Origin of the sequence: Arthrobacter sp. 147(2020), assembly GCF_013116715.1 — a bacterium.
In the GTDB taxonomy this organism is placed as follows: domain Bacteria; phylum Actinomycetota; class Actinomycetes; order Actinomycetales; family Micrococcaceae; genus Arthrobacter_D.
Genome location: NZ_JABFOM010000009.1, coordinates 1 through 55,780, shown reverse-complemented (window position 1 = coordinate 55,780; position 55,780 = coordinate 1). Strand labels below are relative to the sequence as shown.

56 protein-coding genes (1 of these 56 cut by a window edge) are annotated in these 55,780 nt (G+C 65.4%); 23 read left to right on the top strand and 33 right to left on the bottom strand.

Annotation, left to right across the window (positions count from 1 at the left end; genetic code table 11):
• Positions 1 to 1,970 carry the 5' portion of an EAL domain-containing protein gene (locus HMI58_RS08630; protein WP_171619039.1) on the bottom strand. Its footprint begins 70 nt before the window's first position, so 1,970 of the gene's 2,040 nt are visible here — the first part of the coding sequence; its start codon is at positions 1,968 to 1,970; its stop codon lies off the left edge, out of view.
• A gap of 460 nt (positions 1,971 to 2,430) precedes the next feature.
• Between HMI58_RS08630 and HMI58_RS08625 the strand changes: the two genes are divergently transcribed.
• From HMI58_RS08625 to HMI58_RS08610, 4 genes are all read left to right on the top strand, one after another.
• Positions 2,431 to 2,640, top strand: a complete 210-nt coding sequence (locus HMI58_RS08625; RefSeq protein ID WP_171619037.1) for a hypothetical protein — start codon at positions 2,431 to 2,433, stop codon at positions 2,638 to 2,640.
• Positions 2,633 to 3,511: a YscO family type III secretion system apparatus protein gene (locus HMI58_RS08620; protein WP_171585533.1), complete on the top strand. Its 879-nt coding sequence runs from the start codon at positions 2,633 to 2,635 to the stop codon at positions 3,509 to 3,511. The genes HMI58_RS08625 and HMI58_RS08620 overlap by 8 nt, the downstream gene beginning before the upstream one ends.
• A 105-nt stretch (positions 3,512 to 3,616) precedes the next feature.
• Positions 3,617 to 4,093: a VOC family protein gene (locus HMI58_RS08615; RefSeq protein ID WP_171585534.1), complete on the top strand. Its 477-nt coding sequence runs from the start codon at positions 3,617 to 3,619 to the stop codon at positions 4,091 to 4,093.
• 125 nt (positions 4,094 to 4,218) lie between these two features.
• Positions 4,219 to 4,902: an aspartate/glutamate racemase family protein gene (locus tag HMI58_RS08610; RefSeq protein ID WP_225667991.1), complete on the top strand. Its 684-nt coding sequence runs from the start codon at positions 4,219 to 4,221 to the stop codon at positions 4,900 to 4,902.
• 305 nt (positions 4,903 to 5,207) lie between these two features.
• Here the strand turns inward: HMI58_RS08610 and HMI58_RS08605 are convergent, their stop codons facing one another.
• Positions 5,208 to 5,534, bottom strand: a complete 327-nt coding sequence (locus tag HMI58_RS08605; protein ID WP_171619035.1) for a hypothetical protein — start codon at positions 5,532 to 5,534, stop codon at positions 5,208 to 5,210.
• Positions 5,535 to 5,868: 334 nt separating this feature from the next.
• Between HMI58_RS08605 and HMI58_RS08600 the strand changes: the two genes are divergently transcribed.
• Entirely contained in the window at positions 5,869 to 6,237 is a 369-nt protein-coding gene (locus HMI58_RS08600) for a hypothetical protein (protein ID WP_171619033.1), read from the top strand.
• Positions 6,238 to 6,277: 40 nt separating this feature from the next.
• On the opposite strand, the gene HMI58_RS08595 is transcribed toward HMI58_RS08600, so the two are convergent.
• Positions 6,278 to 6,637, bottom strand: a complete 360-nt coding sequence (locus HMI58_RS08595) for a hypothetical protein (protein ID WP_171619031.1) — start codon at positions 6,635 to 6,637, stop codon at positions 6,278 to 6,280.
• Between the two features lie 111 nt (positions 6,638 to 6,748).
• Between HMI58_RS08595 and HMI58_RS08590 the strand changes: the two genes are divergently transcribed.
• On the top strand, positions 6,749 to 7,414 hold the full coding sequence (locus tag HMI58_RS08590) for an NADPH-dependent F420 reductase (RefSeq protein WP_171619121.1): 666 nt from the start codon (positions 6,749 to 6,751) through the stop codon (positions 7,412 to 7,414).
• Here HMI58_RS08590 and HMI58_RS08585 read toward each other — a convergent pair.
• Complete coding sequence (locus HMI58_RS08585; protein WP_171619029.1) at positions 7,411 to 8,310, bottom strand: alpha/beta hydrolase; 900 nt, start codon at positions 8,308 to 8,310, stop codon at positions 7,411 to 7,413. The two genes, HMI58_RS08590 and HMI58_RS08585, sit on opposite strands and share 4 nt — an antisense overlap.
• A 54-nt stretch (positions 8,311 to 8,364) precedes the next feature.
• Here HMI58_RS08585 and HMI58_RS08580 point away from each other — a divergent pair, with 54 nt between their 5' ends.
• A complete protein-coding gene (locus tag HMI58_RS08580) occupies positions 8,365 to 8,907 on the top strand; it encodes a TetR family transcriptional regulator (protein WP_171619027.1) in 543 nt (180 codons plus the stop codon).
• A 94-nt stretch (positions 8,908 to 9,001) separates the two neighbouring features.
• On the opposite strand, the gene manD is transcribed toward HMI58_RS08580, so the two are convergent.
• The 8 genes from manD to HMI58_RS08540 form a co-directional block, all read right to left on the bottom strand.
• Entirely contained in the window at positions 9,002 to 10,231 is a 1,230-nt protein-coding gene (manD, locus tag HMI58_RS08575) for a D-mannonate dehydratase ManD (RefSeq protein ID WP_171619025.1), read from the bottom strand.
• 54 nt (positions 10,232 to 10,285) lie between these two features.
• Entirely contained in the window at positions 10,286 to 11,257 is a 972-nt protein-coding gene (locus HMI58_RS08570) for a sugar kinase (protein WP_171619023.1), read from the bottom strand.
• Positions 11,254 to 11,886, bottom strand: a complete 633-nt coding sequence (locus HMI58_RS08565) for a bifunctional 4-hydroxy-2-oxoglutarate aldolase/2-dehydro-3-deoxy-phosphogluconate aldolase (protein ID WP_171619021.1) — start codon at positions 11,884 to 11,886, stop codon at positions 11,254 to 11,256. The genes HMI58_RS08570 and HMI58_RS08565 overlap by 4 nt, the downstream gene beginning before the upstream one ends.
• Before the next feature lie 33 nt (positions 11,887 to 11,919).
• The gene (gene dgoD / locus HMI58_RS08560) at positions 11,920 to 13,065 is read right to left on the bottom strand and encodes a galactonate dehydratase (RefSeq protein WP_171619019.1); all 1,146 of its coding nucleotides are present in this window, start codon (positions 13,063 to 13,065) and stop codon (positions 11,920 to 11,922) included.
• Complete coding sequence (locus tag HMI58_RS08555; RefSeq protein ID WP_171619017.1) at positions 13,055 to 13,579, bottom strand: gluconokinase; 525 nt, start codon at positions 13,577 to 13,579, stop codon at positions 13,055 to 13,057. Before HMI58_RS08555 ends, dgoD begins: the two co-directional genes overlap by 11 nt.
• Positions 13,580 to 13,581: 2 nt before the next feature.
• Positions 13,582 to 14,469, bottom strand: coding sequence for a carbohydrate ABC transporter permease (locus tag HMI58_RS08550; protein ID WP_171619015.1), 888 nt, complete (start codon positions 14,467 to 14,469; stop codon positions 13,582 to 13,584).
• Positions 14,470 to 14,472: 3 nt separating this feature from the next.
• Positions 14,473 to 15,420 (bottom strand): sugar ABC transporter permease, encoded by a 948-nt coding sequence (locus tag HMI58_RS08545; protein ID WP_225667992.1) that lies wholly within the window; start codon positions 15,418 to 15,420, stop codon positions 14,473 to 14,475.
• Positions 15,421 to 15,593: 173 nt separating this feature from the next.
• Entirely contained in the window at positions 15,594 to 16,883 is a 1,290-nt protein-coding gene (locus tag HMI58_RS08540) for a sugar ABC transporter substrate-binding protein (RefSeq protein WP_318779170.1), read from the bottom strand.
• A 156-nt stretch (positions 16,884 to 17,039) separates the two neighbouring features.
• Between HMI58_RS08540 and HMI58_RS08535 the strand changes: the two genes are divergently transcribed.
• From HMI58_RS08535 to HMI58_RS08520, 4 genes are all read left to right on the top strand, one after another.
• Positions 17,040 to 17,795 carry an FCD domain-containing protein gene (locus HMI58_RS08535; RefSeq protein ID WP_171619013.1) on the top strand — a complete coding sequence of 252 codons (756 nt, stop codon included), beginning with the start codon at positions 17,040 to 17,042 and terminating at the stop codon, positions 17,793 to 17,795.
• 42 nt (positions 17,796 to 17,837) lie between these two features.
• Positions 17,838 to 18,704: a fumarylacetoacetate hydrolase family protein gene (locus HMI58_RS08530; protein WP_171619011.1), complete on the top strand. Its 867-nt coding sequence runs from the start codon at positions 17,838 to 17,840 to the stop codon at positions 18,702 to 18,704.
• 98 nt (positions 18,705 to 18,802) lie between these two features.
• Entirely contained in the window at positions 18,803 to 19,288 is a 486-nt protein-coding gene (locus HMI58_RS08525) for a universal stress protein (RefSeq protein WP_171619009.1), read from the top strand.
• 100 nt (positions 19,289 to 19,388) lie between these two features.
• Positions 19,389 to 21,257 carry a GAF domain-containing protein gene (locus HMI58_RS08520; RefSeq protein WP_171619007.1) on the top strand — a complete coding sequence of 623 codons (1,869 nt, stop codon included), beginning with the start codon at positions 19,389 to 19,391 and terminating at the stop codon, positions 21,255 to 21,257.
• Between the two features lie 28 nt (positions 21,258 to 21,285).
• Here the strand turns inward: HMI58_RS08520 and dhaK are convergent, their stop codons facing one another.
• The 5 genes from dhaK to HMI58_RS08495 form a co-directional block, all read right to left on the bottom strand.
• Positions 21,286 to 22,281: a dihydroxyacetone kinase subunit DhaK gene (gene dhaK, locus HMI58_RS08515; RefSeq protein ID WP_171619005.1), complete on the bottom strand. Its 996-nt coding sequence runs from the start codon at positions 22,279 to 22,281 to the stop codon at positions 21,286 to 21,288.
• A gap of 55 nt (positions 22,282 to 22,336) precedes the next feature.
• Positions 22,337 to 22,969, bottom strand: coding sequence for a dihydroxyacetone kinase subunit DhaL (gene dhaL / locus HMI58_RS08510; protein ID WP_171585545.1), 633 nt, complete (start codon positions 22,967 to 22,969; stop codon positions 22,337 to 22,339).
• Positions 22,966 to 23,769: an HAD-IA family hydrolase gene (locus HMI58_RS08505; RefSeq protein WP_171619003.1), complete on the bottom strand. Its 804-nt coding sequence runs from the start codon at positions 23,767 to 23,769 to the stop codon at positions 22,966 to 22,968. Before HMI58_RS08505 ends, dhaL begins: the two co-directional genes overlap by 4 nt.
• Before the next feature lie 2 nt (positions 23,770 to 23,771).
• Complete coding sequence (locus HMI58_RS08500) at positions 23,772 to 24,635, bottom strand: class II fructose-bisphosphate aldolase (protein ID WP_171585547.1); 864 nt, start codon at positions 24,633 to 24,635, stop codon at positions 23,772 to 23,774.
• Positions 24,636 to 24,773: 138 nt separating this feature from the next.
• A complete protein-coding gene (locus tag HMI58_RS08495) occupies positions 24,774 to 25,778 on the bottom strand; it encodes a threonine/serine dehydratase (protein ID WP_171619001.1) in 1,005 nt (334 codons plus the stop codon).
• Positions 25,779 to 25,890: 112 nt separating this feature from the next.
• On the opposite strand from HMI58_RS08495, the gene HMI58_RS08490 reads away from it, so the two are divergent.
• Entirely contained in the window at positions 25,891 to 26,364 is a 474-nt protein-coding gene (locus HMI58_RS08490; protein ID WP_171618999.1) for an excalibur calcium-binding domain-containing protein, read from the top strand.
• Between the two features lie 101 nt (positions 26,365 to 26,465).
• Here the strand turns inward: HMI58_RS08490 and HMI58_RS08485 are convergent, their stop codons facing one another.
• Entirely contained in the window at positions 26,466 to 27,155 is a 690-nt protein-coding gene (locus tag HMI58_RS08485) for a response regulator transcription factor (protein WP_171618997.1), read from the bottom strand.
• The gene (locus tag HMI58_RS14945; protein ID WP_171618994.1) at positions 27,152 to 28,390 is read right to left on the bottom strand and encodes a histidine kinase; all 1,239 of its coding nucleotides are present in this window, start codon (positions 28,388 to 28,390) and stop codon (positions 27,152 to 27,154) included. The genes HMI58_RS08485 and HMI58_RS14945 overlap by 4 nt, the downstream gene beginning before the upstream one ends.
• Before the next feature lie 117 nt (positions 28,391 to 28,507).
• Here HMI58_RS14945 and HMI58_RS08475 point away from each other — a divergent pair, with 117 nt between their 5' ends.
• The 5 genes from HMI58_RS08475 (at position 28,508) to HMI58_RS08450 (ending at position 33,257) form a co-directional block, all read left to right on the top strand.
• A complete protein-coding gene (locus HMI58_RS08475) occupies positions 28,508 to 29,236 on the top strand; it encodes a GAP family protein (protein WP_171618992.1) in 729 nt (242 codons plus the stop codon).
• A gap of 52 nt (positions 29,237 to 29,288) precedes the next feature.
• Positions 29,289 to 29,762 (top strand): DUF6194 family protein, encoded by a 474-nt coding sequence (locus HMI58_RS08470; RefSeq protein WP_171618990.1) that lies wholly within the window; start codon positions 29,289 to 29,291, stop codon positions 29,760 to 29,762.
• A 664-nt stretch (positions 29,763 to 30,426) separates the two neighbouring features.
• Positions 30,427 to 30,621, top strand: coding sequence for a hypothetical protein (locus tag HMI58_RS08460; protein WP_171618986.1), 195 nt, complete (start codon positions 30,427 to 30,429; stop codon positions 30,619 to 30,621).
• 48 nt (positions 30,622 to 30,669) lie between these two features.
• Positions 30,670 to 31,956: a cyclopropane-fatty-acyl-phospholipid synthase family protein gene (locus tag HMI58_RS08455; RefSeq protein ID WP_171618984.1), complete on the top strand. Its 1,287-nt coding sequence runs from the start codon at positions 30,670 to 30,672 to the stop codon at positions 31,954 to 31,956.
• Positions 31,957 to 32,012: 56 nt separating this feature from the next.
• The gene (locus HMI58_RS08450) at positions 32,013 to 33,257 is read left to right on the top strand and encodes an amidohydrolase family protein (protein ID WP_171618982.1); all 1,245 of its coding nucleotides are present in this window, start codon (positions 32,013 to 32,015) and stop codon (positions 33,255 to 33,257) included.
• Positions 33,258 to 33,297: 40 nt separating this feature from the next.
• On the opposite strand, the gene HMI58_RS08445 is transcribed toward HMI58_RS08450, so the two are convergent.
• Complete coding sequence (locus HMI58_RS08445; protein WP_171618980.1) at positions 33,298 to 34,029, bottom strand: alpha/beta fold hydrolase; 732 nt, start codon at positions 34,027 to 34,029, stop codon at positions 33,298 to 33,300.
• Positions 34,030 to 34,227: 198 nt separating this feature from the next.
• Here HMI58_RS08445 and HMI58_RS08440 point away from each other — a divergent pair, with 198 nt between their 5' ends.
• On the top strand, positions 34,228 to 35,847 hold the full coding sequence (locus HMI58_RS08440) for an HNH endonuclease signature motif containing protein (protein WP_171618978.1): 1,620 nt from the start codon (positions 34,228 to 34,230) through the stop codon (positions 35,845 to 35,847).
• 93 nt (positions 35,848 to 35,940) lie between these two features.
• Here the strand turns inward: HMI58_RS08440 and HMI58_RS08435 are convergent, their stop codons facing one another.
• Both HMI58_RS08435 and HMI58_RS08430 read right to left on the bottom strand, forming a co-directional pair.
• Entirely contained in the window at positions 35,941 to 37,254 is a 1,314-nt protein-coding gene (locus HMI58_RS08435; RefSeq protein WP_171618976.1) for a nucleotide disphospho-sugar-binding domain-containing protein, read from the bottom strand.
• A 61-nt stretch (positions 37,255 to 37,315) separates the two neighbouring features.
• Entirely contained in the window at positions 37,316 to 38,626 is a 1,311-nt protein-coding gene (locus tag HMI58_RS08430) for an MFS transporter (RefSeq protein WP_171618974.1), read from the bottom strand.
• Between the two features lie 75 nt (positions 38,627 to 38,701).
• Between HMI58_RS08430 and HMI58_RS08425 the strand changes: the two genes are divergently transcribed.
• Positions 38,702 to 39,910, top strand: coding sequence for an MFS transporter (locus tag HMI58_RS08425; RefSeq protein ID WP_171618972.1), 1,209 nt, complete (start codon positions 38,702 to 38,704; stop codon positions 39,908 to 39,910).
• A gap of 12 nt (positions 39,911 to 39,922) precedes the next feature.
• Here HMI58_RS08425 and HMI58_RS08420 read toward each other — a convergent pair whose 3' ends face one another.
• On the bottom strand, positions 39,923 to 41,659 hold the full coding sequence (locus HMI58_RS08420) for a hypothetical protein (protein WP_171618970.1): 1,737 nt from the start codon (positions 41,657 to 41,659) through the stop codon (positions 39,923 to 39,925).
• 107 nt (positions 41,660 to 41,766) lie between these two features.
• Between HMI58_RS08420 and HMI58_RS08415 the strand changes: the two genes are divergently transcribed.
• From HMI58_RS08415 to HMI58_RS08400, 4 genes are read left to right on the top strand one after another with little or no spacing between them, the layout of a single operon-like run.
• Positions 41,767 to 42,525 carry a 5-oxoprolinase subunit PxpA gene (locus tag HMI58_RS08415; protein WP_171618968.1) on the top strand — a complete coding sequence of 253 codons (759 nt, stop codon included), beginning with the start codon at positions 41,767 to 41,769 and terminating at the stop codon, positions 42,523 to 42,525.
• Positions 42,522 to 44,228 carry a 5-oxoprolinase/urea amidolyase family protein gene (locus tag HMI58_RS08410; protein WP_171618966.1) on the top strand — a complete coding sequence of 569 codons (1,707 nt, stop codon included), beginning with the start codon at positions 42,522 to 42,524 and terminating at the stop codon, positions 44,226 to 44,228. Before HMI58_RS08415 ends, HMI58_RS08410 begins: the two co-directional genes overlap by 4 nt.
• A gap of 11 nt (positions 44,229 to 44,239) precedes the next feature.
• Positions 44,240 to 45,994: a biotin carboxylase N-terminal domain-containing protein gene (locus tag HMI58_RS08405; protein ID WP_171618964.1), complete on the top strand. Its 1,755-nt coding sequence runs from the start codon at positions 44,240 to 44,242 to the stop codon at positions 45,992 to 45,994.
• A gap of 32 nt (positions 45,995 to 46,026) precedes the next feature.
• Positions 46,027 to 46,716, top strand: a complete 690-nt coding sequence (locus tag HMI58_RS08400; protein WP_171618962.1) for a GntR family transcriptional regulator — start codon at positions 46,027 to 46,029, stop codon at positions 46,714 to 46,716.
• Between the two features lie 24 nt (positions 46,717 to 46,740).
• On the opposite strand, the gene HMI58_RS08395 is transcribed toward HMI58_RS08400, so the two are convergent.
• From HMI58_RS08395 to HMI58_RS08350, 10 genes are all read right to left on the bottom strand, one after another.
• Positions 46,741 to 47,526, bottom strand: coding sequence for a putative hydro-lyase (locus HMI58_RS08395; RefSeq protein WP_171618960.1), 786 nt, complete (start codon positions 47,524 to 47,526; stop codon positions 46,741 to 46,743).
• Between the two features lie 17 nt (positions 47,527 to 47,543).
• Positions 47,544 to 48,761 carry an NRAMP family divalent metal transporter gene (locus HMI58_RS08390; RefSeq protein WP_171618958.1) on the bottom strand — a complete coding sequence of 406 codons (1,218 nt, stop codon included), beginning with the start codon at positions 48,759 to 48,761 and terminating at the stop codon, positions 47,544 to 47,546.
• 105 nt (positions 48,762 to 48,866) lie between these two features.
• Positions 48,867 to 49,292, bottom strand: coding sequence for a VOC family protein (locus HMI58_RS08385; protein ID WP_171585574.1), 426 nt, complete (start codon positions 49,290 to 49,292; stop codon positions 48,867 to 48,869).
• Between the two features lie 140 nt (positions 49,293 to 49,432).
• Positions 49,433 to 49,891 carry an ester cyclase gene (locus HMI58_RS08380; protein WP_171618956.1) on the bottom strand — a complete coding sequence of 153 codons (459 nt, stop codon included), beginning with the start codon at positions 49,889 to 49,891 and terminating at the stop codon, positions 49,433 to 49,435.
• 143 nt (positions 49,892 to 50,034) lie between these two features.
• Positions 50,035 to 51,285, bottom strand: a complete 1,251-nt coding sequence (locus HMI58_RS08375) for a HAMP domain-containing sensor histidine kinase (RefSeq protein ID WP_171618954.1) — start codon at positions 51,283 to 51,285, stop codon at positions 50,035 to 50,037.
• Positions 51,285 to 51,986: a response regulator transcription factor gene (locus HMI58_RS08370; protein ID WP_171618952.1), complete on the bottom strand. Its 702-nt coding sequence runs from the start codon at positions 51,984 to 51,986 to the stop codon at positions 51,285 to 51,287. The genes HMI58_RS08375 and HMI58_RS08370 overlap by 1 nt, the downstream gene beginning before the upstream one ends.
• 1 nt (position 51,987) lies before the next feature.
• The gene (locus HMI58_RS08365; RefSeq protein ID WP_171618950.1) at positions 51,988 to 52,389 is read right to left on the bottom strand and encodes a hypothetical protein; all 402 of its coding nucleotides are present in this window, start codon (positions 52,387 to 52,389) and stop codon (positions 51,988 to 51,990) included.
• Complete coding sequence (locus HMI58_RS08360) at positions 52,389 to 54,167, bottom strand: Ig-like domain-containing protein (RefSeq protein ID WP_171618948.1); 1,779 nt, start codon at positions 54,165 to 54,167, stop codon at positions 52,389 to 52,391. The genes HMI58_RS08365 and HMI58_RS08360 overlap by 1 nt, the downstream gene beginning before the upstream one ends.
• Before the next feature lie 188 nt (positions 54,168 to 54,355).
• Positions 54,356 to 54,934: a signal peptidase I gene (locus HMI58_RS08355; protein ID WP_171585581.1), complete on the bottom strand. Its 579-nt coding sequence runs from the start codon at positions 54,932 to 54,934 to the stop codon at positions 54,356 to 54,358.
• A gap of 94 nt (positions 54,935 to 55,028) precedes the next feature.
• The gene (locus tag HMI58_RS08350; RefSeq protein ID WP_171618946.1) at positions 55,029 to 55,607 is read right to left on the bottom strand and encodes a TasA family protein; all 579 of its coding nucleotides are present in this window, start codon (positions 55,605 to 55,607) and stop codon (positions 55,029 to 55,031) included.
• Positions 55,608 to 55,780 lie beyond the last annotated feature (173 nt).

Below are 55,780 nucleotides of genomic sequence, written 5' to 3'. Positions count from 1 at the left end.
AGCAGACGACCAGCCGCGGGATGATTCGCATCGGTGTCGTGCTGCTGGGCGTGCCAGCGCATCACATCGTCGTTGGCAGGACTGTCATCGAGGAGCCCGGTAAGAGGGCACTCTTCCAGCGGCCGCGGGTGCGGCGCCCCCAACCGCGCAAACTGCCAGTGATACGCCAACCCACCCAGATAGGTGCGGGGGACAGCAGGATTGATGTCCAACGTGAATCCTTTCGCCCACTGGACCGCCTCGACAGCGGGAAAAGGGCGGGTGAAGTAATACCCCTGTCCCAGGGGTGAGCCGAGGACGACGGCGGCCTCAGCTAACCCCAGATCCTCCAGTCCTTCAATCGCCACGTCCATGCCGAAGTCCCGACCCATCTGGATGAGTGAGGCAATCATGCTCAGCGTTTCCACCGGTTTCCTGCGGATTTCGGACAACAGCTCACGGTCCAGCTTGATCGCGTTGAAGGGGAGGGCGGAGAGCCGTTTGAGGCTGCTATAACCGGCACCCAGGTCATCCATTGCCAGCCCGACGCCGAGCGCTACCAGTTGGTCCAGGGCATCCCGCTGCACCTGCCACTCGAGGGTCTGGGTTTCCAGCAGTTCAAGCCCCAACCGGTCCGCTGACACTCCATAGCGCTGCAGCGCACTCCGCACCAGCTCAAGGCACTCGGGATTCAGCAGGGTGCTCGGGGGAAGATTCACTGACACCTTGGCATTGAGCCCTTCCCGCTGCCAGGCAGCAACCCACCCGAGCGCCTGGTCGACCATCCGGGAAAACAGTTCGTCGAGCTCAACCTCGGTCAGGTAGGGCAGGAACTCCCCCGGAGCGACCAGCCGCCCATCGGGCATCCGGAGGCGTGCCAGCGTCTCGAACAGGTGAACCGTCCCATCCCTGAGATCGATCACTGGCTGCACGTGCGCTTCCAGTCCGCCGCCACGCAGCTGCCTGCGATAGGTGTCGATGACATCCGCGTCGGGACGCGGCACCGCACCCCCTCCGCGCAGGTAGGTCAGGTTCGACCCTTCTCCGACAAGTGGATCAGCTGCCGCAAGCGTCCACCACCGGGCACGGTTGTTTTTCGTCTTTTTCGATTGGTACAGGGCATCGTCGGCCCGGCGCAGCAGCGATGCCATGTCGCAGCCTTCCCGAGGAAACAGTGCCAGCCCAATGCTCATGCCCACCTTGACACTCCGGCCCGATGCGAGGAACGGTCGCTCCACTGAAGCGTGGAGTACGTCGAGAATGTCAGCGAGCACAGCCGCCGCGGACGCCCGGTCGATGTCCTGCACCACCAGGATGAACTCGTCCCCGCCCATCCGGCCGAGAAAGTCGCCGTCGCGCAGGTTCGCCTGCATTCTGAGAGCCCATTCCTTGAGCAGCTGGTCACCGGCCTCGTGGCCGAACGCGTTATTGACTGAACGGAAGTCGTCAAGGTCGATCATGCCGACGGCAGCTGTGACGTCGGCGTGATTCCCGTCGGTGAAGATTTCCGACAGGCGCTGCGCGAGCGCCACCCGATTGGGCAGCCCGGTAACTGGATCATGCAATGCCTGGAAGCGGAGCTGTTCGTGCAGGGCCATCCGGGTATTGATGTCGCGTTGGACACTGACGAAGTGCGTCACTTTCCCTGCGGCATTGCACAGGGGCGTAATGCTGAGATCGTTCCAGAAGGCCGATCCGTCCTTGCGATAGTTGAGGATCTCACCCCGGAAAGGCTCACCCGCGGCCAACGCGGCTCTCATGGCGCTCTTGGTTTCCGGGTCTGAACCCGGGCCCTGCAGCATGCTGCAATTCTGGCCGATCACGTCCGCCGCACTATGCCCGGTAATTGCTGTGAACGAGTCCGAGACGTGGAGGATTCGCTGGTTCGCATCGGTGATCAGCGAGACTTCCGACATGGCAGCGTGCGCACGCGCGAAGAGCGACTCAGGTAACCCCTCCCCTTTGAACCGAGGTCCCCATTTCAGCGCCATATGGATCATTTCCTTCAGTACTACCGCGCGCCGACATGACACGCCTGTGACCGTATGTCATTACTGCCGAAAAGGCGTAGCACGTCTCCCCAGACTGACTTCCTAACACGAATGCTAGCCCTATTTATGGCCGGTACCTCACCTTTATGGCCGGTACCTCACCCGCGGTCCAACCAGTCTTTAAAGCGGGCGACGACGGGGCCACCCGAGCCTCTGGAACCCGGCCGGCAAGCTCTCATCGGAGCCGATGAGGGACGCCAGCTCGGGCGTCACGCAGTCTGGTCGAGGGCACGACACAGAGCGTCATTATGGGCGGGCCGGGCGGCGCGACCAACGCCGCCCCAGGTGCCGGTCCTGATCAGATGAGGACGTTGGCCCGTGCTGGCAACCGGCGTAGGGTGTCATCACACCCACGCGTACCCCGGCCGGGTTGCCGGAATCTCACCTGGAAGGACCTCCCATGACCATCCCGCAGCCACCGGAGCCAGATCCGGATCCAACCTCCCCGTCGCCGGATCCGGACACCGCGTCGGACCCATTCCCTCCGGGCGAGCCAGGCATCCCGGAGGTACCCGCCGTTCCGGGCGTTCCCGGCGAGGACCCGCTGCCCGGGACCCTTCCTGAACAGCCCTATCCGGAACCCGGGCCGTCGGTCCCACCCTTTGGGTAAGACCACTCCCTCGGACAGCGCTCCCCTGGCCGAGGCCGCCGCGTACCTTTACGGACTGCCCCTGGAGGAATTCACCGCTGAACGCAACGCCCGAGCCAAGGACATTGCCGACAAGGAAATGGCCAGCCAGGTCAAAAAGCTACCCAAACCGTCACTGGCGGGCTGGCTCATGAACATGTTGACCCTGCACCGCCGTCCCGCGGTGGACGAAGCCCTGGCATTGGGAGTTGAGTTGCGGGCTGCCCAGGAGAACCTCGATCAGGCCCGGATGAAGGACCTTGGCCAACAGCGGCAGCGGCTACTGGCTGGGCTGGGCAAGGACAGCTTAGCCCTCGCCAAGGAGCTGGGCCACGGTGTCAGCGCATCGGTTGCCGCCGAAATAGAACAGACGTTCCGCGCCGCGATGACCGACCCGGACGCGGCAGCTGCGGTGGCCACCGGCCGGTTGTTGCGCGCCCTCACTGCCAGCGGCTGGGATGCAGTCGATCTTGCTGGCGCAGTGGGTGGGCCCTTTGACCGGCCCACCAGCGGCCCTGCCTCCGGGTCGCAGAAGGCCGGGGACGACGGCGACGCAGAGGTCGAGGACGCCCGCAATGACCTGGAAGACGCCGAACGGACGCTGGCAGATGCCGACGACGACGCCGAGGATGCGGGACGGCGCATCGCCAAGCTGCAGGACCGCCGTCAGGACCTCTCCTCCGAGATTGAGGAGTTGCAGCGCCGCCTGACCGAGCTGAGGAACGATCTGCGATCACTGGACGGGCAGATTGACGACGCCGAACGCGTCCAGTCGGGCGCCGTACGCGCCGCCCGCGACGCGCAGCGGGCCGTGGACAAGGCCAAACGCCAGCTGGAGCGACTCCTCGGCTGACGAAGGCAGGCTCTTGCGGAACCTCCCGGACCGGTCCAGACTACGACCAGCACCGCGTTGAACCCGTATTCAGTCCCCTCCACCCCGCACCCGAGGAGCCCCGATATGTCAGTGATGACCACCTGTCTCTGGTTCGACACCCAGGCCGAGGAGGCAGCGAAGTTCTATGTGTCGCTGATTGGGAATTCTCGGATCACCAACATTTCCCGGTACGGCGACGGCGCCCCGGTCCCCGCCGACACGGTGATGACTGTGGATTTTCTTCTCGACGGCGTCCCCTACCAGGGCCTCAACGGTGGGCCGATGTTTCAGTTCACCGAAGCGGTGTCGCTGGTTGTCAGCACTCCTTCCCAGGAGGAAACCGACCGGCTCTGGACCGCGCTGACGGCTGATGGTGGAGAGGAGTCGATGTGCGGCTGGCTCAAGGACAGATACGGGCTGTCCTGGCAGATTGTCCCCGCACGCCTCGGCGAGCTATTGGCTGGCCCCGACGCCGAGGGAGCCTCCCGCACCATGCAGGCCATGCTGACGATGCGCAAGATTGAGATCTCTGAGCTGGAGCGCGCCTACAACGGCGGATAGACGGGCTGGCCCGCTCCACCAACAGTTCCTCGTATCGCTTCCAATGCTTACCCTCCGGAAACCGCGCGTTAATCCGGCGGTGTCACCATGGGGTTTGACTGACCGGCCAATTCAACGAGGGATCAATGACACGTATCGGCCTCATTAGGGTTCTCACCTCCTCTGATCCACGTCTACTGAACATCCATGGGCGAGCGGTCCGGGAGTCTTTCGGCGTCGACGTGCTGTCCCGCGCGGTGCAGGACCAGCCGGAAGGCGTGCACAATCGCCTGACCCACAACGCTGCCGCGCCTAAGGTCCTGGCCATTGCGGCGGAGCTGGCGCCCCTGGTGGACGGCATCATGATCAGCTGCTCCTCCGATCCAGGACTGGACGACGTCCGCAGCCTTGTCGACCTGCCGGTGGTCGGCGCCGGTTCGGCGGGCGCAGCAGCTGCGCTGGCGCTGGGATCCCGCGTGGGAGTGCTGGCTCTGGGTGCCGCGCCGCCACGCGCGGTATCGCAGATCCTGGGCATCCAGCAGTACTCGGTCCGCTCCCCCGACGGCGTCCGGCATACCCAGGATCTGCTCACCCCGTCCGGCGTGTATGAAACCTACCGTGCAGCGGAACGTCTGGTCGACGATGGCGCGGATGTGATTCTGCAGGCGTGCACCGGTCTGACCAGTATGGGAGTGACCCGCGAGCTACGCCGCCGTTACGGCCTACCAGTTGTTGACGCAGTGCTCGCCGCCGGGTCTGCCCTCACCCTTCAGCTGGCAGCCCTCGGTACCCAGCGCTCATCGGAGCAATTGGCCGGCGCAACCCGGTAGGGCACCCCGACCTGCCGCCCGCGTCCCGAACCGTCGTACTTCGCCGTGATGGCGCAGGTTACTGGCCGCTGGGCCGGGTGCGGCGGCTGAGTTTGGTCAGTGAATCCCATCTCCGGGCGGCAAGCCGCTGCAGGTCGCTCTTCGAACCAGTTGGTACAGGGTTCCGCGATCTCCGCCGATTCGGCCAGCTGACCCTCTTCCGGTCTGCTGACCGGGTTGCCCTAGGATCGTCAGCTGGTTGTGTCTCCTCTGGCTGTGTCACCGCATCGCTGCTGTCCGGCTGCGCTGGTGTGTCCTCGCTGACTTCATGATTGCTCATCATCGTCCGCCCCCTCCACAACATCATGTGTCAGCCGCCCCTCGGCTGACCCGTGCTCTCCTCTGGACTGCAGCTCCTCAGTAAGGAGCCGGTAGTCCTCGTGTGCCCCGAATGTGGGAAATTCCTGGTCCAATTCGCTGAAGACTCGGTCACACAGAGTTGCAAGCTCACTGACCGAAAGTTCTGAGAGGTCCTCCGGAAGCCCGGACACCGGGGCCTCAGGATCGGACGGCTTCGAGGGGAAATCAGGTTCCCACTCGGCTGTGGCCATCAGGCGTGCGCCCGCCTCAGCTGCCATCTCGTGCTGTTTCATTTTTTCACTCCACAAGACACTTCTGTTCCTGTGGCCCCCTGCTAAACCTTGATCTGATCATAAGACCAAACACCCGTTTGGTAAACAGGTGTCGGGGCTGATGCGGGCCCATGGATGCTGCCTACACTGGCCTCCTCGGCAGATAGTAAGTACACTTGGTGGTTGAACTAAGCGATAAAACGCATCTGCACCCCCATGATCATCCTGTTTTAACTCTCGCCGGGTAGTGAGGATGTCCGACCGCGTACCGAGCCTCCCGATTCGGGTAGCTACCACTCGTTACAACGTGGACGGGAGCTTCTAACCTGAAGACCCCCGGGAAGAACAGGACACCATGATCGACTACGCCATTGAAGCGCTACCCCTCCATTCGCCGCAGGCGTTGGTCAATTTGGAGCGCGAACTCGAGAATCCCGTCGCCTGCCATGCCTTCATCCAGATCTCCATCGGCATGTGGGATCAGCGGTACTACCGGCTGACCCACGCTCTCGATGATCGCGACGAAGCACAGTTGATGGATGTCATCCTCAGCATCGAGAGTTCCTGCAAGATGCTCGGACTCCAGCAACTTGCCGCGTTGGCCACCCTGATGAAAACCCGACTCACGAACCATGACCTGAACGGTGTGCAGAATCTCCGTGAGCCTCTTGAGCACTGCGGACAGTTGAGCATGCGGGCGCTTCGAGCTGCCTACCCGGCTTAGGCAGGCACCAGATCAGACTGGGCCGGACAGGATCAATTGGTCAGGACCCGGCCCCGGCCGACCCTGATCGGTCTGCGCGCCACCGCGCAACCTCGGCATCGATGTCGCGCGTCCGGGTAATCACCGGCGGGCCACCCAGCAACTGACGACGTGCGTTGATCACCCTCCGGTTGAACTCCTCGAGGATCTCCCGGACCCCCGCCTCTGTCCGTTCGGCCCTGAGCCGACCGTCCAGCTCAGCGTCGTCCTTCCGCAGGAGGAACGGCTCCGGGGCCAGACCCGTCAACCGTTCCCGAACAATCAGTTCCTTGACCCACCAGTCGGGGTCGACGCTCTGCGCGGCACGATACCCCTTGGCCCGCTGCACCCGGCGGGCTGCGTCATTCATCTTGTCGTTCATGTCCGTCTCCCGTGCGCTAACCGCCTGCACACCCAGTATCCAAAGATCGCGCACCAGCGGCAACAGGAATACCCGGGGCCGCAGATGGTTGTACCGGGCATGAGTGAACAGATAAAGACAATCGGTTTGATCGGCAGCGGCCACATCGGCTCCCAGTTGGCACGACTTGCCGTAGCGCATGGCTACGACGTCGTGGTGAGCAACTCGCGGGGGCCTCAGACCCTGCAGGACCTGATCGCCGAACTTGAATCATCACCTGGCACGGGCACCGCCCGCGCGGGAACCCCCGCCGAGGCAGGCGCGGCGGGCGACGTCGTCGTCGTGACTATTCCGCTGAAGAACATCGCCTCGGTACCCGCCGAGCCGCTGGCGGGGAAGATCGTCATCGACACCAATAACTACTATCCGCAGCGTGACGGGCACATTCCGGTCCTCGACAACGAAGCGAGCACCACCGCCGAACTGCTGCAGGACCTCCTACCTACCTCGCAGGTAGTGAAGGCATTCAACAACATCTACTCGGCGGATCTGACCACGAAGGGCACCCCCGAGGGATCTCCGGGGCGGCGTGCCCTGCCGATTGCCGGGGACTCTGCTGCGGCCAAGGAGACGGTTGCCTCCCTCATGTCTCAGTTTGGGTTCGACCCGGTCGACGCCGGCGCGCTGTCCGAGGGGTGGCGTTTCCAGCGGGATACACCCGCGTACGGTCCCACGTTCGACGTCGATCAGCTGCGGGATGCGCTCTCGCGGGCGAAGCGTTACGCGGAGATGGACTAGGCGGCGCGCTGGTCGCCGAAGTAGGCCAGGGCCTGGTCGCGGACCACGTCCGGGCGGTCATCGACGATGAAGTGCGCCGCGTGATCGACCACCTCAAGGGTGACGTCGCTGGCATAGGCCTCGTAGCCGTGGACTAGTTCCGCTGACATGACCGTGTCCTTCGCGCCCAGCAGCACCCTGGTGTCAGTGGTCAACAGGGTACTGCGGTAGGTGCCCTTCAGCGCCCGGACACCCTCGGGCTGAATGAAGCGGCGGTAAAGCGCCGACCCCGCGCGGGCCCGGGCCGGATCGGTGAATCGCCCGGCGAAGATGTCCAGGTCCTCGGGAGTAAACGCTCCCTCCCCCGAGTACTGCAGCAGCAGGTAGCGGACAAGCGCCTGGTCCCGCTTGCCCAGCAGCTGCGGTCCGACGAACGGCAGCGGGACGACCAGGTTGTAGGGAGCGCCGCGCAGGATCGCAGCGACTAGTCGTCGGTCGAAATCGAAGAACGGTGGCGGAATACTGAGCGCCAGATGCTTGCGGACCCGGTCGGGATGCTGCAGGCACAACTGGTATGCCACCAGCGAGGACCAGTCGTGGGTCAACAACGACACCTTTTCCAGATTCAAGGCATCCAGCAGGCCAAGGAGGTCGGCGAGGAGCTGCTCCCGGTGGTAACCACTGGCCGGAGCGTCGGTCCAGCCGGCACCCCGGAGGTCGGGGGCGATTACCCGGTGGTGGTGCGCGAGGGCTGGAAGAACTTTCCGCCACTCCCACCAGTGTTGCGGGAATCCGTGCAGTAGCAGCAGCGGATCCCCGGAGCCCGCTTCGGCAACGTGCATGCGCAGCCCGGGTAGGTCGAGGAAGCGGTGTTCCACTCCATCGAGGTGGGGCATCGACTCGTCGGTGGTCGTCATTCTACGATTTTACTACGTTCATAGTGCTGCGTCACTATGTTTATAGTATTGGTTATGGACTCTCCGAGGGTACGGGCATTGGATGCAGCGATCGAGCTGTTGGGGACCAGCGGGCTGCGCGCGTTGACCCATGCCCGGGTCGATCAACGTGCCGGTCTGCCGAAGGGATCCAGCTCCAACTACTTCCGCACCCGCGCCGCGCTGCTGTCTGGAGTTGCCGACCGGATTGTGGCGCGGGAGATACCGCCGGTCGCAGCAGCCGCCCCCGCCACAGCCGATGAACTCATTGAACTGCTCGGAGGACTGGTGGAACATGTCAGCGGCCCCGACCGGACCCTGACGACCGCACGGCTGGTGCTGTTCATGGAGGCGAGCCATAACCCGGGACTGCGGGATGCCGTCTCGGCTGGCCGCCTAGCCATGGAAGGGTCGGTCCATCGCATCCTCGACGGACTGGGGGCGCTTGATCCTGTGAACACAGCACAATCATTGATGGCATGTGCGGAAGGGTTGATCCTGCACCGCATCGTCCGCCATGACCAGAGCGACCCCCGTCCGGCCTTCGCGCTGGTGGTCAGGGGCGCTCTGGGGCGATAGCTAGTGGGTGTCCAGCTTCTGGTCAGCGCCCGCTGATCAACGCCGACGCCGGTACCGCCTCGGTGGCCAGCTGGTAGGCCCGTCCATGAGGGATCTACCAGTCGTGGATTGTGCCGTCCTTCAAACGGTTGAACGGAAGATAGGCAGGATTGTAGGGATGCGCGGCGGCGGCTTCCAGATTCAGGTCGACGCCGAGTCCCGGCTTCTCGCCCGGGTGCAGGTAGCCGTCCTCGAAGCTGAAGGACTGCTGGAACACCTCATTGGTGAGATCCCCGTGGCGCATGTACTCCTGGATGCCAAAGTTGTGGATGGCCAGGTCCAGGTGCAGGGCGGCGGCCATCCCGACCGGTGAGATGTCGGTGGGCCCGTGGATTCCCGATTTGATCTGGTACTGCGCCGCGTAGTCGAGAATCTTCTTCATTGCACTGATCCCGCCGGTGTGGGTCACCGCCGAGCGTACGTAGTCGATCAGCTGTTCTCTGATCAGCGTCTGGTAGTCGAATACCGTGTTGAACACTTCGCCAATGGCCAGAGGTGTCGTGGTGTGCCGCCGCACCAGCCGTAGCGCATCCTGGTTCTCCGCCGGGGTGCAATCCTCAAGCCAGAATAAGTCGTATGGTTCCAGGGATTTGCCCAGCCGGGCGGCCTCGATCGGCGTCATCCGATGGTGACCGTCGTGGAGCAGCGGCAGTTCCGGACCGAACTCGCTGCGTACCGCCTCAAAGACCGTGGGAATGTGGCGGAGGTAGGCGCGGGTATCCCAGTCCTCCTCGGCGGGGAGTGCCGCCCGCTGCGCGGGCTCGTAGTCATACCGGGTGCCTCCGACGCTCGGCTGCGCCGCCACCCCATAGACGGCGTCGATACCCGGCACGGCAGTCTGGATCCGGATTGCCTTGTAGCCCAAGTCCAGGTGCTCACGCACCGAGTCGAGAATCTCTGGGATGTCCCGCCCACTGGCGTGCCCGTAGGCGCGGATACCATTCCGGGAAGCACCACCCAACAGCTGGTATAGGGGCATCCCGGCCGCCTTGGCCTTGATGTCCCAGAGTGCGACGTCGACCGCTGCGATCGCGGCCATGGTTACCGGGCCGCGACGCCAGTAAGCTCCGCGGTAGAGAAACTGCCACGTGTCTTCGATCCGGTGCGCATCCCGACCGATCAGCAACGGCACCACGTGATGCTCCAGGTATGCGGCAGCGGCTAGTTCGCGACCGTTCAGGGTGGCATCGCCGAGGCCGGTCAGGCCGTCCTCCGTGGTGATCTGGAGGGTGACAAAGTTCCGGTCCGGGCTTGAGACGATCACTTCTGCGCTCTTGATTTTCACTGGGTCTCCTCGAGATGAACTGCTACTAGATGAAAGCGGGTGGTTAGCGGGTGGTTAGCGGATGGTGCTGCCGGCGGATTGTCCTGCCAAGTGCAATTCGTCGCGGTAGGGCAGGTTTTCCCAGTCACCGGAACCGGCAACTGCGAATGCGCCGAGGGTGACCCCGCGCAGCAACCGGGCGGCGGTGGGTTCGCCGTCGAGCAGGGCGGAGAGGTACCCGGCGGTGAACGCGTCGCCGGCCCCTACCGTGTCCACCACCGGCACCGGCATGGCGTCCTGATGGAGAGCGTGTTGCCCCGCTGTGAACATCGAGGCTCCGGCCGGGCCACGTTTGATGATGACATCGCTGACGCCCCGGTGGTGGAGGCTGGCCACAGCGTCGGCTTCGGACCCCTCGGGGGCCACGAGGGCGAGTTCGTCCTCGGAGGCGATGACCAGATCGGCCAGATCCGCCAGCGGAACCAGGACTGCAGCAGCCGCAGATACGGTCCACAGTTTGGCCCGATAGTTGACGTCGAAGCTGACCAGGATACCCCGGCGCTTCGCCTCCCCTGCGGCCCACAGCGTCGCCTCTGCGGCACTGGTGGACAAGGCAGGGGTGATGCCGGTCAGGTGGAGGATGCGTGGCTGGCAGTCCAGCGCTGTCTTCAGGTCGTCGATACAGAGAGCCGAACCCGCAGAGCCTGCCCGGTAGTAGGCGGCGCGGGACATGTCGGCAATCCGCTTCTCCAGCAGCATCACTCCGGTGGGTCGACTGGGATCCGTAACGACGAGGTCAGTCATCACCGCCTCGGCGCGCAGAGTCCGCAGCGCGAAGGTGCCCACCTCGTCGTCGCCGAGGCGGCCCACCCAGCTCGCCAGATGGCCAAGGCGGGCGAGTCCGATTGCCACGTTGGTTTCCGCTCCGCCGAGGGACATTGTCATCGCTCCCCCGGCTCTCAGCAACCCTTCCGCGCGAAGGGAGGCCATCGTCTCTCCGAAGGTCACCACCTCGACCTTCGAACCGGTTGGGGCCCTGTCACTCATTCAGCGACGGCTGCCGCGAGGTCCAGGTACCGCCGCGCACGTTGCCGTAACGCGGCGAGGTCCCCTCCCGACGCCGAGTCCCCGATGAGGGGTGAGCCCACACCTACTGCGGCTGCCCCGCGCGCCAGATAGTCAGCTGCCGCAGCCTCGTCTACCCCACCGACTGGCACAAATGGGATGTCCGGGAATGGGTCACGCAGCGCGGAAAGGTACCGAGGTCCGCCGAGCGACGCGGGAAAGAGCTTGATGCCGGTGGCGCCTTGACCCATGGCCGAGAACACTTCAGTGGGGGTCAGCGCGCCGGCAATGACCGGCAGCTGAAGCCGCACGGCTGCCGCCACCGATGCGGACACCGCCGGGGTGACGATGAACTGACCGCCGACAGCAGCGACGCGTTCAGCGTCGTCGACCGTGAGCACAGTGCCAGCACCGACGGTCGCCCTGTCCCCCACTTCCTGGTGGACGGCGGCGATGACGTCGACGGCGTCGGGAGTGTTCAGGGAGATCTCAAGGTAGCGAACCCCCTCGTCAACAAGGGCGACGGCGGTCCGGATCGATGCGTCCCGGTCGGTGCCGCGGATGATCGCCAGCAGGCGGGTGTTGGTCAGTCCGGCAAGGAAGTCAGACATGGGTGGTCCTTTCGTAGTGCTGGAAGGCTGGCTCTACCACTCGGCGTAGGAGCCGTCGTCGTGCCGCCACACGGGTGAGCGCCAGGCGTGGCCGCTCTTGTCCACCCGGCGAACGGCTGCCTCGTCAATTTCGATGCCCAGGCCCGGTCCGGTGAGGCGTTCCACATGGCCGTCAACAAACTTCAGTGGCGTCTTGTCGAGCACGTAGTCGAGTACCTCGGCGCCTTGGTTGTAGTGGATGCCGATGCTTTGTTCCTGGATCAGGAAGTTGGTGGTGGCGAAACCCACCTGCAGGCAGGCAGCGAGCGCCAACGGTCCCAGCGGGCAGTGCGGCGCCAGCTGGACGTCGTAGATTTCGGCGAGGGAAGCAATCTTTCGGACCTCGGTGATGCCGCCGGCGTGGGAGAGGTCGGGCTGCGCGACGGAGATTCCCGCCTGCAGCACCGGGAGAAACTCCTGCCGGTTGTATAGCCGCTCCCCCGTGGCGATGGGGATGCTGGTGGAGCCGGTCAGCCCGCCGATCAGGTGTGAGTTCTCAGGCACCGTGGGCTCCTCGAGGAAGAACGGGTGCAACGGTTCGAGCAGCGGCGCCACCCGTCGGGTGTTGGCGAGTGTGAACCGACCGTGGAAATCAACTGCCACATCCCGGTGCGGGCCAAGGACCTCGCGGGCCGCGGCGACGCGCTCGACGACGGCGTCGATTTCCGCAACGCTGCCGAGCGGGCTCATCCGGCCGCTGGCATTCATCTTCACGGCGGTCAGCCCCACTTCGAGCTGCGCGGAGATGGAATCGGCCACCTCGGCGGGCTCGTCGCCGCCCACCCAGCCGTACATCCGGATCCGGTCCCGGACGTGTCCTCCGAGCAGCTGGTGCACCGGCACACCGAGAGACTTCCCGGCAATGTCCCAGAGAGCCTGATCCAGGCCAGCCACCGCGCTGGCCAGGATCGCGCCGCCGCGGTAGAAGGACCCCTTGGTCATGACCTGCCAGTGGTCTTCTATCCGCAACGGGTCGGCGCCGATCAACAGTTCGGACAGTTGCTTTACGGCGGTGCGCACCGTCTCGGAGCGGCCCTCCACCACAGGCTCGCCCCACCCGACGATGCCGCTGTCGGTCTCCACCCTGACAAAGAGCCACCGTGGCGGGACGAGGAAGGTTTCAATCCTGCTAATGCGCATGAATGTTGCTTTCGGTGAGGTACGCAACAATGAGGTCAACCATTGCCTGCGGCGGGAGGGAGATGTCGATGGTGAGCCCGCGTTCGTCGTCGCCCAGATTCTGCAGGCTTTCGTATTGGGAGGCGAGCAATGACGGCGGCATGTACTCGTGTTCGCGCGCAGAGATCCGTGCGGCCACCAATTCCATCGTCCCGTGCGGATGCACTACCACCAGCTCCGGGACATGCCCACGCAGCAGGTCCCGGTAGGCGAGCTTCAGCGCCGAGCAGGCGACGACGATGCCGGTCTGCCGCCCCTGCGCGAGCACATTGCCCACGGTGTGCAGCCAGGGCAGCCGGTTGTCGTCGGTCAACGGAGTGCCCGACGCCATCAAAGTCTTGTTGTCCTCGGGATGCAGGTCGTCTCCGTCAATGAAGCTCACACCGAGGCGTTCAGCAAGCAGCGCGCCGATGGTGCTCTTACCAGAGCCTTGCACCCCCATGACCACGATCGGCGGGGTGGGTCTGTTAGTCATTGCTAGCCCTTGGTCGCGCCGGCGGTGAGACCGGAAACAATGTACTTCTGGGTGAACAGGGCGATGACCATGATCGGGATCGTGACCACCACCGAGGCGGCCATCAGGCCTCCCCAGTCGATGCTGGCATAGGCCACGAAGTTGAAGATCGCGACGGGGAGTGTCTTCGTCTCGGCACCGGAGAGCACCAAGGCAAACATGAAGTTGTTCCACGAAAAGATGAACGAGAGGATTCCGGCAGTCGCGACTCCGCCGATAGAGAGCGGGAGTGTGATCTTCAGGAACGCGCCGATGTGGGTGAGTCCGTCCACCCGGGCGGCTTCCTCAAGTTCCAGCGGCATCGAATCGTAGTAGGACATCATGATGTACACGATCAGTGGGAGGGCCACGAACATGTGCGAGAGGATCAGCACCCCGTACCCACCCACCAGGGACAGGTTCGAGAAGACGTAGTACCACGGCACCAGCAGGCTGACGCCCGGGATGATGCGGGCCATCAGCACCACGAGGGCAGACCGGCGCATCGCGAACCGGCTCATCGAGTAGGCGGCGGGGACTCCGATAATCAGGGACAGCGCGGTGGAAGCAAACGCCACCCAGAAGCTGTTGAACACGAAGGAGAAGTAGTTGTTCCGGCCGAGGACTGTCTCGTAGTTGGCCGTGGTAGGGCTGAAGATCAGCGTCTTGCTGGCGTCGTAAATGTCGACGTTGGTTTTCAGAGACGCCAGGAACATCCAGACGAGCGGCGCGATGAAGGCAAGGACCACGAGGGTCAGTGCGACGACCCGGAAGATCTTGTAACCCTGCCGACGCAGCGGCTTCTTTCGGCGCTTCGGGATTCCCACGGGCTGGGTGCTTCCCTGGCCAAGGTTGGGAGCGATCGTGCTCATGGGCTACACGTCCTTCCGGCGCCGGGTCAGAACCCACATGGCCGCGATGATGATGAGGAAGAAAAGGATCAGGACGGTCGAGGACAATCCGTAATCGTTGTAATCGAAGCTCAGCCCGTAGGCGTAGATGTTCAGCGTCTCGACCTCGTTGAAAGATCCACCGCCCCTGCCCTTCGTGGCGTAGAGCAGGTCGAAGGTCTTGAGTGCGTCAATGCTGCGCAGGAGCACTGCGACAATGATCGTCGGCATAAGCAGGGGAACTGTGACGTAGCGGAAACGCTGCCAGGCGTTGGCTCCGTCGATCCGGGCCGCCTCGTCGGGTTCCTCCGACAGGGAAGTGAGGCCGGCGAGGAGGATGATGACCACCATGGGGGTCCACTGCCAGATGTCGATGAAGATGACCGTGGGTAGGGCAGTCGACTGCCCGGAGAGCCACGGCTGAGCAGGAATGCCAACGAAACCAAGAATCTGGTTGGCGAAGCCGATGTTCGGGTCGAAGATCAGCCGCCACATCATGCCGACGGCAACCGGGGTGGCGACGAGCGGCAGGAGGATGGCCACCCGGACCCATTTTTCACCCTTGAAGGGGCGCCACAGCAGGAGGGCGATCGCCATGCCGAGGACCATCTGGACGGCGAGGGCCACCGAGGTGAAGGCGAAGGTCCGGCCGACTGCGGGCCAGAAGCGTTCGGTGTCGGTGAGCACCTCAGCGTAGTTGGCGAAGCCGATGAAGTCGGATTCCGCACGCACCGACCCGGAGGAGTCAGTAAGGCTCAGGTACATGGTCCAGCCGAGCGGAAAGATGATGAGGATGCCGACAAAGATCATTGCCGGTGCGGCGAACAACCATTTTCGGTGGTTGTTTGCCCAGTCGGAGTAGGCCTTGTAGCGGGTGTTCCCTGGCCTGCGATCCTTCGGCGGGTTGGTCCTCGGTGGGGAGGCGACAGTCATGGTCAACGTCCTTGTTGCAGGAATTGCAGTGGTTGCATTCTTGGTGGGTGGAGCGCGTGAGAGGTGTTGCGGAGCCCCGTCTCACGGGCGAGCCGGTAGTTGCGCCGCCCGACGAAGTCTTCTTCCGCCGGGCGGCGCCGCATCGCGGGCGGCTGCGGGAGCCGCCTCAATCGTTATTCGCGTTCGTCGTCCAGGAATGACTGGAAGGATTCGCTGGCCGCGTCAGCAGCGGCGTCGACGTCCCCGCCGGTGATGCCGATGACGAGCGGGTCGCCAACGATTTCGCGGGCCTCAGCCACATTGATCACGAGCGGGCGGTCGTAGCCCACGCCGTTCTCGGCGCTTGCTTCGATAGCGGCTGCGAGGTCCTCGGGGTAGGTCGAGGTGCCTTCAGGGTCGGCCCAGACCGAGGTGCGGGGACCTGGGACACCTTCCTGCTGGATTTCGAGGACCATTTCCTTGCTGGTGGCCCATTCGAGGAACTTCCAGGCGTTGTCCTGGTTGTTCGACGCCTCGTTGATACCGAGACCCCATGAAGGAACGTTGTAGGGCTTGGAACCGGCCGGGCCGGCAGGCAGTGGGGCAAAACCAACATTCTCGGCGACCTGGGAGTTCGCTGGGTCAGTGGCGTTTTGGTACAGGCTGTCAGCCTCGGTGTAGAAGGCGGCACCGCCCTGGGTGAAGATCGCCATTGCCTCGGGCCAGCTCATGTCGGTGCTGACATTCTCTGGTCCGTACTCGTTGATCATGCGGCCGTAGTAGGCATAGGCTTCCTTCGCTTCAGGCGACGCGACGGCCGAGTTGCCCTCTTCGTCGATGAAGTCGCCGCCAAAGCTGTACAGGAAACTGGAGAACTGGGTGACTGCCGGTGACTTGCCGGTGCGGGCCACGAAGCCTGCGACATCAGGATTCTCTTCGCTGATCTGCTGGGCAGCCTGTTCGAGTTCCTCGAGAGTTTCGGGGACCTCAAGGCCAGCCTCTTCGAGGAGGTCGGTGCGGTAGTAGAGCACCTCGCGCTCGGTGATGGTCGGGATGCCGACCACCTTGTCTTCGAACGTGGTGGAGTCGACGGGGCCGGACTGGAAGTCGGCCCATTCCCAGTCGGGGTTGGATTCCACGCGTTCAGTCAGGTCTGCCAGGTAACCGTTCTGCGCGAACAGCTTGCCTTCCTGCAGCGGGCGATACATCATGACATCGATCTCGTCGGTGCCCGCATTGAGCTGCACGTTGTACTGGGCGGAGAGCTGATCCTCACCGAGCTGGGTGAGTTCAACAGTCAGGCCGGTCTCCTCCTCGAATTCGGGAATGGCCTCGATGATTTTCTCGGTCCAAACGTGGTTGGCGAGGGTGACGCGCAGAGTGTCGGAAGCTTCATCGCCGCCACCTCCGCCGCATGCTGCAAGGGTTCCGCCAAGCAATGCCGTGACCGCCAGTCCGGCTACCCGCATAGTTTTGCGCTGCACTGTTGCTCCAGTTCTCTTCGTTGAGGACACCCGCGTTGACCGGGGCCAGGAGTAGATGATCGGTTTACATCTGCTATAAACCAAGATAGTAGTGACAAAGATCATACTTAAGCAACCTCGTTACCGAAATGGGATGCTCTTGGTACGCTTCATTCCATGCAGCCCACCGATCCCCTCACGTCTCATGCCGTGGCCCCCGGCGCTGTGTCGCCCGGACTGCATGCCTCGGTCATCGACCAGATGGGACTGGCAATCGGTGCAGGCGAATGGGCTGCCGGATCGGTGATGCGGATCGAGGAACTGGAGGAACGGTACGGCGTCTCCCGCTCCGTCATCCGCGAGGTGCTCCGTGTTCTGGCGTCAATGGGCATGGTCGAGTCACGACGTCGGGTGGGCGTGCAGGTGCTCCCCGCCACCGAGTGGAACCTCTACGACCGCCAGGTGATCCGATGGCGGCTGGCATCACCCGGACGGGTTGCGCAGCTGCGGTCACTTACAGAACTGCGCACAGCCATTGAGCCGCAGGCAGCCAGACTGGCGGCTTTGCGTGCACCGCTGGCCGATGCCAGTGAGCTCATGGGCCTGGCCGGGAAACTTTGGGCGGCAGGCCAGAACGGGGACACCGAGCTCTTCCTCACCCTCGACATCCAGTTCCATCGCCTGGTCCTGTCGAGCTCGGGGAACGAAATGTTTGGCAAACTCAATTCCCTGGTTGCCGAGGTCCTCACTGGTCGAACCCACTACGGCCTGATGCCCGAGCACCCTCATGAGGAAGCCTTGCAGATGCACGTCGACGTTGCCAGCGCCATCCAGCGCGGCAACCCGGTGGACGCCCACCACTCAATGCTCGCCATCATGGAACGCGCCATGACCGAAATGAGCACACTGTGGAATGAGGCGGCACACAAGTAGCCTTGCGGAAAGACTGCGGCTACTACTTGGAGCGGAACTGACATGGAACTGATGCGACTAGGCGAGCCAGGCCACGAAATTCCGGTGGTCCGCCAGTACGGCACGGTGTACGACGTCCGCGCCCTCACCCGCGATATCGACGGGCCGTTCCTCAGGGAACACGGAATCGGGAGGGTCCGTGATGCGCTGGCCGCCGGCGAGCTGCCGGAGCTTCCCGACGCCGCGTCCCTCCGTGTGGGCGCACCCGTAGCGACCATCGGCGCCGTCGTCTGCGTCGGCCAGAACTACGCGGCACATGCGGCAGAAATCGGCGACCTGCCACCGGCTGCTCCCATCATCTTCTTCAAGCACCCCAACACCGTGGTGGGACCGAACGACGACGTCGTCATCCCGCCGGGCGCCCAGAAGGTGGACTGGGAGGTGGAACTGGCCGTGGTCATCGGCCGGCGTGCCTCCTACCTGGGCAGCACCGAGGAGGCGCTGGCGTGCATCGCCGGGTTCACCATCAGCAACGATGTTTCCGAACGGGACTACCAGATCGGCCATTCGGGCGGTCAGTGGTCCAAGGGCAAGTGCGCGCCCACCTTCAACCCCATGGGACCCGCCCTCGTTCCCTTCGACGAAGTAGCCGACCCGCAGGCACTTCGGCTGTACTCGGCCGTGAACGGCGAAGCCCGGCAGGATTCCACCACCGCGGACATGGTCTTCAGCGTCGCTGAGATCATCCGCGACCTGTCCCAGTACATGGCCCTGGATCCGGGCGACGTGGTGAACACCGGCACCCCGGAGGGCGTCGCGCTCTCCGGGCGGTTCCCCTACCTGGCCGCGGGCGACGTCGTCACGATCGGCATCGAGGGCCTCGGCGAGCAGGTCCAGCGCATGGTCGCCGCCACCGGTCACACCACATAGGCGAGCGAATTTCGCTCCCTTTTCCCGGGTCCAGAGGGGCTTCCCCGGCGTAAAATTTGGGGTACCGGAAATGGTGCTGCGAGCCAAGGAGAGCTGCGATGGAACGGACCCCAGAGGATCCTCATGTAGTGGTCGGCGTCGATGGTTCGGAGCCCTCCATCCTCGCCCTGCGGCTGGCCGCGAAGCTCGCTCCCGCGCTCGGTGCCGAGGTGCACGCCGTCGCCTGCTGGGACTATCCACGGATGTACGAGGAGTATCTCCTCCCCGACATGACCATCTTCGGAAAAGGTGCACAGAAGCGCCTCGATGATGCTGTTCAGGAGGCGTTCGGCGACGAGACGCCTCCGGGATTCACCAGCACCATCGTGCGCGGACATCCGCCGACCGTGCTGGTCGAGGCCGCCGCCAGGGCGCAGATGCTGGTAGTCGGCAGGCGTGGTCACGGCGGTCTCCGCGGCCTGCACCTGGGATCCGTGAGCAACGCCTGTGTCGCCCGTGCCGTCTGCCCGGTGGTGGTGGTGCACGACGACGGCAAAGCCGAACCCCACCACCGCTGGCGGGACCGCCGGGCATCGATGGGCTGACGGATAACTGTCGTGGTGTAATGCTTGGACAGATGGTGATGTCCGGGCAGGTGTCGGGCGTCGCCGCTCACTGATCTGCGTTTCGTCAGAGAGGACGAAAATGCCTGAGTCACGGTTAGACCTGATCCCGCCGCCCCTGCAGGGTCCGCAGCGGCGCCTCGACACGGTGGCCGAACTGGCCCGTGATTTCGCTGGGCGCTTCGACCTGCAGCCGCTCCTCGAACGGATCCTGGGGCACGCCGTCACCCTGTTGGGCTGCGGCTCCGGGTCCATTTCCCTCGTCAACGAATCCCACGGCACCTATTCGAAAAAGGTGGACTTCGGGGTCGGCTGCCAGGAAGGGCAGACCTTCCCCCTGCAGGAAGGGGTCACCGGGCGGGTGGTCCGCAGCCGGTCCACGGTGATCCTGCGCAGGTACTCCGAAGTGGACGGCGGCCACATCGCCCCCGACGATCCCCGGTGGAACTGCGCGGTGATTGGCGTACCCATCCTCTGGGAGGAACGGGTGATCGGCACCTGCACCATCTTCGCCGCGGACCCGGACCGCGAATTCACCGACGACGACGCCGGCCTGGCCGAGCTCTTCGCCAGCCAGGCGGCGATCGCGCTGACGAACTCCCAGCTGCACACCCGCGCTTCGGTGCGTGCCCGCGAAGCGGCGATCGCAGCGGAACGCGAACGGGCGGTACGCGACGTTCACGAGGCGGTTGGCCGATCCCTTGCCGCCCTGCTCCTCAGCCTGGACGACGCCGAACGAGCCGTGCGCGACGACGGCTCCGAGCCTGCCGTCGCGGTACGGCACATCGGGACGGCACGCACCATCGCCCACGACGCGTTGACCGAGACCCGGCGCACGGTCCTCGGGATGGGCCCCGCGTCGCTGGCGGGCCGTGATCTGGATACAGCGTTGGCCGCTGAACTGTCGTGGACCGAGTCCATGTCCGGGGCCCAGACGAAACTCACGGTGATGGGGAGCCCACGCCCCCTCACCCCGGAAGTCGACCACCAGGCGTTCAAGATCATCCAGGAGGCGCTCGGGAATGTTGTTGCGCACTCGCGGGCTACCGCTGTCCGGGTGGGCCTGGTCTATGAACCCGCTGCGATCGGTGTCCTGGTGGAGGACAACGGGTGCGGCTTCGACCTGGCCGCGGCGAGCGGCCAGCAGCAGAGCCTGCCAGCGGGCTGCCTCGGGCTGCATGGGATGACCTCGCGGGCTGCCCATCTGGGCGGGGAACTGCAGATCGACACGATGCCCGGCTGGGGCACCACAATCCGTGCCACCCTCCCGGACCAGCTGCCGTCCAGGAGCGGTCACCCGCCAGCGCGGTGGAAGGTGCTGATCGGCACCGACAAGCCGCTCGTCGGCGCTGGCCTGGTCCGGTTGCTGCAGCTGAGCGAACCGGCGGTACAGGTCGCCGCGGAGGTCGGTTCGGCGGCGCAGCTGGAGGATGCGCATCAGCTCCTGCACCCCGACATCCTGGTGGTCGACCTGGAGATGGTGCAGCGGGAGGCACCCGATTCGCTGCTTAACATCAGGCGCAGCGACCCCGGCGCTGCGATCGTGGTGCTTACCGATCACCCGACCGCCGCCCAGATCCAGCTGGCCCGGGAGGCGGGAGTGCGCGGGTTCATCAGCCAAAGCGCCGACGGCGAGACTCTCGCGAGAGTGATCGTGGCCGCCGGTCAGGGTCAAGCCCTGGTGGATGGCGAGCTATTCGATGAGCTCCTGCAGTCGGCCGCCGGCCGGGACGCCGGGCCGGACACCTTCACTGCCCGCGAGCGCCAGGTGCGGACCATGGTGCTGAAGGGCATGGCCGACAAGCAGATTGCTCGCGAGCTGCTGATCTCGGTCAAGACCGTCGAGAAACACGTCGGGTCACTGCTGCGCAAGAGCGGTGCGCGCAACCGCACCATGCTGGTCAGCATGAACCTCACTGACCAGCCGGGGAGCGGTGCCCTCGTGACCTAGATGTCCCAGTGCACGCGGGCGGTGCCCGCTAGAACACGCGTATCGCAATCTCGGCGGGGGCAGCCAGCAGGGACTCGATTTCGTCGTCGAGCCGCACCAGGGTGATCGAGGCGCCCGCCATGTCCAGGGAGGTGCAGTACTCCCCCACATAGCTGCGGGCCACTGTGATGCCCTTGGCTGCCAGTTTCTTGTGCGCCACCCCGTACAACAGGTACAGCTCACTAATCGGGGTACCACCCAGCCCGTTCACCATCAGGGCCACCCGGTCTCCGTCCTGGTAGGGCAGGTCCTTCACCACCGGCTCAAGGATCTCGTCCACCAGCTCGTTCGCGGGCATGATCTTGGCCCGGCGCCGGCCCGGTTCGCCGTGAATACCCACCCCCACCTCAATCTCGTCCTCGCCCAGCTCGAACAGGGGGCTCCCCTTGGCTGGAGGGGTGCAGGCGGTGAGCGCCACCCCCATGGTCCGGGTCACCGAGTTCACTTTTCCGCCGATCCGGACCACCTCATCCAGGTCCGCCCCGCGTTCAGCTGCCGCGCCGACGGCCTTGATAACGAAGAAGTTTCCGGCGACGCCGCGCCGGCCAATGGTGTAGGTGGAGTCGGTGACGGAGACGTCGTCGTCAATGAACAGGGTCTTCACGTTCAGGCCCTCGGCGGCCGCCATTTCCTGGGCCATGTCGAAGACCATCTTGTCGCCGGTGTAGTTGTTCACGAGGAGCAAGACCCCCTTGGGGGAGGCCAGCAGTTTGGTGGTCTCGTACACGTAGTCGAAGGGTGGAGCGGCGAAGACGTCGCCCGGGCAGGCTGCGTCGAGCATGCCCGGTCCCACCGCCATGACGTGCGCCGGTTCGTGGCCGGACCCGGAGCCCTGCACGATCGATACCCTGTCCTCGCTCGGGCTGTCGGCACGCTTGATCAGGTTGTACTCGGGGACATACTCGAGTGTCTCCGGGTTGGCCAGCGCCAGCCCCTCTAGCATCTCGGGAACAAACTGTTTGGGGTCGTTTACGAACTTTTTCATCAGGTCTCCACATCGTTGTGCTGAATAAACTCGTGTTGGTCGGGTGGGCTCGGGCTCAGCGGACCGTCCATTCGCTGGTGAGCCGTTCGATCATGATGGCCACCGCCACCGCTCCCGCGTCGGGTGAGCCAATACTGCGCTTGCCGCTGTAACTGGCCCGCCCTCGTCTGGCCTCAAGCGAGCTGGTGGCGTCGGCAGCGGTCCGGGCAGTCTGGGAGAACACGGCAAGGCATCCGGCGGAATCGGTGCCGTTGGCGAGCTCTTGTTCCAGCGCATCGGTGGCGGGGACGACGGCGTCGAGCAGGGTCTTGTCGCCGAGCTCGGCGTTGCCGCGGGCCTTGATGCCGTCGGTCGCCGCCCGCAGCATCGCGACCACCGTGGCACCATCCACCCGGTCGGAACCTTTGGCGGCGGCGGATGCCTTCAGGAAGGCGGTGCCCCAGAGGGGTCCGGAGGTGCCGCCGATCCTGCTGGTGATGATCACTGCGACCTGTTGCAGGAAGGTGGCGGGGCTGTCCCGTTTGAGGGTGTCCCACTCGGCCAGGACCTTCTCGAATCCCCGGGCCAGCGAGTAGCCAAGGTCACCGTCGCCGACGACGGCGTCCAGGTCGCCAAACTCCTTCTCCTTTTCCACAGCGGTCTGGGCGATGGACCGGACAACAAACTCGACGTTCTCCAAGTCGGTCATGATTCCTCCGATCGGGTGGGGGTGGACGGCAGGTCGAGGAGCTCCTGGAAGGTCCGCAGAGTCACGGTCGCTCCCACGTCGATGCCGTGCGGGTTCTCCAGCACCTCGGCGGGTTCATCGTCGTCGCCCGGGTCGCCGAGCGAACTGACCACCAGCGAGGCGCCGGTGAAATCCTCGTCCCGGGTGAAGCCGCTGACGGTGACCACCGTGCGCAGTCCGGCGGCGACGGCGGCGCGCAGCCCGTTGGCGCTGTCCTCCACCACAATGGCCTCCCCGGGGTCGAGGCCCAGGTCGTCAAGGACCAGCAGGTAGATGTCCGGGGCGGGCTTCTTGGCGGGCACCACGTCACCGGCGAAGATGGTGAACGAGGCAGCCAGTCCCACCCCCACCGCATGGGTGAGGACCGCCCGCACCGCGGGTTCGGCCGACGTGGACGCGACGGCAAGGCCCCACCCGGCGAGGTGTGCTTCCTGCACCACCCGGAAGATGCCCGGCCGGGCCGGCATCACGCCGTCGTTCACCAGTTCCGTGTAGATGGCTGTCTTGCGTTTGTGCCAGGCCAGGATCGCCTCGTCCTTCGCCTCCTCGCTGGTCAATCCCAACTGCTGGCTCAGCTCGTCGGTGAGGATGCTGCGCATCCGTTCCTTGCCGCCGCCGATCAGTACCTTCTGCGCGTACTCCTCGACGGTCCACTGGACGGGCACGCCGAACTCTTCGAAGGTTTTGTTGAAGGCGGGAAGGTGACCAAACTGTTCGGTATCGGCGAGCACGCCGTCGCAGTCGAAAATCAGCGTGGGCATGATCAGTGTCCGGCTTTTCCGGCACTGCCGAACTGTTCAGTCAATTCTTTGACCAGGGTGATGATGTCTGCCCGGGTGTGTTTGAACAGCGACGGCGGATCCCACTTCCCCGCCTCTTCGGCCTGCTTCAGGAACGCCAGCCCGGACTGCATGAAAGTCTCCTTCAGCGCCGTGGAGATGTTCACTTTGGCGCATCCCCGGGCGATGAGGTCCTGGAACTGTTCGGTACTGAGCCCGCTGCCGCCGTGGAGGGCGATGGGGATGGAGCGCGCCTCGACGATCTCGGTGACACGGTTGGCGTCCAGCACGGGCGCCGCCTTGTAAGAGCCGTGGGCGTTTCCGATCGAGGGTGCGAACACGTCAATCCCGGTGGCGTCGATGAAGGCCAACGCGGTTTCGAGGCTTTGCCGCTTGGCCACCTGGTCGGACCCGTGATCGTCCTCGACGCCGGTGATCGCCTCGATCTCGCCCTCCACCTGGGCGTCGTAGCTGCGTGCTTCCCTCACCACCTCGATGGTCTGCCGCTGGTTTTCCTCGACCGGAAGCTCGGAGGCGTCGAACAGGACCGAGTTCCATCCGGCCTTCAGGCATTCGGTCACCACCGCACGGTCCGGACAGTGGTCAAGGTGGAGGGTGACCGGCACTTCGATGCCCCGGGTCATCGACTGCCACATGTCGAAAAGCACGCGGGATCCGATGCTCCGGACCGTCTTGACCGAGGTCTGCAGGATTACTGGTGATCTGCTTTCGACGGCCCCCGCAAGGACCGCTTCCATGGTCAGGTCGTTGAAGATGTTGATGGCCGGCACACCGTAGCGCGCGGCGAATGCTGGATCGAGAATGTCTTTCAGTGGCACAACGCCCACGGCAAACCCCCTTGTTGGCTGGTCTCCACGCTAGGCGAGCGAACCCAGGCGGGGATAGGAGGGAACACCCTCCCCCACCTCTGGGGGTTATCACCACCACCGGCGCCTCCCGGTGTGCGGTGGAGCTGGTTGGCTGGTCTAGCTGGTAAGTAACTTCGCCAGGAGGGCTGGGTCCACCGAGCCGCCGGACACTATTGCCGCAACCTTCGCGCCGCGGGGAGCGAGGTCGTGCAGCCAGGCGGCGGTGGCGACGGCGCCGGACGGCTCGGCCACCAGCCGGCCCTCGACCGCGATGTGGCGGACCGCTGCGAGGATCTGCTCCTCGGAGACGGTGACGACGTCGTCGACGTAGCGCCTGATGTGTTCCCACGGATGGATACCGACAGCTGGGGTGCGCAGCCCGTCGGCGACCGTGCGGTAGGTGAGGGCGGTGTCCCAGGTGATGCGGCGCTGCTCTCGCAGGCTTTCGGCGGCGTCGGCGGCCAGTTCCGGTTCGACGCCGATCACCTGCACCTCGGGGCGCAACGCCTTGATGGCGGTGGAGATTCCAGAGATCAGCCCGCCGCCCGAGATGGGGACCAGGACGACGTCGACGTCGGGCAGCTGCTCGATCAGCTCCAGGCCCACGGTGCCCTGGCCGGCGATGATCCGGAGGTCGTCGTACGGGGGGACCTCGACGTATCCGTGTTCGGCGGCGAGTTCAAGGGTGTGGCTGTCCCGCTGGGATGCGGGGACCAGAACCACCTCGGCTCCCAGTGCTCGGACGGCGGCGACCTTGGTGGGTGGGGCGGCGTCGGGCATCACGATCACCGCGTGCAGGTCGAGGCGTTTCGCGAGCCACGCGACGGCGCGGGCGTGGTTGCCCGAGGACTGCGCGATGATGCCGCGGTCGCGGGATTCGTCGAGGACCTGCGAGATGGTGTTGTAGGCGCCGCGAAGTTTGAAAGCGCCGGTCGGTTGCAGGGATTCAGCCTTCAGGTGCAGCACATCGGTTGGCCGGTCAGGGTGGGGCAGCGCAACAATCGGGGTGCGCAACACCAGGTCCTGGATGCGGTTGGCGGCGGCGCGGATGTCGTCCAGGGTCACCAACTCGGCATCAGTGCTCGGAGTCGACTGGTCAGCGGTGGCGATGGCGTTGTCCATAGGTGGATCTTACGCCGTCCACCTTTCTTGGTAAGCAGGCTGCTAATTGGCGGTTAGCCTGGACGGGTTGCTCACAGGAAAGTGGGCGACGTCACAACAAAATGGGGGATACATGAAAAAGCGAACAGCAGGACTGTCAATTGCGGTAGCAGTTGGGTTCACCGCGTTGTCGGCAACACCCGCCCTTGCGGTAGCTCGTCCGTTCGAAAACTGCGACGCAGCAGCCGCCGTGGGGGTTTACAACATTCCCGCCGGTACGCCTGGCTACCAGCTGAAGCTGGACGCGGATAAGGATGGCTTCGGGTGCGATGCGGCTGGTACGCCGGCGTACGACCCATCGATTGTAGATGCCCTTGTTGTGCAGAACACTCCTCCCGTCGACGAAGTGGTTGAGGCGCCAGTCGTCCAGGTCCCGGCAGCCCCGGTGCCTGCTCAGGTTCAGGAGATGCCCGTGGGCGGCGCTGAGACCGGCGTTGCGCAGCAGCCCGGCACTGATATGGGCGCTCTCGCGCTGGGCGGCGGTTTGGTTCTTACCGCAGCTCTCGGCGGGGCGTACCTGGTGCGCCGCGCGGCCATCCAGTCATAGGGTTCGCACCTAGATAGACAATCTCTACGGAGAGTTGTCACGGTCGGTGTAGCCGCTCCGGCGTCTACACCGACCGATTTCGTTTAACCTGCCCCCCGGTATCAGACCAGCCGCTCCTCCCGGGCGATGATGGCCGCCTGGGTCCGCGACCGGCAGCCAAGCTTGGTCAGTATCCGTGACACGTGGGTCTTGGTGGTGCCCGCCGAGATGGTGAGCCGCACCGAGATGTCCCGGTTGGACAGCCCCTCGGCGATCAGAGCGAGCACCTCGGTCTCGCGGTCCGTCAGCTGGTCCTCGGGTGCGCTGATGCCCGGGATGGACGCGGTGTCCTGACCCGCAGCGAGGCGCGATGCATCCCGGTCCAGGGTCACGTAGGCCTCCAGCAGGCGACGGGTCGCTTCGGGGTCGATGACGGCGTCCCCCGCGGCGACCCGCCGGACCGCGTCCAGCAGCGCTGTCGGTTCGGCCGTCTTGAGCAGGAACCCGGCCGCCCCGGCCCGGAGTGCGCCGAAGATGTACTCGTCAATGTCGAACGTCGTCAGGATCAGCACCTGGGCCAGGCCGGCGCCAACGATGGTCCGGGTGGCCGCAATCCCGTCCATTCCGGGCATCCGCACGTCCATCAGGACGACGTCGGGGCGCAGCGCGGTCGCGTTGGCCACTGCCGCGTTGCCGTCGGATGCTTCACCGACCACCTCGACGTCGGACGCCGCCTCCAGGATGAACCGCATGCCGGCCCTGATCGCTGCGTGATCGTCAACGAGGAGTACCCGGATCGGTGTGCCGGTCATGGATTCACCGTCGCCGGGGAAGTGAGCAGCGGGAGGACTGCAGTTACCGTCCAGTGGTCGGCAGTCGCGACGGCTGTCAGGTGTCCCCCGATGGCGGCTGCCCGTTCCCTCATCGAGGTCAGGCCCAGGCCGAGGCCCGGCGGAGAGTCAGTCCCGGCTGCCGCCGGCAGGGTATTGCGAATGGTAATGCTCGCGTTAGCCGGGTCGCGGTCCTTGATGACCTGCACGCTGACCTCAGCGTATGGGGCGTGCTTGGCCGCGTTGGTGAGCGCTTCCTGCACAATCCGATACCCGGCCAGCTCGGAGGCCGCGCTGACGCTCCCCTCCGGAAGCTGGGCCAACTGGTTGTCGACCGTCACGGTCAGGCCGTTGGCACGGGCCTGGTCCGCAAGGGGCTGAAGGTGGGTCAGCCGCGGGAAGGCGGCGTCGTCGTCGGGCGTGGGCGTGGCTTCCGCACCGGGTTCGACGTCGGGGGTGCGGAGCAGGGCAATCATGGTGCGCATGTCCTCCATCGATTCGAGGGCCGACCGGCGCACCTGGGCCAGCGCGGCCCGATCCTTGGCCTCGGCGGGCGGGGTGGCCAGCGCTCCACCCGAGTGCAGGGCGATCGCAGAGAGGTGGGAGGCGACGACGTCGTGAAGGTCCCGGGCGAGCGAGTCGCGTTCCTGCCGGACGGCCTGCTGCCGGCTGGCGAGCGAGAGGCGCTCGACGGCGTCGGCCCGGGCGGCCGCGACCTCGGCGAGCTCGGTCTTGCGCCGCACGTCCATGGCCCACCAGAGCGGTGCGTTGAAGAGAAGACCCTGCTGCATACCGATCAGCACGGTCAGGCGGAGGTCGGCGGTATCGGCGAGCACATAAATCATTGGTGCAGCGACGAGGCCGCCGGAGATGATCCACAACGCCCTACGCACCCGCGGGGAGCCAATCAGCGCCGCTGTATAGAGCAGATCGAAGAACGGGAGGAAGGTGGCGATGCTGCCGCCAAGAAGGGAATCACCCGCGAGCGCCACGAAGCCGATCAGCAGGGTGGTCACCGGCGCGCGCCGTTTGAAGACGAGTGCCACACAGGACACGGTGAGCGGTATCGCGAACCACCACCGTTCGTCGTCGGTCAGTTGCACCAGTCCTATCTGGGAGCCCCACACCCCGGTGAGCCCCAACCCGATCAGCAGCAGACCGCAGACCAGGGTGATGGCTGCGGTGGGTGCGTCCCGGCGCAGATTGGTGTTGTCCACCAGTTCATTGCATCACAGCTGTGCCGGGCTGGGGTCGGCCGAAAGTTGTACTGGTACGGCGGAGATCAGCCTTATCGCAGACGCAGCTTGGCGGTCCGCCGCCGTACCGTCGCTGGCATGACACTTGCACTTGCTGGAGCGCTCGCCGCGCTCGCCCTGATCGATTCCACGAGTTTCGGCACCCTGATGATTCCGCTGTGGTTGATGTTGGCGCCCGGGCGGATGCGGGTGGGCCGGATCCTGCTGTTCCTGGTGACGGTGGCGACCTTCTACTTCGGGGTGGGGTTGGCGATCCTGTTTGGCGCGGAGGCTGCGATTGAGCGATTGGGCGGCCTGTTCAGTTCCCGGATCATGCTGACGGCGCTGTTTGTGGCGGGGATTGCCCTCGTCATCTGGAGTTTCCAGCTGGAGGCTAAAGCCAAGCGGGAGAAGAAAGAGGGGGCGCCGCCGTCGTCGCGCATCCTGCGCTGGCGTGACCGCGCGGTCGGGTCTCCGTCCTCCGATGCCGGAAGTGGGTCGGGCGGGGTAGCGCTCATGGGGTTGGCGTTGGGCGCCGGGACGGTCGAGGTGGCCACGATGCTTCCGTATCTGGGGGCGATTGGGCTGCTGACCACGTCGGACGTCGGCTGGCCGCTATCCGGCGGAGTCCTGGCGGCATACTGCCTGGTGATGATTCTTCCGGCGCTGGTGTTCCTGCTGCTGCGCCTGGTGGCGGCGCGCTGGGTTGATCCGGTGTTGCTGAAACTCGACGGGTGGCTGACCCGCAACTCGACCAACACCCTGTCCTGGGTGGTGGGGATCCTCGGCGTCCTGCTGGTGGTCAACACGGCCGGTGAGGTGCTCTAGTTCAGCGCTGATGCCGTTGTTCCGGTTCGCGGCAACTGGCAGTATGTGGCGGATGGACGAGAACGAGGTTATTGAGTTCGTTTCCGGCTTGCCCGGTGTCGTGTCACTCACCGCGAGCGCTGCTGATGGTTCACCCGAGAGCGCGTGGGGAGATACCTTCTTCTTTTACGATCCCGACGGCGACATCCCCGACACTCATCGGTTCCCTTTCGCGACAATTGTCGGCTCGAACTACAAGGGCTTCGACGAGGCGTCCGATCTTGACCGGCCGGGAATCTTCAGGGTGAATGTCGCAGCCGGTCGGTCATCGTTTGAATCGCTTTTCGGGCGGTCGCCGAAGGACGCTGCCGAGCACCTTTCGGAGTACGACGTCGCCGCGTCGGATGTCCTGTTTCCGCACCCAAACTATGCGTCGCAGGCCTGGGTATCGGTGATCAACCCCGCGGAGCGGACCACGGCTGAGCTGAGGTCGCTGTTGGAACTGGCCCACGATCTGGCGCGGAAGCGACACGACCGGCGCGGTTAGGGAGCTCCTAGGGTGCCTCTCCTTTCTATCGCGCCGGTGGCTCCCATGGTGTTAAGACGGTCGATCCCCGGACATACAGCGGATGGCGGGGATGCCCCAGCTTGGTGGTGCCCCAACATTGAAGCGTCACGCCATTAGCCCGGAGCATCGCGTGGACGTCTCCTGACCGTTGTCTCGCAACCTTGTGACCACTCCATGCCGCGACAATTGCGGTGCTCTCGCGGGCCGCCGCCAAGAGGTACTCGTCATTCGCGGGCCCAACAGGATCAGCAGCCGTCACGAGGACCTCAGGATCAGTGCTGCGAAGCGCAAACAGGTTGAGAACTCGCAGGCCGTCGGCACCGGCCGACTTCGCGAGGGAAATACACCTTCGAAGGGTCGGGTCGTCCAGCATGCCATCGGCTGTCGACGGATTCAGCATGATTACAGTGAGAACCGCTGTCGGATCGGCAATTGACCACTGCCTGCTGAGTTCATACCTGTAGTCCCCATCGATTGCGGCGGACCCGGTCGACGGGGATTGATGCGGTGATTTATCCATGTGTTCCCCCAGTTACCATGTTTGTCCGCGAAGTCTACGACAGCACGAGCGCACGATGACTCATGCGGCGGAAAGGCTCCATGCTTCAATGGAGCCATGCGTAGGGATAGGAAACCTCCGAGAATGAACAAGCGGGCCGCCCGGGGGCTCGGGTTCAGTGCGATCCTTCTGATGCTGGTCTTCGCCGCCTATGCAGTTTTCCAAGTCGCCACCGGGGCTGAGGCGTGGTCCATTGCACTGACAGCCGTCTTCGCCCTCGCCTACGCTGGCTCGTTCCTCTCGCTGCGAAGGAACCATCTCCTTCCGCACCGGCAATAGGCAGCCCTACCCCTAGCCGTCGAATCCAAACCGGAGTAGACAGGGCCTATGAGTAAATCACTGGGGGTCGCGGCACGGTTGGCCGAGGCGTTGGCCATTGTCCTGGGTACCGAGGAGATCCCGCTCCGGCTCAAGGCCTGGGATGGGTCGGAGGCCGGGCCGGCCGGAGCGCCGGTGATCGAATTCCGTTCACGGCGGGCACTGCGGCGGATGCTCTGGTCCCCCGGCATGCTTGGCCTGAGCCGGGCGTATGTGGCGGGTGACATTGACGCCCCCGGCGACCTCTACGAAAGCTTCACAGCCCTCAGCGCCGTCGGGAAGTTCGCGGACCTCGAACCCTTCAGCCCCCTCACGCTCCGCGAACGCAGGAAGCTGCTGGGCACAGCGATCCGGTTGGGTGCCGTCGGCCGCAACCCCACTCCCCCTCCTGAGGAAATCACCATCGACAAGGTCGGCCGGAAGCACTCCAAGAAGCGTGACGCCGTCGCGATTTCCCATCATTACGACGTCGGCAACGACTTTTATGCGCTAGTCCTCGGTCCGTCGATGGTCTACTCGTGCGCGGTGTGGGACTCCCCCGACACCGGACTCGATGCAGCGCAGACGGCCAAGATCGACCTGGTCTGCCGCAAGCTCGGGCTGCAGCAGGGAATGCGGGTGCTGGATGTGGGCTGCGGGTGGGGCAGCTTCGCCCTCCACGCGGCGAAACGATACGGGGCCGACGTCGTCGGCGTCACCCTCTCCACCGAGCAGGCCGAGCGTGCCCGCAAACGGGTGGCGGAGGCAGGGCTGACCGGCCAGGTGGAAATTCGGGTCCAGGATTACCGCGACGTCGACGACGGCCCGTTCGACGCGATCAGCTCCATCGGCATGTCCGAGCATGTGGGGCGCGAACAGATCGGCGGTTACGCGAGTCATCTTTATGACCTGCTCCGCCCTGGCGGCCGGCTGCTGAACCATGCCATCTCATGGAACGCCGGGGACACGATGCGCCCCGACCCCGACTCGTTCATCCCGCGCTATGTCTTTCCCGACGGCGAGATGCTCAGCCTGACCGTGATGCTCGGTGCCCTTGAGTCGGCGAAGTTTGAGGTGCTCGACGTCGAAGCGCTGCGCCAGCACTACGCCCTCACCCTCCGCGCCTGGGTGCAGAACCTTGAGGACCATTGGGAGGAGGCTCTCAGGCTGACCACTGAGGGTCGGGCACGGGTGTGGCGGCTGTATATGGCGACGAGCGCGCTCGGCTTCGAGAACGGGCTGACCGGCGTGAACCAGGTGCTGGTGCAACGTCCCGGTGGAGACGAACCTCCGCTGCGACGGGCAGAGTGGCTGTAGGCTGACCGCTAAACGCCTGCAGCGCCTGGCTGCGGTCAAACCCGTGAAAGGCACCCATGACGCAAGCGACTGTCCTCAAGAACGGCCACGTGTTCGACGGCGAACGCTTCCTCTCTGGCCCCACCGACGTCGTCTTTCGGGACGGTGAGATCGTCGCGGTAGGACGCGACGCCGGATTGGCCGAGGAGTACGCGGAGGCCACCGTGGTCGATTGTGCAGGACGCACTGTGTTGCCGGGCATCATCGACCTGCACGTTCATGTGATGACCTCGACCCCCGGTTCCATCCAGTCGATGGTGGAACCCTACTCGTTGCAGTTTTATGAATCCGTCAGGAACCTCGAGGCAACGCTGCGGGCCGGTGTCACGACGGCGCGCGACGCTGGTGGCGCCGACCTGGGTGCCAAGACGGCTATCGAATCGGGGCTCATCAAGGGTCCGCGGCTCCGGTTGGCGGTCAGCATCATGTCGCAGACCGGCGGACACGGCGACATGTGGCACCCGTCAGGTCTTGAGTCCCCCGATTTCGGTCCCCACCCCGGCCGCCCGAGCGGGATTGCCGACGGCGTCGAGGAAGTCCGGAAGGTGACCCGCACCCTGCTGCGGGCGGGAGCCGATCAGATCAAGATCTGTTCCACCGGTGGCGTCCTCTCGCCAACCACCGATCCACGACACTCCCAGTTCACTCCCGCCGAGATCGCCGTGATCGTCGAGGAGGCCGGGATGCAGGGCAAGTACGTGATGGCCCACGCGCAGGGGACGGCCGGGATCATCAACGCCCTGCAGGCGGGTGTCCGCACGATCGAGCACGGCATCTACCTCACCGACGAGGCAATTCAGCTGTTCCTCGATTCCGAGGCCTACCTGGTGCCGACTCTTTCTGCTCCCCTGGCGGTGATCCGCAAGGGTGAATCCGGAGCTAGCGGTCTATCCCAGCAGGTCATTGATAAGGCGCAGCGGGTTGCGGAGGACCACCGGCAGTCAGTTGCCCGGGCCATTGCGGCTGGCGTGAAGATCGGGATGGGCACAGATGCCGGTGTCGGCGCCCACGGCGACAACCTGGAGGAGCTTGCCCTGATGGCCGACGCGGGCATGAACCTTGAGCAGGTGTTGGCCGCTTCCACCTCGGTGCCCGGGGAGCTCATCACGCCGGTGGGCGCTGTGGGCCGGTTGGCCGAGAAGCACCTGGCCGACGTCGTCGTGCTTAATGGGCTGCTGGAATCGGCTGAGCAACTGGCTGGGTTGAGGGGCATGATCGGGCAGGTTTACCAAGACGGCGTGCTGCAGTTCACGGAGGGGTAGCGGTCCTGGACTTGCGGGGGTAGCCCGCTTTGCGGGTCCTTCACGTCCTGGTGAGGTGATCGGCGAGGAAGCGGGCGGCGTCGTCGTGCTCCGTGAATGGGACCTCGGCGTGATCGCCCTGGTTGGCGTGCAGGCTCTTCTCTTTCGAGCCGAAGGCGTCGAAGAGCTCCAGTGCTGATTCTCGGGGCACAAATCGGTCATCCCACTGCAGCAGGAACCTCACGGGTGAGACCACGCGTGGGGCAGGATCGGCCAACCCCTCGATACCCACTAACCCCAGCACTGCGGTGCAAACACGCTGGTCGCTTGCGAGCAGCGCGACTCCTGTGGCCGCACCGAGTGAGACACCCCAGTAGCCAACCTGCCCGACGCCGATTCCATCGGCGGTGAGCTCGTCCAGCACCGCCCGCCACTCGGCCGCCGCGTCGCCTGCGCCGCTGTTGTCGGCAGCGATGAGATCTGTAACTGGCTCGCCAGCGGTCAATCGTCGCCGCAGTTCAGTCGATCGTGCACGCTGTGTTTCCGACGGTTCCCGGTCCCCATGCCCCGGCGCATCAATCGAGATGCTGGCGATCCCGTTGGCGGCGAGGAGCCCGGCGCGACCCTCGATGGCAGGCGCCGCCTTATGCTGGCCATCTCCATGTGCCAGGAGAACTACTGGCCCGCCGTGTGCGGCCTCAGAGGGCCGCCAGATCAGTCCGGGGACATCGCCAAGCTGGAACCTCTGGGATGTGTAGTTGTCGCCGTTGGCGGGCGAAGCAAAATACTCCATCGTGGTCCTTTCGCGTAGCCTGCCTGTGGCTCATTTCCCCCTCATCTTCACCCTCGGCAGGCACGCTGACAAGGGGATCGAGTGGGGGTTGCGGCTTCTGGTGAGCAGCTTCAAGATTGTCGAATATTTGTTCGAGAGATTTGTCCACATAGCCTGTAAATCCGCTGAAATGTCGGTGGGGTTTGGGACAATAGAGGTATGGAAGGCAGCGCAGCTCCATCACCGCAGCGGAAGGGAATCCCCTCCCGGGTGGCCGCCCCGCGGGGTGGTTCTGGTGCTGCTGCCTCTGCTACGGGTGCTCATGCTGGTAGCAACTTTGTCCTCGGGGGCACGAGCGCGGTGGCGGTAGCTTTGTCGGCGTTGAAGCCAGCCGGTGATGCGGCGGGGTTGATTGATCAGTTGCGGGAGTTGGAGGATCTGAAGTCCGCGATCGCGGGCGTGCAGGCCCGGATTGCGGTGGCTGTCGACGTGGCCGAACGCCAGGCGCAGGCCGACGCCGGGGTTCCCGCTGGGGAGCAGGGCAAGGGTGTGGGGGCGCAGGTCGCGTTGGCCCGCCGTGAGTCCCCGTCCCGGGGAAGCAGGCTCCTCGGATTAGCGCGGGCGCTGGTCACGGAGATGCCCCACACCCTCGCTGCCCTCCATCAGGGCCAGTTGAATGAGTGGCGGGCGACCCTGTTGGTGAAGGAAACAGCGTGCCTGTCCGCTGAGGATCGGGCAGCCGTCGATGAGGAACTCGCCCCCGACACAGGCACGTTCGACGGGTGCGGGGATCGGGCGATTATTGCGGCCGTGAAAGCAGCCTCGTATCGGAGGGATCCCCGGTCGGTGGTGAATCGTGCCGCCCGGGCGGTGACGGAACGGTGCGTGAGTATCCGTCCCGCACCGGACACCATGGCCTACCTCACCGCCCTCCTCCCCGTAAAAGAAGCCGTCGCCACCTATGCTGTCCTGTCCCGTCACGCGGACACTACCCGGGCCGCCGGAGACCCGAGATCCCGCGGTCAGGTGATGGCGGACACCCTGGTTGAACGTGTCACCGGGGTCCCCGGGGGTGTCAGCCGGGTCGAGTTGCAGGTCATCATGACCGACCGCGCCCTCTTCCAAGGAGACAGCGAACCAGCCCGCATCCCCGGCTACGGCATCATCGCCTCCCACTGGGCACGCACCCTCCTCCAAACGGGAAAGATGAAGACCAGCGAAACCAGCGGGACGGCCGGCGGATCGGCCGGCCGGTGCCCGACCACGACCGACCCGGTTGGCTCAACCGTTCGGTCCACTGGACCTGCTGGATCGGGCGGGACGATCGTCGTCGATCCGGCCGGGAATACCGTTACCGCTGTCGACCCTGCACACCATGCCTTCGATGTGTGGTTGCGTCGGCTTTATACCGCTCCGGCTACCGGGGAGTTGGTGGCGATGGATTCCACCGCCCGGCTCTTCACGAGAGCTCAACGACGGTTCATCACCGCCCGCGATGACACCTGCCGGACTCCGTACTGTGACGCCCCGATCCGGCACTTCGACCACATCGTGCCGTGGCGCCGCAGCGGACCCACCACGATCACCAACGGGGCAGGGCTCTGCGAAGCGTGCAATCACACCAAAGAACGTCCCGGCTGGACAGCCCAAACAGTCCCCGGATCAAGACCACAAACACGCCCCCGACACACCTTCAGCATCACCACGCCCACCGGCCACACCTACCACTCCACAGCACCACCCCTACCCGGCACCGGAGCTGGCGCCGCAGCTGGCACCGGAGCGACAATCGAGGGGGCACAGGTCAAAGGCCTGAAGCAGGTCAGATCGCGACCCTAACCATGCAGGACAATCACCAGGCAGGACAATCACCCAGCACGACCATCACCGTTCGCGCGACCCGAATCACTCCGACCCGAAAAGCCCCCACTCTCACCGAGCAGTCCCCGGACCATAAAGACTCTCCATCAGGTCCGCCAGCCCATCCACACCTGGGGACTCCCGGATCGAGGCTCTGATCCGTTGACTCGCCTCCCAATAAGACGGAGTGCCAAGAACTTCGCGGACTGCCTTGGCGACAGCATCTGGTTTCGCCCGCTTGGTGCGGAGGTTGATGCCGGCACCCGACCAGGCAACACGGGCAGAGACCTCGGTCTTATCCTCGGTTTCACCGGCCACCACCAAAGGGACGCCGTGCCGTAGGGCAAAATGAACCCCGCCGTAGCCACCATTCGTGACGAGCACATCGGTTTTCGGCAGCAGCTCGTCATAGGGCAGATAGGAAGAGACACGAACGTTGGAAGGCAACGGCCCTTCGAGCGCCTCCACCGGACGCCCTCCAGTACTGACGACCACCATGACGTCGTCGTGCGCCAATCCTTCAATAGCCGGACGGACCAGTTCATCGAAATCCTGGTTGGCCACGGTCCCCTGGGTGATGTGGATGACTGGCCTGTCGCCGTCGAGCTCGTCCCACCACTCGGGCAGGACAACCGCGCCCGCATCACCGGCCCGCAGCCCACCCTGGGACACCGGACCCACGAAGTGCACCGTATCGGGTAGGTCCGAGCGCGGGTACTCGAACTCGGGGACTGTGAACTGGACTAGGTGATCGGCGGCCCACGGCCAGTCCATGAAGAAGGTCGGAAGGGTGGCACCGGTAGTGTCACGGGCGACGTCGTCGGCGTACTTCTGCACGGGAGCGAACACCACCCGTTCACTCACGAACTGCAAGACGCGGTTGCGGATCCGGCCAACGGGCCCAGGCATCGGCCCGATACCCAGCCCAAACGGTGCGGTGTCCTTGCTCGCCAGGCTGAGTGGCAGGATCCCGCAGTTGATGACGGCTGGGCGGCCCGGCTGATCCCCGGCGAGTAGCAGCAATGCGCCCATGAACAGGGGTTCGGCGAGGACCACGTCCACGGGGCGGCCAGCAATGACCTGCTGGACCGCCTCATACTGGGCCTTCCCTGGGCACATGAAGACCTCCTGCAGGTCATATCTGATGCCCTTCGGCCCCTTCAGACCTACCCTGCCGGGAAACGACTCATCGATCTTGGTGTCATCGAAATCTGCCTCCACCGGCAACGGAACGAAACTGGCTCCGGCCCCGACCACCCGGTCCTCGAAGCGTCGCCCGGTGAGGAATCTGACGTCATGCCCGCGATCTACCAGACCCTGCGCGACGGCGACCATCGGGTTGATATGGCCGATAACCGGCGTTGAACAAACAAGCACCGCTGCCATGGGCACCCCTAGGTGAGTGAGTGCGACAAGTGTCCCACCACGCCCGTCAGCACTCAAGACTTCACACGGCGGTAGTCTCCCGGGCCTCCGACCGGGTGGCGCCCGGTCGTGCAATCACCGATCCCGCCACAACAACCAACACAAGCACCCCCGCTGCCCAGGCCAGCCCGGCATACCCGATGAGCACCAAGGCAACCCCGGAGGAAGCTCCGCCGACCGCCCCTGCCAGATTCATAATGAGGTCGGTACGGCCCTGAATCTTCGGCCGCGCCGCCCCGGTCACCAGATCTGCCACCAGCGCCGATCCCGCAACAGTCGCCGCACTCCACCCCAATCCGAGGAACACGAGCCCCACCGTCACCAGGACCGGGTCGTCCTCGCCCAACGCCACAATCGGCAGCGACACAGCAAACAGGCCCTGGCCGATCAGGATGGTGGTCACACGGCCCACCTTGTCGCTCAACCAGCCGAACAGCGGCGACAACGCGAACATCCCGGCGATGTGCAGGCTGATGGTCAGCCCAATGATCGTCAGCGTGACGCCATGGTTGATCAGATGGACGGGCGTCATGGACATCACCGACACCATCACCGCATGGCTAATAGCGATGGATCCGATCGCGAAAATCAGCGGACCCCGCCCGCGGATCGCCCCGGGGTCAGTCTCCTCAGCACTCTTTGCCGAAGTGGATTTGCTCAATAGATACGGATCAGGACGCAGCGCCACCAGGTACACCGCCGCGGCGGCCAGCTGGGCGGTGACCGCAATCAGGAACGACCCGGTGAGATCAGGCATCCGCAACGTCGACGCGATCGTCTCCCCCGGGCCAATGAGGTTGGGACCAAGCACGGCGCCAACTGTCGTAAACCACACCACCAGGGAAAGATCCCGGCCGCGATGCTGCGGACTCGCGAGGTCGGTGGCGGCGAACCGGGACTGCAGGTTCACTGCGGCACCCACACCCAACAGGGCAAAGGAAAGCATCAGCAGCGGAAAGGAACTGAGCGCGGCGGCCGTAATGGCCACCACCGACCCTGATGCAGCCAGCAGAGCACCGGTGGTCAGCGCCCGACGACGGCCCAACCGTTGCGCCAGCCGGGCCAGCGGGATGGCACTCGCCGCGGCGCCGAGCGTGCTCAGGGTGCTTGCCGTCCCGGACAGCGCATCCGACCCCGAGATGTTGGCCGCCATCACCGCACCTATCGACAGGGTGCAGCCAATACCGATCCCGCCCAGCACCTGCCCGACGATCAGCACCGCGACGGTCCGCCGTTGGACAGCGACGACGTCGACCTCCGTACTCGCAACGGACACGGCGTCGGGCACATCGTCGGCGTCGGGCGGTCGATTCTGAGGCTGACTGCTGGTCATGGGAAGAGCGTAGTCCCAACCACGCATGTGACGACGCAAAACCAACCTGTTGCGCGATGCAACTATGCTGAGGGCGTGACAGCCGCTGAGGTAACGCAAAAACCTGCACGACGCCGGCCCGGCCGCCTGGCGACAGCCATGGCCGCGCTCACCACCGTCGTGGGAGTGCTCCCGGTCTTCCTGATCGGCGGACTCGCCGTCCAACTGGAAACAGATCTGAACCTGACGCCGTCGTCGTTGGGCATCGTGGTAGCCGTCTTCTGGGGCGTCTCAGCGCTGCTGTCGGCATCCGCTGGCGTCGCCGCCACCGCCCTGGGACTCCGGCGTGGCATGCCGCTCGGCGTTTGCCTGGGCCTGATCGCTCTCGCAGGGATCGCGTTCCTCACCCCCGACTGGCCGTGGCTCATCCTGTGGCTCACCTTCGCTGGCGCTGCTAACGCACTCTGCCAGCCGCTCTCCAATGGCCTGATCGTGGAACAGGTGGGCACCCGAAACCGGGCCTTCGCCTTCGGCCTCAAGCAGGCAGCCATCCCCGCCGCCACCCTGGCAGCCGGGCTCTCGGTCCCGCTGGTGGCACTGACCATCGGCTGGCAATGGACCTTCACCATCGCCGCAGGCCTGGCCCTCCTGTTCATCCCGGTACTGCTGCGGTCGGTACCCCGCCGCACTGCGAGCGCCACAGCCGCCAGCAAACCCACCAGCACTCCCCTTCCCCGCGAACTGCGGCCGTTCCTGCTCATGACCGCCATCGCCAGCGGACTGGGATCGGCGCAAGCCAACGTGGTCGGCTCGTTTACCGTGTCCTCGGCAGTCGGCGCCGGGTTCGACGCCGCCACCGCGGGCCTGCTCCTCGGCGCCGCCAGCGTCGCGGGCATCCTGGCGCGACCACTCGTCGGCATCGCCGCCGACCGCGGCATCGGCGGCTCCATGGCCACCGTCGCCATCATGATGGGCACCGGCTGCGTCGGGCTCATCGGCATGGCGTCCGGGAATCCCATCGCCTACGGCATCGGCTGCATCATCGCCTTCGGCCTCGGCTGGGGGTGGAACGGCCTGGCCCACTTCGTGGTATCCCGCGCCTCCCATCCCCACACCACCCGCGCCACCGGCATCACCCAGATCGGCACCTACCTCGGCGCCACCCTGGGCCCGCTCGTCTTCGGGTTCATCTTCACCCACTTTCCCGACGGCGTCGGCTGGGCCCTCGCCGCAGTGGTCGCCGCCGCCGGAGCAGCAACGGCGCTGGTCGCCTTTCGCCTGGAAAAACGGCTCCGGGACGGCTAGCGCTAACCGTCGCTACACAGAGCGAAGGTGTCCGCCTCGCCCCTTTCCCGCCCCGACAGCTGACAACGCGGCCACGTAGCCCGGCAGGTCGACGGTCGTGCCGAACCCCGCAGCGGGCCTATACAGGCTCGCGTCCACATGGTCGGCGAGCACCGACTGAAGTCGATCCAGAATTTCCTGCCGATTCAGGCCCTTCGACTGCAGCCGCTGGGCGGCTTCCCACACCTGCCGGGGCTCTCCATTCCACAGCTGCGCCACGACCAGTTCACGCAGAGCGGCCACCCACACGGGGCTGCCATCAGGGTCGCCTGCTCCGGGGTATTCCGCGTTCCCCACAGCATGGAGTTCCTTAAGCTCGCCGAGCACCAGCGTCCGCAGTTCGCCCGGAATGTTCGCGTTGAGCTGCGGATAGTCGACGTCTCCAACCCAGGTGCCGTAGTACGGCATGGCCAGTTGACGACGCGCCATCGCATCCTGCGCCTCCTCCAAATCAGCGAGCTCAAGTCCTTCGAGGAAGTTCATGCCAGGCGACCGCATATCCTCGTCCGCTTCACTGATCTCCTCGGCCTCTTCGAGAACTTCCCCGACGGTATCCACTAACAGGTCCTTCGCCGCCTCGTTCAGCCCCATGCGCGCGCCACACCAATCAATCCATGCGTAGAGGAACCACGGAAGCGCCTCGAGCTCCTCACTGTCAAGCATTGTCTTTCTGGGGAGGAACCAACTGATGAATGTCTCCATCTTGACGGGGCTCACGCGCACCAGCCTGCCGTCGTCGTAAAAGCGCCCAAAGCTGATCGCCAAATCGGCGAGACGAAGGAACTGGTCTCTGAAATCCTGAGACGATGCGGGGGCTGTGTCCCGCTGGATATGCGCCATGAACGAGGAGATCAATCGCTGTGTCTCCGCCTCGTCAGCCTCACCCTGTGCCTCTTCGTCGGCATCGCTGGGCACCCTTCGTGAGTCGAGATCGACGATCTCGCCCCCTGGCATTGCCTGCAACCGCTTCAGAACGAGCGCACGCTCGTAGTGATAATCCTGATCAATTTGGGGATCAGCCGTGATATCGGTGGCCCCGATCGCTGCAAGGCCCAGCTTGCGCGCTTCGGGAAGCCCAATAGACGCAACCGACATCATGCCCTGCATCTGCCCAGCCAGGCGTTCGAGAGCTTTCAGAAGGTGGCGGGCACTTGTGCTGAAACCGGCGTTGATGGCATAGCCGCCCAGGTGATTGGTATCGATACTGAGATGCATTCCGTGCTTGCGCCGCCCAGTGCGGAACTCGACCACCAACTCAATGGAGTCGCCAAACACGTCGGTCATCATCCAGGCCTCGGTTGCCTCCAGCTTGCGCACCGGCTCAAGCCAGGCGGGTGGGGCAACCCCAGCCTCGGTCAGCCGTTCAGCTGCGGCGGCCGCCTGAGCGTCGCCAGGGGCGTCAGCAACCTGTGCCATGGCCCAAAGGATCGCGGCCGCCGCCCGGCTTTCCTGACGTTCGAGGTAGCGGATCCACTCATCGAACAGCTTGGAGTCAATGCCGGGACCCAGGTTGGAGGTTTGATGCATGCCGCTGTAAATGTTGGACGCCAGTTGCTCGGATTCCAGCGAAGATGTCTGGTCGAGGGCGTACGCGAAGAACGGGGCTACCCTTCGGTAGGTATTGGCTACAAGGCTGGTGTTGGACGCGGCCGAGTTCCGTTTGTCTTTGCCCGCTGACTTCGGTTTGCGGATGCGGCTTTTTGGGCTCATGAATCGATGATGGCACCATTACCGAAACAGCCCAACCCTCAAATTGTTGAACAATCCTGACTTTTCGTGCATCCTTGAGGGACACCCGAAAGAGACGAGGATCACAAATGGTTTCGATCGACCTCAACAGCGACGTCGGTGAATCGTTCGGCAACTGGACGATGGGCGACGACGCCGCCATCTTCCGCTCCGTCTCCAGCGCCAACGTTGCGTGCGGCTTCCACGCCGGCGATCCCTCCACCATCGCCCAGACCTGCCGCGACGCCGTCGCCGCGAACGTCACCATCGGCGCCCACGTGGGGTACCGCGACCTGGCCGGATTCGGCCGGCGCTTCCTCGACTGCTCCCCCACCGAACTGGCCGACGACGTCCTGTACCAAATCGGCGCCCTCGACGCGATCTCCCGGGCAGCCGGCGGCACCATCAAATACGTGAAACCCCACGGCGCGCTCTACAACACCATCGTCACCCATGAGGTCCAGGCCCAGGCAGTGGTCGACGCTGTCAAGGCGTTCGGCGGCGACCTGCCCCTCCTGCTCCTCCCCGGCTCCGTCGCATTGCAAGCCGCCGAGAAGGCGGGCCTCCGCGGCGTCGCCGAAGCGTTCGCCGACCGCGCCTACAACCCGGACGGCACCCTGGTCTCCCGCCGCGAACCCGGCGCCGTACTGCACGATGAGGACGAGGTCGCCGCCAACATGGTCCGCCTCGCCACCGACGGAATCATCATCGCCCGTGACGGCTCCACCCTGAAGACCACCGCGGAAAGCATCTGCCTTCACGGCGACACCACCGGCGCGGTCTCGATGTCCGCCGCCGTCCGCCGAGACCTGGAGGCAGCCGGCGTCAGCATCCGGAGCTTCGTATGAGCCAGCCCGAAATCCGCTGGGCCGGGCCACGCGCGCTCCTAATGCAACTCGACTCACTGGAGTCCGTCCTCGCCGTCCACGCCCGCCTGCAGGAGCAGCCACTCCGCGGCCAGGTCGACGTCCTCGCCGCCGCCCAGACTGTCCTCGCGGTGTTCGACTCCGGCACCACCGCCCGCGCAGCCCGCACAGCCCTCGCCCACCTCGACACTGCCCCCGCCACTGACACCGCTGCCACCGGCGACCCGGTCCGGATCGAGGTGGTGTACGACGGCGACGACCTCGCCGAGGTGGGCCGCCTCACCGGCCTCGACCCCGACGGCGTCATCGCCGCCCACACCGGCCAGCTCTGGACCGCCGCGTTTGGCGGCTTCGCCCCGGGCTTCGCCTACCTGGTCGGCGAGAACGAGACCCTCACCGTCCCCCGCCGCACCTCACCGCGCACCGCCGTCCCCGCCGGAGCGGTCGCCCTCGCCGGCAACTTCTCCGCCGTCTACCCGCGGCGCTCCCCCGGCGGCTGGCAGCTCATCGGCCACACAGCGTCCCGGCTGTGGGACCTGGACCGAGACCAGCCCGCCCTCCTGCGCCCCGGCACCGCCGTGCAGTACGTTGCCGTCCGGGAAACCCTCACGCTAACGGACCCAACGCCCGACGACGGCACCCACTCCATCACGACGCCTCCGTCCACAGGCCATTCCCTCGAGGTCATCGCCCCCGGGCCGCAGTCCCTCATCCAGGACCTGGGCCGCCCAGGACTCGGCGACGTCGGCGTCTCCAAAGCCGGAGCCGCCGACACCGCGAGCGCCCGCCAGGCCAACCGGCTGGTGGGCAACGCTCCCGGCGACGCGGTGATTGAAACCATCCTTGGCGGCCTCACCGTCCGGGCACACGGCGAACTCACCCTCGCGCTGACCGGTGCCATCACCCCCGCCGAGATCACCACCGCCGAGATCCGCGGAGCTGACATCAGCGGGGAAGAGGGCAGCGGAGTAGGGCCCAGTACCCGGACCGCCCCGATGTGTTCACCCTTCGCCCTGCACGACGGCGAGACCCTTCAGCTCGACGCGCCCGACGCCGGACTGCGCACCTATGTTGCCATCCGCGGCGGCATCGATGTGCCCCAGGTGCTGGGTAGCCGCTCCACCGACGTGATGTCGGGCATCGGACCGGCCCCACTCGCGGCGGGAACAGTGCTGCCACTCGGACCGATCGATCAGGGCCGCACGGTCGGCGCCGCGGAACCGTCCACCCTCCCCGATGCCATCCGGCGGGGGTCGAAGGAGCCAGTGCTGCTCCGTATCACCAGCGGCCCCCGCCACGACTGGTTCACCCCGGCCTCCCAGGAATCCCTCACCACGCAGGCCTGGACCGTGACGGCCGAATCAAACCGGATCGGCGTCCGCCTCGCGGTCGGCGCCACCCCCGACAGCGAGGCTCCCGGCCAGCCACTGGAACGGGTCGTCACCGACGAGCTCCCCAGCGAGGGCGTCGTCGCCGGATCACTCCAGGTCCCGCCGTCGGGCCTGCCCGTCCTGTTCCTCGCCGACCACCCGGTGACCGGCGGGTACCCGGTGATCGGCGTCGTCGTGCCCGAAGACCTACCGATCGCCGCCCAGCTGGCACCGGGCGCCGCCCTCCGGTTCCAGACCGTCGATCCGGAAACCCTGCAGCCCACACCGCGCCCGATCACCACCCACAGCTCGTGAAAGTAGTACCCATGAAGAAGGTCCTGATCGCCAACCGCGGGGAGATCGCCGTCCGCATCGCCCGCGCCTGCACCGACGCGGAACTCACCTCGGTCGCCGTGTATGCCGAGCCAGACGCCGATGCCCTGCACGTCCGCCTCAGCGACGAGGCCTACGCACTCGGCGGATCCGCCAGCGCCGACACCTACCTGAACATGGACAAGCTCCTCGCCATCGCCAAGAAGGCGGGAGCCGACGCCGTCCACCCCGGGTATGGGTTCCTCTCCGAGAACGCTGACTTCGCCGAAGCCGTGCAGAACGCTGGCATCATCTGGATCGGCCCCTCACCGGCCGCGATCCGTAGCCTCGGCAACAAAGTCACCGCCCGCGAAATCGCCGTCAAGGTGGGCGCCCCACTGGTCCCCGGCTCCGACGGACCGGTCGCCAACGCCGAGGAAGTCCGCGCATTCGCCGAGGAGTTCGGCGTCCCCGTCGCCATCAAGGCGGCCTACGGGGGCGGTGGCCGCGGCATGCGGATCGCGCACCGGATGGAAGACATCGACGACGCGTTCGACTCAGCGGTCCGCGAGGCGACCGTCGCCTTCGGCCGGGGCGAATGCTTCGCCGAACGGTTCCTCGACAAGCCGCGCCACGTCGAGGCACAGGTGCTGGCCGATACGCACGGCAACGTCGTCGTCGTCGGCACCCGCGACTGCTCGCTGCAGCGCCGCAACCAGAAGCTCGTTGAGGAGGCGCCCGCGCCTTTCCTGACCGACGACCAGCGCACCCGCATCCACGAATCCGCCCGCGCGATCTGCCGCGAGGCCGGGTACACCAGCGCCGGCACCGTCGAGTATCTGGTGGCGCCCGACGGCGTGATCTCCTTCCTGGAGGTCAACACCCGTCTGCAGGTGGAGCACCCGGTGACGGAGGCGACGTCGGGCATCGACCTGGTGCGCGAACAGTTCCGGATCGCCGCGGGCCTGCCCGTCAGCATCACCGAGGATCCCGCGCCGCGGGGTCACGCCATCGAGTTCCGGCTCAACGCCGAGGACGCCGGCCGCGGCTTCCTGCCCTCCCCCGGCCCGGTCGACGTGTTCGAGGCCCCCACCGGCCCCGGCATCCGCGTCGACACCGGGGTGCGGTCCGGCTCCAGCGTCCCCGCCGAGTACGACTCCCTGATGGCGAAGCTCATCGTCCACGGCGAGGACCGGCCGCAGGCGCTGCGCCGGGCTCGTGCCGCCCTCGACGAGTTGCGGATCGAGGGTCTCCCCACCGTGCTGCCGTTCCACCGCGCTGTCGTGAGGGACCCCGACTTCACCAACCCGAACCAGCTCGGGGTGTACACCACGTGGATCGAGAACGCGTTCGCCGAACGGCTTGACGCCGCCCTGTCCAGCGGAATCTCAAGCCCCCTCGCCCGCCGGGAAACCCTCACTGTCGAGATCGACGGCAAGGCGGTCCAGCTGGGGCTGCCCGCCGAAATCTTTGCCGCGCTGATGAGCGGCGGTGGGACTGGCAGCGCCGTCGTCGGGCAGGCTGCGGAAACCCCAGGGAAGAACGACGGCCAGGTCACCGCCTCGATGGGCGGCACCCTGGTGAAGTGGCTGGCTGACGACGGAGCCGAGGTCACCGTGGGGCAGCCGGTCGCGGTGGTGGAGGCGATGAAGATGGAAACCGAGGTCCTCTCGACAGCTGCCGGAACGTTCCAGCGGGGCGGGCAGGAGCCGGGTGCCGCCGTCGCGCGCGGCGAGGTGCTGGGCGAAGTGCAGGGCGCGGTCGGCTAACATCTGTTGGTGACAAGGGTTGGGGGATGGCAATGGCGATAGAAGCAGCGGCGGAGCTGGAGAGCGCCACAGCGGGTGCCGAGCACGCGCACACGGCGGCGTGGATCGCCACGGTGTTGCGGGGCAGGATTGCGGCCGGTGAGCTGACGCCGGGGTCCAAGTTATCGGAGCAGTCGCTGTCGACGGCGCTCGGCGTTTCCCGAAATACGCTGCGTGAGGCCTTCTCCACTCTGGCGGGTGAGTCCGTGGTGACGAAGATCCCGAACCGCGGCGTGTTTGTGGCGTCCCCGGGGGCCGAGGAGGTGCGCGAGATCTACCGTGTGCGCCGGATGATCGAACCCGCGGCAGCGTTGTGGGGTGAGGTGACCCCCGAAGTGCTCGAGAACATGGAGGCCATTGTGCAGCGGGCGCAGGCAGCGCGCGACGTCGGTTCGGTCCCCGACATGGCTGACGCCAACCAGGCCCTCCACAGCGCGGTGGTGGGTCTGGCTGGCAGCGAATCCCTGCGGGCGCTGATGGACCGGGTACTCGCGGAGATGCGGCTGGTGTTCCACGCGATGGCCTCCGCTCCCGACTTCCACAGCCACTACGTGGACCGCAACGTGCTGCTCGTGGAGCGGCTGCGGGCCGGGAAGCGCGAGGAGGCCGCCGCCGGGCTGCGTGACTACCTGGACTCGGCCGAGGCCGAACTCCTGGGTCACCTCGCCAGCGAGGCCTCCTGACTCACCTCGGTTAGCGCACCCGGCTCAGGGCACCAGGTAGTCGCTGTCCCGCGCGTCGGTGATGAGCATGTGGCCCGGTGCGTGGCCGATCGCCAGCGGAGGCCGTGACTGCATCACCGCCGCCTGTGGGGTCACCCCGCAGGCCCAGAACACCGGCAGGTGACCGTCGGGGATCCGCACCGCGTCGCCGAAGTCCGGCGAATTGATGTCGATGCCCAGCTCCTCAGGGTTCCCCACGTGCACGGGAGCCCCGTGGACTGCGGGATAGCGGGAGGTGATGCGGACGGCGTCGGCCACCTGGGCCGCTGGCACCGGCCGCATCGAGACGACCAGAGGACCGGACATGGCTCCGGCCGGAGCGGCGTCGCGGTTCGTCCGGTACATCGGCACGTTCACTCCCTGGTCGATGTGCGCAATCCTGACGCCGCCGTCCTGCAGGGCCGCCTCGAACGTGAACGAGCAGCCGAACAGGAAGGTGACCAGGTCATCGCGCCAGTGGGCGGTGATGTCGGTGGGCTCGTCCACTTTCACGCCGTCTTGATAGACGGTGTATTTGGGGACGTCGGTCCTGATGTCCCCGCCGGCCAGCAGCGGTCCGGTGGTTTCGCCCGCCTCCAGCACGCCGAGGATGGGGCACGGCTTGGGGTTGCGCTGGGCGAAGAGCAGCAGGTCGAAGGCCTGTTCCCGCGGGATCGAGAGCACGTTCACCTGCGCGTAGCCGCGGGACCAGCCCGACGTCGGCGTCACTAGTCCGGCGCGGAAGGCGGCGCGGGCGTCGGCGGGCAGGATGGCGGCCGGGTTTGTCGGCATGCCGCTCAGCCCGTTACTCAGCCCCACAGCTGTGCCAGCCCGGTGATGGAGGTGTAGCCGAGGAACAGGGTGAGGAACCAGGTGAGGACGCCGACGATCAGCAGCCACTTCGGGTAGACGTAGCCGTGCAGCAGGTCCCGGCGACGCCAGGCCACCCAGAGGAGGACACCGAAGCCAACCGGGAGGATCAGACCGTTGAACGCGCCAGCGAAGATCAGCAGTTCCTGGGGCGCCTGTCCCAGGAAGACGTAGGCAATGGCACAGCCGGCGATGAACGCGACGGTGATCAGGTTCCGCTTGCGCTGGGGCGTCTTCGAGGTGGTGATGAAGGAGACCGAGGTGAACGCGGCGCCGATGACGGAGGTGATCGCGGCGGCCCAGAGGACCACGCCGAACATCCGCATGCCGATTTCGCCGGCCGCGACCCCGAAGGCTTCAGCGGCCAGGTTGTCGCTGGTCAGCACGGCACCGCCGGCGACGACGCCGAAGATGGCCAGGAACAGCAGCACCCGCATCAAGCCGGTGACCATGATGCCGAGCACTGAGCTGCGGGTGATCTCGCCAACGTTGTCGGGACCGGTGACGCCCGAATCGAGCATCCGGTGGGCGCCGGCGTAGGTGATGTAGCCGCCCACGGTGCCACCGACGAGGGTGGTGATGATGAGGAAGTCGATCTGCTCGGGCAGGATCGCGTTCTTGAGCGCTTCACCGACCGGGGGCGCCGCAACGATGGCCACGTAGATCATCAGGAGGATCATGATGGCACCGAGCAGCACCACGATGCGGTCCAGGGCCATCCCGGCCTTCTTGCTGACGAAGATCAGGATGGCGATGACCGCCGAGATGGCACCGCCGATCTTCGGATCGACGCCGAGCATCGCGTTGGCGCCGAGCCCGGTACCGGCGATGTTGCCGATGTTGAAGACCACACCGCCGATGAAGACCAGGCCGGCCAGGAACCAGCCCACCCCGGGAAGGACTTTATTACCGAGTTCGTGGGCGCGGAGCCCCGAGACGCCGATGACGCGCCAGACATTCATCTGGACGGCGATGTCGATGAGGATCGACGCCAGGATCGCGAACGCGAACGCGGCGCCGATCTGCACCGTGAAGACTGTCGTCTGGGTGATGAAGCCCGGACCAATGGCGCTGGTCGCCATGAGGAACATGGCTCCCAGCAGCGCGGTTCGCCGAGCCGAGGAGCTCAACTTCGGTTTGTTCTGGGTATCTGCCATGGGCCCGTCCATTACCTAAGGTGACTGGAGTCACATTTTGTATTGGAGACGACCCTACAGGTTGTTGAACAATCTGCGCAAGGTATTGTTCAACAATTTAAATGGTTACTCCGCTGGCGCGAAGAGCTCAAGGGCAACACCGTCTGGATCCCTGAACTCCAGGATGTAGCCGGCACCAATGTCCTTCACCCCGCCGTGCTCAATTCCCAGACCATCCAGCAGCGTTGCCGAAGCATCCAGGTCACTCCGAGCGGCGACGGCGAAGCTGACGTGGTCGAGCCCCACCCGGTCTTCGTCGAAGCGGTCTCCCGATGGGGCAACCGGTCGAAGACCCAGCAACCCTCCCCCGAAGCTGTAGATCACGCCGCCGAAGAGGAATCCCAGCTGATCCTTTGTCTCCTGATCAGCATCCTCGGGTGGCGCCTCAAACGCTATATCGAATCCAAACACCGCGTCGTAGAAGGCACGGGATCGGCGGATATCGGTGACGGTCAACCGGACGTGAGCGAAGTCTGTGACAGCAATGGGCATGTGTGGTTCGTGGTGAGCAGTAACTTCAGACATCAAGAGCCTCCGACATTGAAATGGGATCGGCGTACTGGGCCGACCGTATTCACTTCGTCAGCAGGCTGTCATTTGGATGGGTGGCTGGGCGAACTTTCCACCGAGCGTCAGCCAGCGCCGACCTGCAGCTGTGTCATGAGGTCGAGGGTGTCGCCGTTGAGCCAGTACTCGACAATCTGGTGGTTGACGATTAGCAGGATGTCGGTGCCGTGGAATGACACTTCGGTTCCCACCGGCGCCCCTGCACCGGGAAGGCCACCGCTGTAGTGACCGGCGGCGACCCAGCGAATCGCTACATGGTCGCCGTCCACAATTGGACCCACCTCGATACTGAAGGTGAGGTCGGATGCGAGCGATCTCATCTGGGTGACAAAACCCTGCATTCCGGCGACTCCTTCAACGGCGCTGCCGTCGCCGCCGTCGAACATGGCGGCGTGCACACGGTTGTCGGGGGAAATGATGTCCTCGGCGATCGCGTAGTCGCCGTTCCACAGGGCGACCCACTTGGTGATGAGCTCGGTCGCTGTCTCTCGGGCGGCGGGGGTGGTCACAGTTGTGTTCTCCATGAGCTTCTCCATTGGGTAGGGGCGGTCAAAGCCGGCCCCTGGAACGAGCACTCTGGGAGAAGGGCCGTGTACCGCCCACTATGCACTGGTGGGTGGTACACGTAAATAACCACCTGGATGAATTAACCAGGAGTTCAAAGTAGCTAGCGCGCCGGGACTCCGGCCAGCTCCCGCTTCGGCAGCATCAGGTTGAACGTGGTCCGCTCCTCGGCCCCGAGAACCAGGTGTCCGCCAATCGCCTCGGCGAGCTCCGAGGCCACGGCCAGGCCGATGCCCTCCCCCGATCCTTGTGTCACCCGGCGCGTGAAGATGTTGGTGCGCATCGGGCGGGCGCCGTCGTCGCTCACAGTCAGGCTGAGGTGCGTGCCAGCGTCCGCGGGCACCACCCGGATGGTGCCGGCGCCGTGGGCGATGGAGTTCTCGATCAGGACGTCAAGGATCTGGTGCACCGGCCCCGGGTTGATGACCGCTGGCAGCGAGGCGCCGTGCGTGAAGATGTCCCGACCGTCAGCGGTGATCTGACGCTCCCACCGGGCGGCGGCCCGGGTGGCAATCAGGCCTAGGTCCACCTCGCGCGCATCGCTGAGCCGCTGCCCGCGGGCCAGCTCCAGCAGCTCGCTCACCGCCGTGGAGAGCCGGTCAATCTCCTTCAGGGAGTGCGTCAACTGCTCAGTGACGGCGGGCGGCGTCTCCTTCCACAGGGTCAGGTCTTCAAGTTCCAGGCGCAGAGCGGTGATGGGTGTGCGGAGTTGGTGCGAGGCGTTCGCGGCAAACTCGCGCTCCCGTTGCACCAGTTCGGACAGCGCAGCGGAACTGGAATGCAACGCAACACTGATCTCCTGGGCCTCGGGCACCGAATAGTGCTTTTCTTCCAGGTCGAACTTGCCGTTGCCCAGTTGCCCCGCCGTGTCAGCCAGTTCCTGGAACGGACGCGACAGCAACCGCGCCAGGGTGAACCCGGCGAGCGCAGAAAACAGTACCAACCCGAGGCCGATAATCACCACCGGCATTACCGCATCCGCGACGCTGGCAGCCACCGTCAGACCGGACCGCTCCAGCGTGACGATCGAACCGTCGTCGAGCTCGCGGGTCACGCTGATGTCATCGGGGTGGCCGGTCAGCAACGGACCGGCGGACGCGAGGACGAGGTCGTCCGCGTCCCGCACCTCGATCCGTTCCCCCGCCTGCACCAGCTCGCCGAGGTACTCCTCGGTGATGTGGCCGTTGACTGCGGCATCGGGCAGCAACACGGCCAGGAGATCCGCTGAGCGTTCGATCTTGCGCAGTTCAGAGAAGAAGGCCTGGTCCGCCACAATGTAGGCGCGCGGGACCCCATACAGTGCGACGACGACGACGGCGAGCCCCACGAAGGCGGCGATGAGTCGCTCCCGCATTAGTTGACCGTCTCCAGCCGGAATCCGACCCCTCGGACGGTGACCACCTGGACGTCGCCGCCGGAATCGTCGAGTTTCTGCCGCAGCCGGCCGATGGTTACGTCGAGGGTCTTGGTGGAGCCGAACCAGTTCTGGTCCCAGACCTGGTCCATCAGCTGTTCACGCGTGATGACGGCGCCCCTTGAGCTATCGAGGGTCGCCAGGACGTCGAATTCCTTGACGGTGAGCGGCATTTCCTTGCCGTTGGAGAACGCCCGGCGCGCCTGGAGGTCGACCAAGAAGGCCGGGGCGGCGTCGTCGTCGGGAGCTGGCGACGGCGTGGGCCGGTTTGCGGGCGCAGCGCGGCGCAGCAGGGCGCGGGTGCGGGCAAGTAGTTCAGCGAGGCCGAAGGGTTTCGCCATGTAGTCGTCGGCGCCGACGTCGAGGCCCACTACCCGGTCGATCTCGCCGCCGCGGGCGGTCAGGATGAGAATCCCGTTGGCGTAGCCGTCCTCGCGGACCTTGCGGCAGACCTCAAGCCCGTCGATGTCGGGCAGGCCCAGATCCAGCACAATGAGATCGAACTGATCCTCGGTGGCCCTGCGGATGCCTTCCAGGCCTTCGGTCACCCGGGTGACGGCGTAGCCCTCCCGTTCAAACGTGCGGAGCAGTGGAAGTGCTATCCCGTCGTCGTCCTCGACCAGCAAAATATTGTTCCCCATGTCAACTACTATACAAATCGGTTGGCGGCTGCGAATCCCCACCTGAGAACAGGTGGGGCAGCAACAGGCCCAGCAGCAGTACGGCGAGCGCGAGCGACACGATGCTGAGAATCGCATTCAACCCCGACCACGGCTGAAACTGGCTGCCCGGCAAGCCAACGGTGAGCGAGAGAATATGCCCGGCGATGGACGACACGGCGACGATCGCCAGACCAAACCGGGACTCGAAGCAGTTGTCGCGCCACAACTTGGCGCTCCCCAGCACGCAGAAGAGGGCGGCCAGGAACAGCAGCACCGACAGGTACGGGGCGTCCCCCAGGTACAGGACGCCGGCGATCGCCTGCGCCGTCCCCAAGAGCAGGGCTATCGCCGTGACCACTGGTGCCCGGAAGATGACCGACACTAGAAGTCCCTGTCCAGCGCGCCGGACTCAGTGATCGGTGCGTTGGATGCCCGGGCACCGCTGAGGTCCGTGACCAGGCTGCTCGGGGTCCAGACCATAGAAGCCGTGGTGCTGACCGTCCGGACGCGGTTGCTGCTGCTGGCCGCCGGGCCGAGGGCGACCGTCACCACCGTGACGGGCACGCCGTTGATGATTACCGAGCTCGCGGTCATGGTGGCCGCGAAGGATGCGGTGTTGTTGCTCCGAACGTAGTTCTGCCGCAGGTTCACCGAACCCAGGTTGACCACCGCACCGTTACGCAATACGTCGACGGTGTCGCCGTTACTTCCAAGGCCCAGAAGGTTACCGTCCCGTGCCCGGAGGGTGACTGCCAGGGCTGACCCGTTCCACCCCGAAACGATTGACCCGAGGTTGACCCGGTCGTTGTAAATGAAGGTCATCGTGTCGCCAGCTTCGATGCGGCCGGGGGTGCTGCCCCCATTGGCCGACTGGATGTCCAAGCCGCGCAGCGGAGTGTTGTCCACACGGCGGGCGGTCACCGTCGCCGAGATGGTTTCCCTTGCTGCCTTGTCGACCATGACAGCCCGGAAGTCGTAGAGACCATCGGCCACGGCTGCACTGTTCCAGGTGCAGGTAAACGGCGACGTGTTCACTGTGCACACGGTGGTCCAGGCGGGAGCAACCTGAATCCGCACCGACGCAACTCCGGCACTGGATGCCGCGTTGGCGGTGAGCGGCACCGAGCCGCTGATCACTGCCGCCGGGTCCTCCAGCGAGACGGAGGCGACAACATTGTTGATCACCCGGTTGGCGATCGTGGCCGACGTCCTGGCGTTGCCGGCGTTGTCCGTGGCGATCGCCCGGACACTATAGGTGCCGTCGGCAATTTTGGTGGTGTCGTACCGGCAGGAGAACGGCTCCTCGGCAACGGTGCACAGCGTGGTCCAGGTGGAGCTGCCGTTGGCGGCGTACTGAAGCGTGACTTCCTCAACACCTGAGTGGGCGTCAGTGGCGGTGGCGGTGAAGGTGCGGACGCCGCTCAGCGGGGAGCCGGGGTCGGTCATTGTCACGGTGGGAGCGAGGTTGTCGACTACTACCCCTTCGATGATGGCCGAGGTTGTGGTGGTGCCGTTGGCGGTGGCCACGGCGCGCAGGTCGTAGAAGTCGTTGGCGAAGCCGGTGGTGTTCCAGGTGCAGGAGGCTGCGGAGCAGAGGGTCTTCCAGCTTCCCGAGTCCGCCACCGCGTATTCGATGCGCACGGCGTAGCTGGTGGAGCCGGCGTTGCCGAGGGTGACGGTCAGCGGGACCGAGCCGCGGACTGCTTCCCCTGGATCGGAGAGGCTCACCGTGATGGCGTTCGCGATCGTGGTGGTGGCGACGGCCGACGTCGTCGTGTAGTCCGCCTTATCGGTGGCGATCGCGCGGAGGCTGTAAGAGCCGTCCGGACGCGGCGTGGTGTCCCACGCGCACGAGTACGGTGCGGTGCTGGCGGTGCAGATGGTGGTCCAGGTGCTGGTGCCAGGGGCGAGGTACTGGATGGCGACGGTGGCGATGCCGGTTTCGGCGTCGGCCGCGGTGGCGGTGACGGTGGCCGTTCCCCTGAGGGTGGAGCCCGGGTTGGTGAGGGTGACCGTGGGCGGGGTCCAGTCGACGGCGGCGCTGACGGTTCCGGTGTTGGTGGTTTTCGAGGTAAACGCGGCGGTGGAAAACGCGGGAGTGTCGACGGCGAGGAGCGCGACGATGAGCGCCAGCAGGGCGATCAACGTGCGTACTTTCATGGCCAGCTTCCGGTAGGGGTTTGCCTTCCCCTCAACTGTAGAAAACCGCCGTCAACAGGGATGCAACAGGCGGTGGCGACAATTCCACAATTGGGTAACAGAGCGCGCTGGCTTGCCGGCTAGTGACAGTTAAGTGAAAGAGTGCCCTCCCCGAACGGTGGGAGGGCACTCTTTGATCTGGGGCGGCGCTAGCCTGCGACCGGCACGGGCCCGGGCTGGGCCGTTGCGTTCCGGGGTTCGCTGAGCACCCGGGTCACTTCGACAACGCTCATCAGGGCGATCAGAGCGGCCGGGACGCCGATGATCAGCATCCGCAGGTCCTTGTCCGCCAAGGCGATGAATGCCCAGCCCACGTGGGGCACGGCCACATCGACGCGGGCCTGGGTGGGCGCCGTGAGTTGGAAGGTCCAGGAGTCTGCGGCGGAGTTCGCGTCGCCGTGCGTGCGGAACACCGGACCGGTCGCCGATGCGGTGATGGATTCAATGCGGTGGGTAACCAGCTCGCTGATGCCGGAGTCCGCGGGCGGCATGTAGGTGATGATGTCGCCGACCGCCAGATCGTCCACTGGCACCACCTGCGCCAGGACCACCGCGCCGCGTTCGAAGGTTCCGGACATGGAGCCCCCGGTGATGACGTACCGTTCCAGTCCCAGCAGTCCCGGCAGCAGCACGACGCCGGCGAGAAGGAAGGTGGCGATAGCGGCGAGAGTTGTCGCTATCGCCCCTGCCTTGCGGAGCGGGCTGCGGCGTCGTGCTGCTGAGCTCATGGGGGTGCCTTTCGGGCTGGTTGGTTGTCAGGGGGGCTGGTGGGGTGCGGTGACGGTCAGGTGCTCGTCACCGCACCCGGTTTAGGGGGGGGTGTTACTGGTTGGTGGCGGCGGCCGTGGTCTGGATCGCGTCCCAGGTGTAGGTAGCGGTGGCGGTCTTGCCCTGCTCCTCGTTGCCAGCGGCCTGTGCCAGGTTGGTGCTGAAGGTGAAGGTGCGGGCCTCGCCCGGCGCGAAGGTGCCCAGGTTGGCTGAGCCGAGCTCACCGAAGGTGCCGGAGTAGATGGGGGCAGTGGCGCCCTGCTGGGTGACGACGAGTTTCAGGTTGGACTTGGTGCTGAACCCGTTGGTTGCTGCTTCCCTCAGGGAGAAGGTGGAGGCCAGGGAGCCGCTGTTGGTGATGGTGACGGTGCCGTTGAGGGTGTCGCCGGGCTTGACGTTGCTCAGGTTGAAGATGGCGGCGTTGGCCTTCGAGTTGCTCTGCGTCATGGTGCCGGAGGTGTAGGCGTTGGAGGTGTTGACGCTGGTGGAGACAAAGTCTGCACCCGAGCCGGCGACCAGGGCGGTGGCGGCGAACAGCGCAGCGATCGGAAGCAGCAGGCGCCGGCTGCGGGAGAAGGTCTTCTTCTCCTGGCTGCGGTGGGTGACTGGCTGGGCTTCGGCGGTGGCGTTCATGGGTGCTCCTGAGACTGGGTAACGCTGCGGTTTCTTATGTCCACAACGTTATTCAGCGGGCAGGAACAAGCTGGCAACGGGAACTGCTCAGTAACTCCACGGGTAGGGAACAGTTGGAGAGGGTGTCAAATAGTTTGTGTAAGGGGGTGGGGGCCTTAGCAGGAAGCCGAGAT

Coding starts and splice junctions, on each gene's coding strand:
- HMI58_RS08625 (WP_171619037.1), top strand. CDS start 2,431: ATGACCATCCCGCAGCCACCGGAGCCAGATCCGGATCCAACCTCCCCG.
- HMI58_RS08615 (WP_171585534.1), top strand. CDS start 3,617: ATGTCAGTGATGACCACCTGTCTCTGGTTCGACACCCAGGCCGAGGAG.
- HMI58_RS08610 (WP_225667991.1), top strand. CDS start 4,219: ATGACACGTATCGGCCTCATTAGGGTTCTCACCTCCTCTGATCCACGT.
- HMI58_RS08605 (WP_171619035.1), bottom strand. CDS start 5,534: ATGAAACAGCACGAGATGGCAGCTGAGGCGGGCGCACGCCTGATGGCC.
- HMI58_RS08600 (WP_171619033.1), top strand. CDS start 5,869: ATGATCGACTACGCCATTGAAGCGCTACCCCTCCATTCGCCGCAGGCG.
- HMI58_RS08595 (WP_171619031.1), bottom strand. CDS start 6,637: ATGAACGACAAGATGAATGACGCAGCCCGCCGGGTGCAGCGGGCCAAG.
- HMI58_RS08585 (WP_171619029.1), bottom strand. CDS start 8,310: ATGACGACCACCGACGAGTCGATGCCCCACCTCGATGGAGTGGAACAC.
- HMI58_RS08580 (WP_171619027.1), top strand. CDS start 8,365: ATGGACTCTCCGAGGGTACGGGCATTGGATGCAGCGATCGAGCTGTTG.
- HMI58_RS08570 (WP_171619023.1), bottom strand. CDS start 11,257: ATGAGTGACAGGGCCCCAACCGGTTCGAAGGTCGAGGTGGTGACCTTC.
- HMI58_RS08565 (WP_171619021.1), bottom strand. CDS start 11,886: ATGTCTGACTTCCTTGCCGGACTGACCAACACCCGCCTGCTGGCGATC.
- dgoD (WP_171619019.1), bottom strand. CDS start 13,065: ATGCGCATTAGCAGGATTGAAACCTTCCTCGTCCCGCCACGGTGGCTC.
- HMI58_RS08555 (WP_171619017.1), bottom strand. CDS start 13,579: ATGACTAACAGACCCACCCCGCCGATCGTGGTCATGGGGGTGCAAGGC.
- HMI58_RS08550 (WP_171619015.1), bottom strand. CDS start 14,469: ATGAGCACGATCGCTCCCAACCTTGGCCAGGGAAGCACCCAGCCCGTG.
- HMI58_RS08545 (WP_225667992.1), bottom strand. CDS start 15,420: ATGACTGTCGCCTCCCCACCGAGGACCAACCCGCCGAAGGATCGCAGG.
- HMI58_RS08535 (WP_171619013.1), top strand. CDS start 17,040: ATGCAGCCCACCGATCCCCTCACGTCTCATGCCGTGGCCCCCGGCGCT.
- HMI58_RS08530 (WP_171619011.1), top strand. CDS start 17,838: ATGGAACTGATGCGACTAGGCGAGCCAGGCCACGAAATTCCGGTGGTC.
- HMI58_RS08525 (WP_171619009.1), top strand. CDS start 18,803: ATGGAACGGACCCCAGAGGATCCTCATGTAGTGGTCGGCGTCGATGGT.
- HMI58_RS08520 (WP_171619007.1), top strand. CDS start 19,389: ATGCCTGAGTCACGGTTAGACCTGATCCCGCCGCCCCTGCAGGGTCCG.
- dhaK (WP_171619005.1), bottom strand. CDS start 22,281: ATGAAAAAGTTCGTAAACGACCCCAAACAGTTTGTTCCCGAGATGCTA.
- dhaL (WP_171585545.1), bottom strand. CDS start 22,969: ATGACCGACTTGGAGAACGTCGAGTTTGTTGTCCGGTCCATCGCCCAG.
- HMI58_RS08505 (WP_171619003.1), bottom strand. CDS start 23,769: ATGCCCACGCTGATTTTCGACTGCGACGGCGTGCTCGCCGATACCGAA.
- HMI58_RS08495 (WP_171619001.1), bottom strand. CDS start 25,778: ATGGACAACGCCATCGCCACCGCTGACCAGTCGACTCCGAGCACTGAT.
- HMI58_RS08490 (WP_171618999.1), top strand. CDS start 25,891: ATGAAAAAGCGAACAGCAGGACTGTCAATTGCGGTAGCAGTTGGGTTC.
- HMI58_RS08485 (WP_171618997.1), bottom strand. CDS start 27,155: ATGACCGGCACACCGATCCGGGTACTCCTCGTTGACGATCACGCAGCG.
- HMI58_RS08475 (WP_171618992.1), top strand. CDS start 28,508: ATGACACTTGCACTTGCTGGAGCGCTCGCCGCGCTCGCCCTGATCGAT.
- HMI58_RS08470 (WP_171618990.1), top strand. CDS start 29,289: ATGGACGAGAACGAGGTTATTGAGTTCGTTTCCGGCTTGCCCGGTGTC.
- HMI58_RS08460 (WP_171618986.1), top strand. CDS start 30,427: ATGAACAAGCGGGCCGCCCGGGGGCTCGGGTTCAGTGCGATCCTTCTG.
- HMI58_RS08455 (WP_171618984.1), top strand. CDS start 30,670: ATGAGTAAATCACTGGGGGTCGCGGCACGGTTGGCCGAGGCGTTGGCC.
- HMI58_RS08450 (WP_171618982.1), top strand. CDS start 32,013: ATGACGCAAGCGACTGTCCTCAAGAACGGCCACGTGTTCGACGGCGAA.
- HMI58_RS08445 (WP_171618980.1), bottom strand. CDS start 34,029: ATGGAGTATTTTGCTTCGCCCGCCAACGGCGACAACTACACATCCCAG.
- HMI58_RS08440 (WP_171618978.1), top strand. CDS start 34,228: ATGGAAGGCAGCGCAGCTCCATCACCGCAGCGGAAGGGAATCCCCTCC.
- HMI58_RS08435 (WP_171618976.1), bottom strand. CDS start 37,254: ATGGCAGCGGTGCTTGTTTGTTCAACGCCGGTTATCGGCCATATCAAC.
- HMI58_RS08430 (WP_171618974.1), bottom strand. CDS start 38,626: ATGACCAGCAGTCAGCCTCAGAATCGACCGCCCGACGCCGACGATGTG.
- HMI58_RS08420 (WP_171618970.1), bottom strand. CDS start 41,659: ATGAGCCCAAAAAGCCGCATCCGCAAACCGAAGTCAGCGGGCAAAGAC.
- HMI58_RS08415 (WP_171618968.1), top strand. CDS start 41,767: ATGGTTTCGATCGACCTCAACAGCGACGTCGGTGAATCGTTCGGCAAC.
- HMI58_RS08410 (WP_171618966.1), top strand. CDS start 42,522: ATGAGCCAGCCCGAAATCCGCTGGGCCGGGCCACGCGCGCTCCTAATG.
- HMI58_RS08405 (WP_171618964.1), top strand. CDS start 44,240: ATGAAGAAGGTCCTGATCGCCAACCGCGGGGAGATCGCCGTCCGCATC.
- HMI58_RS08400 (WP_171618962.1), top strand. CDS start 46,027: ATGGCGATAGAAGCAGCGGCGGAGCTGGAGAGCGCCACAGCGGGTGCC.
- HMI58_RS08395 (WP_171618960.1), bottom strand. CDS start 47,526: ATGCCGACAAACCCGGCCGCCATCCTGCCCGCCGACGCCCGCGCCGCC.
- HMI58_RS08390 (WP_171618958.1), bottom strand. CDS start 48,761: ATGGCAGATACCCAGAACAAACCGAAGTTGAGCTCCTCGGCTCGGCGA.
- HMI58_RS08385 (WP_171585574.1), bottom strand. CDS start 49,292: ATGCCCATTGCTGTCACAGACTTCGCTCACGTCCGGTTGACCGTCACC.
- HMI58_RS08380 (WP_171618956.1), bottom strand. CDS start 49,891: ATGGAGAACACAACTGTGACCACCCCCGCCGCCCGAGAGACAGCGACC.
- HMI58_RS08375 (WP_171618954.1), bottom strand. CDS start 51,285: ATGCGGGAGCGACTCATCGCCGCCTTCGTGGGGCTCGCCGTCGTCGTC.
- HMI58_RS08370 (WP_171618952.1), bottom strand. CDS start 51,986: ATGGGGAACAATATTTTGCTGGTCGAGGACGACGACGGGATAGCACTT.
- HMI58_RS08360 (WP_171618948.1), bottom strand. CDS start 54,167: ATGAAAGTACGCACGTTGATCGCCCTGCTGGCGCTCATCGTCGCGCTC.
- HMI58_RS08355 (WP_171585581.1), bottom strand. CDS start 54,934: ATGAGCTCAGCAGCACGACGCCGCAGCCCGCTCCGCAAGGCAGGGGCG.
- HMI58_RS08350 (WP_171618946.1), bottom strand. CDS start 55,607: ATGAACGCCACCGCCGAAGCCCAGCCAGTCACCCACCGCAGCCAGGAG.